Origin of the sequence: Pseudomonas sp. FeS53a (genome assembly GCF_000931385.1) — a bacterium.
Taxonomy (GTDB): domain Bacteria; phylum Pseudomonadota; class Gammaproteobacteria; order Pseudomonadales; family Pseudomonadaceae; genus Metapseudomonas; species Metapseudomonas otitidis.
Map to the genome: position 1 here is coordinate 169,685 of NZ_JYFT01000002.1, position 52,791 is coordinate 222,475.

Consider the following 52,791-nt stretch of genomic DNA (forward strand, 5'->3'; position numbering starts at 1 on the left):
CTCGAACACCGGCTCGGCGGGATAGACGTAGGTGTCCATGAACGCGGTGACGCGCTCACGCAGTTCCTGGACCTTGGGCGAATAGGCGAAATCCATGCGGCGTACCTTCTGAGGAGGGTGAGGAATGACCGGAAGGGTCTGGCAAGAATGCTAGAACAGGGATTAAGATTTACCCAGCCTATTATCGATATGCATGAACATTCATAAGCGATATGGTGCATCCCTCGACAAGAACAATCCAAGGAGCACGTGCGGCATGAACCTCAACAAGGTGGACCTGAATCTGTTCATCGTCTTCGACGCCATCTACACCGAGGCCAACCTGACCCGTGCCGGGCAGATCGTCGGCATCACCCAGCCTGCCGTGTCCAACGCCCTCGCCCGCCTGCGCGAGACCTTCAACGATCCGCTGTTCGTCCGCACCGCCCAGGGCATGGTGCCCACGCCGATGGCGCAGAACATCATCGGCCCGGTGCGCAACGCCCTGCAGCTGCTGCGGGTCTCGGTGCAGGAGAGCCGCACCTTCAACCCGCTGCAGGCCAACAAGACCTACCGCATCAGCATGACCGACCTCAGCGAGGCGGTGATCCTGCCGCTGCTGTTCCAGCGCCTGCGCCGCCTGGCGCCCCAGGTGCAGGTGGAAAGCTTCCTCGCCAAGCGCCGCGAGACCACCAAGGAGCTGGCCGCCGGGCGCCTGGACTTCGCCGTCGACGCGCCGCTGAACACCGACCCGCAGGTGCGCCACGTGAAGCTGATGGACGACCGCTACGTGTGCGCCATGCGCCGTGGCCACCCGCTGGCCAAGGAGCGCATCAGCCTGGACGAGTACCTCTCGCTGTCGCACATCCACATCTCCAGCCGCCGCAACGGCCTGGGCTACGTGGACCTGGCCCTGGGCAAGATGGGCATCCAGCGCAAGGTCGCGCTGCGCTCGCAGCACTACATGATGGCTTCCACCGTGCTGCAGAGCACCGACATGGCGATGACCGTGCCGGAGCGCTTCGCCCGCCGCCACGACCTGCACTTCGTCGACCTGCCGGTGAACGACGTGCCCGCCCTGGAGACCCACCTCTACTGGCACGAAAGCACCGACCAGGACCCGGCCAACCGCTGGATGCGCGAGCAGATCATCGAGATCTGCCAGCAGGTCACCCAGCAGGAGCGCGTGCGGGCCTGATCAGGCCCCCAGCGCCTCCCCCGCCTCCCGCTCCGCCAGCGGCCGGATCGGCCGCCACTGGCGCAGCTTGCGGTACAGCGTGGGCACCACGAACAGCGTGAAGAACGTGCCCACCAGCAGCCCCCCGACGATGACCATGCCGATCTGCCGGCGGCTCTCCGCCCCGGCGCCGGTGGCGATGGCCAGCGGCAGGGAGCCCAGCACCATGGCGCCGGTGGTCATCAGGATCGGCCGCAGCCGCTGCACGGCCGCCTCCATGACCGACTCATCCAAACCGCGACCCTCGCGCAGCTGCTGGTTGGCGAACTCGACGATGAGAATGCCGTGCTTGGTGATCAGCCCGATGAGGGTGACCATCCCCACCTGGGAATAGATGTTCAGGGTGCCGCCGAACAGCTCCAGCGCCAGCAGCGCGCCGGCCATGGAGAGCGGCACGCTGAAGAGGATCACCAGCGGATCGACGAAGCTCTCGAACTGCGCCGCCAGTACCAGGTAGATGAACACCAGCGCCAGCGCGAAGGTCAGCGCCACGCCCGCGCCGGAGGCCTTGAAGTCACGGGAGATGCCGGTGTAGTCGAACTGGGTCTCGGCGGGCATCACCTCGCGGGCCACCGTCTCCAGGTGGTCCAGCGCCTCGCCCAGGGTGTAGCCGGAGCCGACGTTGGCGCTGAGGGTCACCGCGCGCAGCTGGTTGAAGTGGTTCAGCTCCCGGGGGGCGACGGTTTCCTCCACCTCGATCAGGTTGGAGAGCTGCACCATGCTGCCGTCGCGCCCGCGCACGTAGACCCGGTTGAGGTCGTCCGGGTTGCTGCGGTCGACGTCCGCCAGTTGCACCAGCACGTCGTACTGCTCGCCGTTCTGCTTGAAGCGGGTCACCTGGCGGCTGCCGAACAGGCTTTCCAGGCTGCGGCCGATGGTGGCGACGTCGGTGCCCACGGCGGTGGCCTGCTCGCGGTTCACCGTGACCTTGAGCTGCGGGGTGTTGAGCTTGAGGTCGGTGTCGATGCTCTCCAGCCCCGGGTAGTCGCGCACCCGCTGCAGCAACTGGTCCACGTACTGCTGCAGCTCGGCGTACTCCAGGGACGAGCGGATGACGAAGTTCACCGGCTGGTTGCGCGCGCTCTGCCCCAGCGGCGGGCGGTTCACCGGGAAGGCCCGCACACCGGGGATGTCCTGCAGCTTGGGCAACAAGGCATCGCGAATCTCGAACTGGCTGCGGCTGCGCGCGCTCCAGTCCTCCAGCTTGAGGAAGGAAAGCCCCTGGGCCACGGTGGGGAAGCCCACCACCACCATGTAGCGGTTGGCCTCGGGGACGCTGCGGTAGGCCTCCTCCAGTTGCCGGGCATAGCGCGCGGTGTATTGCAGGGTGGCGCCATCCGGGCCGTTGAGGGTGCTGACGATGGTGCCGGTGTCTTCGGTGGGCGCCAGTTCGCTGCGCAGGCCGCTGAACATCCACAGGCACAGCAACAGCACGCCGACGAGAAACAGCGCGATCAGCCCCCAGGCGCGCAGCACCCGCTCCAGCAGGTGCCGGTAGCTGTAGGTCAGGCCGTTGAGGAAGCCTTCGATCAGGTTGTACAGGCGGCCATGACGCGGCTCCGCCCGGTGCGGCCTGAGCAGTTGGGCACACATCATCGGTGACAGCGTGAGGGCCACGAAGCCGGACACCAGCACCGCGCCAGCCAGGGTCCAGGAGAACTCGGTGAAGAGCTTGCCCGAGGTGCCCTGCATGAAGCCGATGGGCGCGTAGACCGCCGCCAGGGTGAGGGTCATGGCGATCACCGCGAAGGCGATCTCGCGGCTGCCCTTGAACGCCGCCTGCACCGGTGACAGGCCCGCCTCGATATGGCGGTGGATGTTCTCCAGCACCACGATGGCGTCGTCCACCACCAGCCCGATGGCCAGCACCATGGCCAACAGGGTCAGGGTGTTGATGGAGAAGCCCATCAGCGCCATCAGGGCGAAGGCGCCGATCAGCGACACCGGGATGGTCACCAGCGGGATCAGCGTCGCCCGCAGGGAGCGCAGGAACAGGAAGATGATCAGCACCACCAGCACCACTGCCTCCCAGATGGTGGTGTAGACGTTGGCGATGGATTCGCGGATGAACAGCGAGTTGTCGTTGGCGATGGCCATCTCCATGCCGTCCGGCAGCAGGCTGCGCACGTCGGGCAAGGCGGCGTTGAGGCCGTCGGAGATGTCCAGCGGATTGGCAGTGGCCTGCTTGACCAGCCCCAGTGAAACCGCCTGGCGCCCGTTGAAGCGCACCAGGGAGCGCTCGTCGGCCGCGCCGATCTCGGCATGGCCGACGTCGGACAGGCGCAGCAGGTAGCCGCGGCGGTCGTCGATGATCAGGTCGTTGAACTGCTCGGGGGTCTTCAGGTCGGTTTCCGCCAGCACGCTGAACTCGCGCTGCACCGACTCGATGCGCCCGGCGGGGATCTCCACGTTCTGCCGGCGCAGGGCGGCCTCCACGTCCTGCACGGTGAGGTCGTGGGCGGCGAGCTTCTCCGGGTCGAGCCAGATGCGCATGGCGTAGGTGCGCGCGCCGCGGATCTGCACCTCGGAGACGCCGGGGATGGTCTGCAGGCGGTCCTGCACCACCCGCTCCAGCACGTCGGTGATCGCCATGGCGCTGTGCTGGTCGCTGTAGAACGCCAGCCAGACCACCGGCTGGGCATCGGCCTCGACCTTCTGCACCACCGGCTCGTCGATCTCGTCCGGCAACAGGCCGCGCACCCGCCCGAGGCGGTCGCGCACGTCGTTGGCCGCCTCGTTGGCGTTGCTGCCGAGGCGGAACTGGGCGGTGATCTGGGTGTTTTCCGAGCGGCTGATGGAGGACACGAAGTCCAGCCCCTGGATGCCCGACAGCACATCCTCGATGGGCTGCGCCACCTGGGACTCCATGATTTCAGGGCTGGCGCCGGGGTAGATGACGTTGACCGTGACCACCGGCACGTCGATGTTCGGGTACTCGCGCACGGTCAGCCGCTGGTAGGCCATCAGCCCCAGCAGGACCACCACCAGGGACAGCACGGTGGCGAACACCGGCCGGCGGATGCACAGGTCGGAGAGGGTCATGACTCGCCCCGCGCGACGGTGCGGACCTCCTGCCCCGGCGCGGCCTTCTGCCAACCGGCGGTGATCACCTGCTCGTCACCGTCGAGGCCTTCCACCACCTCGGCCCGCCCGCGCTGGCGCTGGCCGATGCGCACCGGCAGGCGCGCCACCTTGCCGTCCACCACCACGGCGACATACAGCTGGCGCCCCACCGGGATCACCGCTTCCTCGGGAATCAGCAGCGCATCCGGGCGCTCGGCGAGGATCACCGAGACCTTCACGAACTGGCCCGGCTTGAGGCGCCGGTCGGCATTGGCGATCTCGGCCCGGATCGCCTGGCTGCGCCCCACCTCGTCCAGGCGCGGGTTGAGGGCGGCGATGCGCCCCTGGAAGCGCTCCCCCGGGTAGGCGTCCACGCTGATCTCCACGGTCTGCCCCAGTTGCACCTGGGCCACCGCCTTCTGCGGGATGCGGAAATCCACCTTGAGCGGGTCGAGCACTTCGAGGTTGACGATGTCCTGGCCGGCGCTGAGGTAGTCGCCGGGGCTGACCTGGCGCAGGCCGAGCACGCCATCGTAGGGCGCGCGGAGCTGGGTCTTATCGAGGCGGGCCTGGGCCAGCGCCAGGCTGGCGCGGGCGGCCTGCTGTTGCGACAGCGCCTCGTCCTGGGCCTGGGCGTTGCTGGCGCCGCGCTTGTAGAGCATCTGGGCGCGCTGGTAGCTCTTCTCCGCCAGGTCGAGGTTGGCCCGCGCCTGGTCCAGCTCGGCACGGGCGATGGCATCGTCCAGGCTGACCAGCAGGTCGCCGGCCTTGACCGCCTCCCCCTCGCGGAAATGCAGGCGGGCCAGGCGCCCGTCCACTTCGGGGCGCAGGGTCACCGATTCGTCGGAGCGCAGGGACCCGAAGGTCACCAGCTCGTCCCGGACCAGGGCACGCTGGGGCTCGGCCACTTCGACCAGTGGCGGGTTGGCAGCGAACGCTGGACAGGTGAGCAACCCCAACAGCAGCAGGGGCCAGGTGCGGCGACGAACAATCATCTACAGCCTCTTTTCGAGTCGTTTTTGTCGAAAATGAAAAAGTCTACCGGGAGTATCGGCGGAGTTTTGTCAGAGGCACGTAAAGATGCAGGCAGTCTGTGACGGTTTGTATCGGGAGGGATGCATTTCGGAGGCGGGCCAGACGGCGCGGGAGCGGTTCAACCGCGATACCCCGCAAGGGGCCTTTTTCGCGAATGAATTCGCTCCCACGACACAGGCGTCCAGCACCAGCCACCGTTCGCGAGCAGCGCTCGCGCCTAGGGCTGGAGCGCCCTCGCCTCTATCAGCAATGCCTTACTGGCGCATGCCGCGTCCGCTCACCAGCAGGCGCACGCAGACGATGTAGAGCACCAGGGTGGTCAGCAGCATCAGCGCGATGGCCACGCCGATGTTGATGTCGGAGACGCCGAGGATGCCGTAGCGGAAGGCGTTGACCATGTGCAGGATCGGGTTGATCAGCGAGACCTTCTGCCAGAACGCCGGCAGCAGGCTGATGGAGTAGAACACCCCGCCCAGGTAGGTCAGCGGCGTCAGCACGAAGGTCGGGACGATGGAGATGTCGTCGAAGTTGCGCGCGTACACCGCGTTGATGAAGCCGCCCAGGGAGAAGATGGTGGCCGTCAGCAGCACCACGATGACGGTGACGCCCAGGTGATGCACCTGCAGGTGGGTGAAGAACAGCGACAGCAGGGTGACGATCACCCCTACCGCCAGGCCGCGCAGCACGCCGCCGATGGTGTAGCCGAGGAGGATGGTGTGCGGCGACACCGGCGACACCAGCAACTCCTCGATGGAGCGCTGGAACTTGCTGCCGAAGAAGCTGGACACCACGTTGCTGTAGGAGTTGGTGATCACCGACATCATGATCAGCCCCGGGACGATGTACTCCATGTAGGTGAAGCCGCCCATGTCGCCGATCTGCCGGCCGATCAGGTTGCCGAAGATGATGAAGTACAGCGCCATGGTGATGCCCGGGGGCAGCAGAGTCTGCGGCCAGATACGGGTGAAGCGGCGGACTTCGCGGTAGACGATGGTGTTGAGAGCGACCAGGTTGGCGCGCAGTTCCGAACTCATATGGCCACCTTCGACAGGTTCTTCTCGACCAGGGACACGAACAGCTCCTCCAGGCGGTTGGTCTTGTTGCGCAGGCTCAGCACCTCGATGCCGACGGCGGAGAGCTGGCGGAACAGCTCGGTGATGCCCTGGCTCTTCTCCACCTGCACTTCCAGGGTGTGGTCATCCACCAGGCGCACCGGGTAGCCGACCAGGGCCGGCGCCGTGGCGAGGGTGTCCTTGAGGTCGAGCAGGAAGGTCTCGACGTGCAGCGTCTTCAGCAGCGCCTTCATGCTGGTGTTTTCGACGATGGTGCCGTGGTCGATGATGCCGATGTGGCGGCAGAGCTGCTCCGCCTCCTCCAGGTAGTGGGTGGTGAGGATGATGGTGATGCCCTGGGCGTTGAGGTCGGTGAGGAAGCTCCACATGGACCGGCGCAGCTCGATGTCGACGCCGGCGGTGGGCTCGTCGAGGATCAGCAGGCGCGGCTGGTGCACCAGGGCGCGGGCGATCATCAGCCGGCGCTTCATGCCGCCGGACAGTTCGCGGGAGGCGGCGTTGCGCTTCTCCCACAGGCCCAGCTGGGTCAGGTACTGCTCGGCGCGCTCCTTGGCGATCTTCGCCGGAATGCCGTAGTAGCCGGCCTGGGTCACGACGATGTCGAAGACCTTCTCGAACTGGTTGAAGTTGAACTCCTGGGGCACCACGCCCAGGCAGCGCTTGAGGGCGTAGGGGTTCTTGTCCAGGTCGTTGCCGAACACGCTCACCGTGCCGCTGGTCTTGTTCACCAGGGTGGAGAGGATGCCGATGGTGGTGGATTTGCCGGCCCCGTTGGGGCCCAGCAGGGCGAAGAAATCGCCTTCGGCCACTTCCAGGTCGATGCCCTTGAGGGCCTGGAAGCCGTTGCCATAGGTCTTGGTCAGCTGCCGGATGGACAGTGCGGAAGTCATGGAGGGAACGTGCCTTCAGTCAGGAATGTGCAAAGACGCTGCGCCAAGCGGCAAGGCCCGGCGCAGCGCTCGGTGGGGTGAGCCTAGCATCAGGTCAGTGGGGTCATCACCGCACGGCGGTAGGCCGGACGCGCCTTGAGCCGCTCGTACCAGGCCGCCAGCGCAGGCTGCGGCGGCCGCTCGATGGGCATCTCGAACCAGGCGTAGATGAAGCAGCCCAGGGGGATGTCGCCCATCGCCAGGGTGTCGCCGGAGAGGTAGGGCTGTTTCGCCAGGGCCTGCTCCGGCAGGGCCAGCAGCTCGCTGCAACGCGCCAGGGCGGCTGCGATGCGCACGGGGTCGCGCTCGGCCGGCGGAATACGCAGCGTGCCCCAGAACAGGTCGCGGAATACCGGCGCCAGGGCGGTGCTGGTCCAGTCCATCCACTTGTCCCCCACGGCACGCACGGCCGGGTCTTCGGGGTAGAGGGTGCCGCCTGCGTAGCGCGCGGCCAGGTAGCGGACGACGGCGTTGGACTCCCAGAGCACCAGGTCGCCGTCTTCGATCACCGGGACCAGGCCGTTGGGGTTCATCGCCCGGTAGGCCGGCTCGTTGACCAGGCCGAACGCGCCCCCGGCGTCGATGGACTCGTAGGCCACACCGACCTCTTCGGCGGCCCAGAGGGCTTTTCTCACGTTGGAGGAGTTCTTCCGGCCCCAGATCTTCAACATGTCGCGGCTCCAGCTGTTTGGCAGGCCGACATTCTAGAGGCATTGCCCGGGCAGGTGACCAGGCATTTGCATTGATAACGTTTATCGACCTGAGCGAGGTGGCGTGGCCTTCAGGGCTCGGCATCCAGCACGCCGGGTGTCGCGGCCTCGGCCTGGAGATCGCCGCTCATGAAGGCGGCGCCCGGCTCGAACAGGTGCGGATAGACCTGCTGCAGATGGCCGAAGAACAGCGCCTCCGGCAGGTCGTCGAACTGGCCGTGGTCGGCGAGGTACTCCATGTAGCGCTCGCCCTGGCGGTTGAACGGGTGGAAGACGCTGTCGTGCACCCCATCGAACGCCAGTGGCTCCACGCCGAAGACCCGGCACAGCGCCAGGTTGAACGCCGGCGTCGCCTTCACCCAGCGGCCGTCCAGATGCAGTTCGGTGTAGCCGTGCATGGCGAACACCTCGCTTCGCAGCAGTTGCAGCAGGCGCGGCGTGGCCAGGTGGTTGCGCACGTCCGCCAGGCCGATGCGGGCCGGGATGCCGCAGACCCGCGCACACGCAGCCAGGAGGATGGCCTTGGGCACGCAGTAGGACGCCCCCGCCATCAAGGCATGGCTGGCCTTGAGCGTCTCCGGGTCACGGCTGAAGGTGTAGGGGTTGTAGCGGATGCCGTCGCGCACGGCGCGGTACAGGCTGACCGCCTGGTCACGCGGGTGCGGGCTTTCGCCGCGATTGCGCAAGGCGAACTCAACCACCAGGGGGTGGTCACTATCAACGAAGCGACCGGATCGTAGGCTGGACTGCATGGCGTTGCTCCCGTGGGGACAGGCCCCAGTCTAGAAGCAGGCGACACCCTGCCGGCACGACGATCCGGCCAAGCTGAACGCCCCTGTCGCCGTCCTGGCGACACCCTGACCCGTGACGGCGGCCGCGTCGTCCTCAAGGAGGATCAAGCATGGTGTTTCTCTGGTTGCTCGTTCTGGTACTGGGGGTCGCCTGGCTGGCGCACCGCCGTACTGCTCCCCTGCCCGCCCTTGGAGCGGTCGCCCTGTACCTGCTGGCCATGGGGGTGTTCAGCCACTCGCCCGGCTGGCTGCTGGCGATCCTCTGGATTCTCTGGCTCGCGGTGGCCCTGCCCCTGGCCCTGCCGGACATGCGCCGCAAGCTGATCACCGCCCCGCTGTTCGCGTGGTTCCAGCGCGTGCTGCCGCCCATGTCGGAGACCGAGCGTGACGCCATCGAGGCCGGCACCGTGTGGTGGGACGGCGAGCTGTTCAGCGGTCGCCCGAACTGGAACACGCTGCTCGACTACCCGCGCCCGACGCTCACCGCCGAGGAGCAGGCCTTCATCGACGGCCCCACTGAAGAGCTGTGCGCCATGGTCAGTGACTGGGACATCGGCCAGCGCATGGACCTGCCCCCGGAAGCCTGGGCGCACATCAAGGCCCACGGCTTCTTCGGCCTGATCATTCCCAAGGAATACGGCGGCAAGGGCTTCTCCGCCTATGCCCACTCCCAGGTCGCCATGAAGCTGGCCACCCGCAGCGGCGACCTCGCCTCCACGGTGATGGTGCCCAACTCCCTCGGCCCCGCCGAACTGCTGCTGCACTACGGCACCGACGAACAGCGCCAGCACTATCTGCCGCGCCTGGCCACCGGCGAGGAAATCCCCTGCTTCGCCCTCACCGGCCCGCTGGCCGGCTCCGATGCCGGGGCAATGCCCGACACCGGCATCATCTGCAAGGGCCAGTGGAACGGCGAGGAAGTGATCGGTCTGCGCCTGACCTGGGAGAAGCGCTACATCACCCTCGGCCCGGTAGCCACCCTGCTCGGCCTGGCCTTCAAGGCCTACGACCCGGACCACCTGCTGGGCGACGAGGAAGACCTGGGCATCAGCCTGGCCCTGATCCCCACCGACACCCCCGGGGTGAACATCGGCCGCCGCCACCTGCCCCTGGGCGCTGCCTTCATGAACGGCCCCAACTCCGGCAAGGACGTGTTCGTCCCGCTGGACTACCTGATCGGCGGCCAGGCCATGCTCGGCAAGGGCTGGATGATGCTGATGAACTGCCTCTCCGTCGGCCGCTCCATCTCGCTGCCGGCGGTGGGCACCGGCGCCGCCAAGTACACCAGCCTGGTGACCGGCCAGTACACCCGTGTGCGCGAGCAGTTCAACGTGCCGCTGTCGGCCTTCGAAGGCATCCAGGAAGCCATGGCGCGCATCGGCGGCAATGCCTGGCTGATGGACGCCGCGCGCATGCTCACCGCCAACGCGGTGGACCTGGGCGAGAAGCCCTCGGTGCTCTCGGCCATCCTCAAGTACCACCTGACCGAACGGGGCCGCGAGTGCATCGGCCACGCCATGGACGTGCACGGCGGCAAGGGCATCATCATGGGCCCGAACAACTACCTGGGCCGTTCCTGGCAGGGCGCGCCGATCTTCATCACCGTGGAAGGCGCCAACATCCTCTCGCGCAACCTGATGATCTTTGGCCAGGGCGCCATCCGCTGCCATCCGTTCGTGCTCAAGGAGATGGCCCTGGCCGCCCGCGAGGACCGCGAGCGTGCGCTGGAGGAGTTCGACGATCTGCTGCTGCGCCATGTCGGCTTCGCCGTGAGCAACGCCGCCAGCACCCTGCTGCTGGGCCTGGGCGCAGGGCGTCTCAGCCCCGCACCGGGGGATGCCCTGGCCCAGGGCTATTTCCGCAGCCTCGACCGGCTCGCCGCTGCCTTCGCCGTGCTGGCGGACCTGAGCATGATGCTGCTGGGGGGCGAGCTGAAACGCCGCGAGCGCCTGTCCGCCCGCCTGGGTGATGTGCTCAGCCACCTCTACCTGGCCTCCGCCGCGCTCAAGCGCTACCACGACCTGGACCACCCGGAGCACCTGCGACCGCTGGTGCGCTGGTCCCTGGAGGAATCCCTGGGCAAGGCCGAGGACGCCCTGGCGGGCCTGCTCGCCAACTTCCCCAGCCGCATCCTCGGCTGCCTGTTGCAGGTGCTGGTGTTCCCGCTCGGTCGTCGCCACAAGGGTCCGTCGGATGCGCTGGATGCCGAAGTGGCCGAAATCCTCGGTCGCGACCGGGGCGACCCGGCGCTGGAAAGCGTGCTGGTCGGCTGCTTCCGGCCTTCCGCCGAGGGCGATCCAGTAGCGGCCCTGCAGCGCGCCGTGGACGCGCTCGCCGACGTCCAGCCGCTGCAGCGGGAGCTGCACAAGGCGTTGAAGGATGGACGCGTCAAGCCGACGGCCGGCGAACACCCGGTGGACGCCGCCCTGGCTGCCGGCGTGCTGGACGCCGAGGCGGCCCAGCGCCTGCGCGCCGCCGAGGCCGCGCGGCGTGTGGTGATCGACGTGGATGACTTCGACAAGGAGGAGCTGCTGCCAACGGCAGGCAAGGTGCGCTGAGCCCCGGCGGGACAGCGGGCGCGGAGGGCCTTATACTCCGCGCCCGTTCATTGATTCGTTCCAGGATGTACCGCCATGTCCAACCCCTACCTCGACCATCACCTCGCCCTGCTCCACCACCTGCGCGGCATCCTGGTCGCCCTGGGCGAGGCCGAGCAGGTTCCCGAAGAGAACCATGCCCTGTTCGTCGAGCGCTTCGACGAGCTGATCACCGAACTGCCCCGCGACCCGGAAGGCAGCCAGTACCTGGGTCAGGATCTGATCAGCCAGGTCTTCCACCGCTACCCGCAGATCGCCCACCTGGTGCCGCGCGACCTGCTGTGGTTCTTCGGCGGCGACTGCCTGCATTTCATGCCGGATGAGGAGATCGCCCTGTTCCAGCGCCTCGACGAGCGCCGCTTCGAGGCGGAAGAGAACGACGAACCGTTCGACTGGAACCAGGAAAAACAGCTGCTCGCCCTGGGCGACGATGCCAGCAAGCACTGAGCGATGACCACTGGCCGCTCTTCGGGGCGGTCGGTGGAATCAGCAAGGCAGGTGAAGAGGCAGGCACTTTTCACGGCACGAACAAAAACGCCGCTCGATGAGCGGCGTTCTTGTTTATCTGGAGCGGGAAACGAGACTCGAACTCGCGACCCCGACCTTGGCAAGGTCGTGCTCTACCAACTGAGCTATTCCCGCATGCAACTGTAAAACTGGCGTCCCCTAGGGGACTCGAACCCCTGTTACCGCCGTGAAAGGGCGGTGTCCTAGGCCACTAGACGAAGGGGACAAACAACGCTTTTCAAGCACTGCTTGAACACTGGAGCGGGAAACGAGACTCGAACTCGCGACCCCGACCTTGGCAAGGTCGTGCTCTACCAACTGAGCTATTCCCGCATGCAACCGTAAAACTGGCGTCCCCTAGGGGACTCGAACCCCTGTTACCGCCGTGAAAGGGCGGTGTCCTAGGCCACTAGACGAAGGGGACAAACAACGCTTTATCAAGCACTGCCTGAAAAAACTGGAGCGGGAAACGAGACTCGAACTCGCGACCCCGACCTTGGCAAGGTCGTGCTCTACCAACTGAGCTATTCCCGCAATACAACCGAAAATTGGCGTCCCCTAGGGGACTCGAACCCCTGTTACCGCCGTGAAAGGGCGGTGTCCTAGGCCACTAGACGAAGGGGACGCGGCCCGGAACTTACAACAGCTTTGACGCTTTCTTCCGGCTTCTTTCGCTTTGCCTTTCGGGCATCGCGTCGAAGTGGCGCGCATTCTAGGGAGCCATTCGACAGCCGTCAACCCTCTATCAAAAACTTTTCAAAATCAAAGACTTCAGGCCAAAACATGACGCAGAGCTATGAGGGGACAAGCCAAGCCACTACACTCCGGCGAAACGCTCAATCCACGGGAGCTGTAAGAAGATGTCCCCACTCCTGATCACCCTGGTGGTAATAGCCGGCATCGTTCTGCTGCTGGTCATCGGCTATGCCAACCATGTGGTGGAAAACAGCAAGCTGGAGAAGGCCCGCCAGCGCGCCGACCTCCAGGACCGCTTGCGCCGCTGCGCCGACCTGTCCGAATCCCTGCCCGGCCAGTTCATGACGCCCGAGCTGAAGCTCACCCTCACCCGCCTGCAATTGCTGTTCTGCGAACGCCTCCTGCCCCTGGATAAAGGCAATGCACAACTGAAGGTGCAGATAGAAGAGCTGCGCGGCCTGGTGAACCTGGGCGAAGGCATGCCGATCCGCAATGCGCCGATCAAGGTGCTCAACGAGGCCCAGGCCAAGGAAGTGCGCTTCCAGCTGGAGTCCCTGCACGGCCAGCTCACCCGCTCGGCGAAGGACGGCTACCTGCCGGTGGCCGATGCCAAGCGCTGGGTCAACGACATCCGCGGCATGCTGGTTCAGCTGCACATCGAGTTCTTCACCAATATCGGCGCCCAGGCCCTGCATGACGGCCAGCCGCGCCAGGCCCGCCTGGCCTTCGAGCGCGGCGTGCAGTACCTGCAGAAGCAGCCCGATCCGGCCCGCTACAAGACCCAGCTGCAGGCCCTGCAAGCGCAGCTGGCCCGTGCCGATGCCCTCTCCCTCGACAAGAAGCCTGCCCCCGAAGAGCCGAGCGAACTCACCGCCGGCCTCGATCAGCTGGACGACGAGGACATGTGGAAGAAGAAGAACATCTACGACTGATCCGCACCCCGCCCTGCTCAGACGAGGACAACAACGATGAGCATCACCCTGTACGGCGCGCCCCTGTCCCCTTTCGTGCGCAAGGTTCGCCTGTGCCTGCTGGAAAAGGCGCTGGACTACCAGCTGGAGATCATCACCCCGTTCGGCCAACCGGCCTGGTACCGGGAACTGAACCCGCTGGGCCGCATTCCCGCGCTGCGTGATGGCGACTTCACCCTCGCCGACTCCAGCGTGATCGGCCAGTACCTGGAAGAGAAACATCCGGAGCGGATGCCGCTGTACGGCACCGACGCGCAGCAGAGCGCGCGCATCCGCTGGCTGGAGAAGTACGCCGACTACGAGCTCGCCCCGCTCACCACCTTCACGGTGTTCCGCAACCGGGTGCTCAAGCCCACCATGGGCAAACCGTCGGACGAGGAAGCGATAAAGGCAGCGCTCCTGGACAAGCTGCCGCCGCACTTCGACTACCTGGAAAAGACCCTGGGCAATGCGGACTACTTCGTAGGCGAAGGCCCGACCATGGCCGACCTGGCCCTGTGCTGCCAATTGATCAACATGGAACACGGCGGCGAAACCATCGACGCCAGCCGCTGGCCGGCGCTGGCCGCCCACTACCAGCGCGTCCGTGCCCGGGAGTCGGTCCAGGCCGTGCTGCCGGGAGAGCAACGCATGATCGACAAGCTCTCCGGCAAGGCCTGATCCCAGCCCCACCGATCCCGGCACCGCCATGGTGCCGGGATGTTCCTTCAGCAGTCGGTCAACCGCAGGAAGATCGACGCCAGGTTCTCGATGCCCGCCTGGTCCGCCTCGCTGAAACGCCCGACATTCGGGCTGTCCAGATCCAGCACCCCGATCAGCACGCCGTTCTTCACCAGCGGAACCACCAGCTCGCTGTTGGAGGCGCTGTCGCAGGCGATATGGCCGGGGAAGGCATGTACATCTTCCACACGCTGGGTCGCGCGGGTACGGGCAGCCGCCCCGCAAACGCCCTTGTCGAAGGGAATCCGTACGCAGGCGACCTTGCCCTGGAACGGCCCGAGCACCAGTTGCTCGTTCTTGTTGAGGTAGAAGCCGGCCCAGTTCAGGTCGGGCAGCTCATTGAACAGGAACGCCGCGAACTGCGAGGCGTTGGCGATGAAATCGCGCTCGTCGGCCAGCAGGGATTCCAGTTGCGCCGCCAGCAGCGCGTAGCCGTCGAGGCCGGCACCGGCGGTTTTCAGATCGATCATCAAGCAGTCTCCAGCAGCGCCCGGCCAACCCATTGGCGGGCGAATTGATAGGCACAACGGCCGTTACGGTTGCCGCGCCCGAGGGCCCAGCGGATGGCTTCCTTCTCCAGGTTTTCATCCCAGGTCCACTCCAGCCCGGCGGTCGCGGCCAGGGAGCTGATCCAGTGGCGCACCACCGCCAGGAAGTGTTCCTGGGTGAAGGGATAGAAGGAGAGCCAGAGGCCGAAGCGGTCGGACAGCGCGATCTTGTCCTCCACCGCTTCGTTGGGGTGGAGTTCGCCGTCCACCATCTTCCAGTTCTCGTTGTCGCTCTGCTTCTCCGGCACCAGGTGGCGTCGGTTGGACGTGGCATAGAGCAGCACATTGTCCGGCGCCCGCTCCAGGGAGCCATCGAGCACGCTCTTGAGCACCCGATAGTCGCCCTCGCCCGCCTCGAACGAGAGGTCGTCGCAGAACAGCACGAAGCGTTGCGGCAGCCCGGCAAGCAGCTCCACCACGCGGGGCAGGTCGGCCAGGTGGTCACGTTCGATCTCCACCAGGCGCAGCCCTTCCCCGGCATGAGCGGCGAGCAGCGCCCGGACCAGCGAAGACTTGCCCGTGCCCCGCGCGCCCCACAACAGGGCATGGTTGGCCGGCAGGCCGTCGACGAACTGGCGGGTGTTGCGCGCCAGGGTGTCCCGCTGCGGGTCCACACCGATCAGGTCGTCGAGATCCAGGTCCAGGCTCACCTCCAGCGGCTGCAGGAAGCCGCTGCGCCCGTCGCGGTGCCAGCGCGCAGCCAGGCAGCGTTCCCAGTCGATGACCGGGCGCTCCGCCGGCAGCAGCGGCTCCAGGCGGGCCAGCACCGCGTCGGCGCGTTCGAGGAAGTCGAGCAATCGGGAATCCACGTTCCAACTCCTTGTAATAAGGCACAGCCGGATGGCTGGAAGGTGGGATAGGCTATGCTTGGCAAGCCCACGGAACAAGGCCGAATCACCCCCAATGGATATCCCGCTGACCCAACGCCTGTCGTTCAAGCAGGCCAGCCTCACCGTGCTGGTGGCCTTCATCCTCGGAACACTGCTCAGCATCATCCAGGTCGGCATCGACTACGCCAGCGAGAACGCTTCACTGGACCGGGAAATCCGCGCCCTGCTGGAAATCAGCCACAACCCCGCTGCCCGCATCGCCTACAACATCGACGCCGAACTGGCCCAGGAGCTGGTGGCCGGGCTGCTGCGCTCGCCGGCGGTGATCCGCGCCGAGATCATCGACAACAGCGGCACCGTGCTGGCCAGCGTCGGTCGTCCCGCTGCGCGCAGCGACTACCGGGTGTTCAGCGACTTCCTCTTCGGTGCCCGCCGCGAATTCCAGGACCCGCTGTTCATCACCCACGCCCCCGAGGAAGCCCTGGGCCTGCTGCGCCTGGAGGTGGACACCTTCGCCTTCGGCAACCACTTCCTGCGGCGCTCCATGCTGACCCTGGTGTCCGGCTTCGTGCGCAGCCTGTTGCTATCGCTGATCCTGCTGGTGCTGTTCTACAGCATGCTGACCAAGCCCCTGGTGGGGCTGATCCGTGGGCTCAGCGAGCGGGACACCCGTTCACCCGGCGAGAACCGCCTGCCCTACCCGCCTGGCCACGAGCATGACGAGATCGGTGTGCTGGTGGACGTGATCAACCGCCAGTTGGCCAGCCTGATGGCCGAGATGGGCCAGCGCCGGGACGCGGAGGACCGCCTCACGCAGTACCTGGCCGAACTGGAGAACATCGTCTCGGCCCGCACCGCCGAGCTGAAGGCCACCAACCGCCGCCTCAGCCAGTCCAACGCCGAGCTGGAAATGGCCCGCGCCAGTGCCCTGGAGACCGCCCAGGCCCGCGCCGCCTTCCTGGCCAACATGAGCCACGAGATCCGCACCCCGCTCAACGGCCTGCTGGGCATGCTCTCGCTCACCCTCGACGGCCCCCTGAGCCCCGAGCAACGCCAGCAGCTGACCATCGCCCACGACTCCGGCAGCGTACTGGTGGAGCTGCTCAACGACATCCTCGACCTGTCCAAGTTCGAAGCCGGCCAGCTAGAGCTGGAGGCCATCCCCTTCGACCTCGGCGTGCTGGTGGAGGACACCGCCAGCCTGCTCTCGCAGAACGCAGCGCCCGGCGTGGAACTGAGCTGCCTGGTGGACCCGCGCTTGCCCTCCCTGGTGATGGGCGACCCGACGCGGGTGCGGCAGATCGTCAGCAACCTGCTCTCCAACGCCCTCAAGTTCACCCGTGTCGGCCGGGTGGACCTGCGGGTCACGCCGGCTGGCGACCAGGGTGTGGTGATCAGCGTGCGGGACACCGGCATCGGCATCTCCGCCGAAGCCCTGCCGAAGCTGTTCCAGCCCTTCGCCCAGGGCGGCGCGGGAATCGCCCGGCAATTCGGCGGCACCGGCCTCGGACTGGCGCTCACCCGTCGCCTCTGCGAAGCCATGGAGGGCCGCCTCCAGGTGCACTCCGAAGAAGGCCTCGGCAGCCAGTTCAGCGCAGAACTGCCCCTGTTCACGGACACCCCCGCCATGCTGCCGCCGCCCCTCAAGGGACGGGTCCTGGCCCTGTGCTCTGCCGGCAGCGGCCTGTCGGACCTGCTCAAGGTCTGGCTGCCGATCTGGGGCATCCACTATGAGCGACGCAACACCGACGCTTCCCTGGACGACGGCCCGTGGGACCAGGTGATCACCGACGCCCCCGAGCAGTTGCCCCGCCTGCGCGAGGCCGGTCCGACGCCGATCCTGCTGGTCACCGGCTACGGCAGCTTCCTGCCCGCCGAGCGCGCCGCACCGCTGGCCCCGCTGCAGCAGCTGGCCCGTCCGATCTCGCGCTCCACCCTGTACCAGGCCCTGCATCGCAGCCTGCACCCCCACGAGCACACCGCCCAACCCAGCAGCGAGCAACGGCCGCGCCCGCACCACTCCGCGCGCGTGCTGCTGGTGGAAGACAACGCGGTGAACCAGCTGGTAGCCAAGGGCATGCTCAGCAAGCTCGGCTGCGAGGTACTGGTGGCCAGCCACGGCGGCGAAGCGCTGGAAGTGCTGGCGAGGGAGCCGGTGGAGTTGGTGCTGATGGACTGCAACATGCCGATCATGGACGGCTACGAAGCCACACGGCGCATTCGCCAGAGCGGCCAGTGGCCCGGCCTGCCCATCGTCGCGCTGACGGCCAACGCCCTGCCGGACGAGCGCGAACGTTGCCGCGCCGCCGGCATGGACGACTACCTGGCCAAGCCGTTCCGCCGGGAAGACCTGGTGACCCTGCTGGACAACTGGCTGCCGGCTACCCAGCCAACCCGCTGAAGCGTTCCAGCAGCTCGGAGAGCCGCGCGCGCAGCTCGACCATCTCGTCCAGGTCCAGCCCGCTGTCGCAGATCAGTTGCGCACGCAGCGCCGCCGTCTCGTCACGCAGGGCCAGCCCCGAGGGGGTGAGCGCCAGGTGCACCTCGCGCTCGTCCTGGGCCGCCCGGCGCCGCTGCACATGACCCAGCTGCTCCAGGCGCTTGAGCAACGGCGTCAGGGTGCCGGAATCCAGCATCAGCCGCTCTCCCAGGGCCTTCACCGTGGGCTGCTCGGGCGGCCGTGCCTGCCACTCCCAGAGCACCAGCATCGCCAGGTACTGCGGGTAGGTCAGCCCCAGGCGCTCCAGCAACGGCCGGTAGCCCCGGATCACCAGGCGGGAGGCGGCATAGAGCTTGAAGCAGAGCTGGTTCTCCAGCAGCAGGTCCGCCTCGGGCGGTGACGGCAACGGCTTCATTTCAGCAGCGCTTCGATCTCGGCGGTGAGTTCTTCGGGCTTGGTGGTGGGCGCGAAGCGCTTGACCTCACGACCCTCGCCGTCGATCAGGAACTTGGTGAAGTTCCACTTGATGCCCTGGCTGCCCAGCAGGCCCGGCGCCCGCTTCTTCAGCGCGACGTAGAGCGGGTGGGCCCCCGCGCCGTTGACCTCGATCTTGCGGAACAGCGGGAAGGTCACGCCGAAGTTAAGCTCGCAGAACTCCGAGATCGCCCCTTCGTCACCCGGCTCCTGCTTGCCGAACTGGTTGCAGGGGAAGCCCAGCACCACCAGGCCCTTGTCGCGGTACTGCTGCCAGATCGCCTCCAGCCCCTTGTACTGGGGGGTGAAGCCGCACTTGCTGGCGGTGTTGACCACCAGCAGCGCCTTGCCGCCGAAGTCCGCCAGGGTCTTCTGTTCGCCCTTGATGGTGGTGACGGGAATGTCGAGAAGCCGATCGCTCATGGTGCGTGCCTCAGTTAATGAAGGTCGGGAAGGGAAAGCCGCGACAAAAATAGCGCCCAACTAAATTGCACGCAATTCAATTGAGCAAAAATAAAGCCCGCCGGCGGCGGGCTTTGGCATTCAGCCCCGAGGCACGAGCTTCAGCGCCACGGAATTGATGCAGTAGCGCAGGCCGGTCGGCCTGGGTCCATCGGGGAAGACATGCCCCAGGTGCGCCTCGCAACGGGCACAGCGCACCTCAACGCGGTGCATGCCGTGGCTGAAGTCCTCCAGCTCGGCGATGGCCTGGTCGTCCACCGGCTGGAAGTAGCTGGGCCAGCCGCTGCCGGAGTCGTACTTGGCATCGGAATCGAACAGCGCCGCACCGCAGCAGGCGCAGTGGTAGATGCCGGGTGTCTTGGTGCCGTTGTATTCGCCGGTGAAGGGCCGTTCGGTGCCCCCCAGGCGGCAGACGTGGAACTGCGCGTCGGTCAGCTCTTCGCGCCAGGCTTCAAGGGGTTTGTCCAGCTTTTCCATAGGGTCACCTCGTTGCGGAAAAAAGCCCGACCCGTACCTTTTCCGGCCATCGGGCCGCACGTATCATGCGTGCCTTCGGGCGCCAGTCTGGCAGCGGCGCTGCCGGCTGCCAAGGTATCCGCCCCTTCCACTGCCCCAGCGGCCGCCCCCGGCGCATCAACACATTCGGGACCCTCAGAACCATGCAGTTCAGCAAATCCAACAAGCTCGCCAACGTCTGCTACGACATTCGCGGGCCGGTGCTCAAGCACGCCAAGCGTCTGGAAGAGGAAGGCCACCGCATCCTCAAGCTGAACATCGGCAACCCGGCCCCCTTCGGCTTCGAAGCGCCGGAGGAAATCCTCCAGGACGTCATCCGCAACCTCCCCACCGCCCAGGGCTACAGCGACTCCAAGGGCCTGTTCAGCGCCCGCAAGGCCGTCATGCAGTACTACCAGCAGAAGCAGGTGGAAGGAGTCGGCATCGAGGACATCTACCTGGGCAACGGCGTCTCCGAACTGATCGTAATGGCCCTGCAGGCCCTGCTGAACAACGGCGACGAGGTGCTGATCCCGGCCCCCGACTACCCGCTCTGGACCGCCTCCGTGGCCCTGGGTGGCGGCAAGCCGGTGCACTACCTGTGCGACGAGCAGGCCGGCTGGTTCCCGGACATCGCCGACATGAAGGCGAAGATCACCTCCAACACCAAGGCCCTGGTGCTGATCAACCCCAACAACCCCACCGGCGCCGTGTACTCCCGCGAGCTGCTGCTGGAGATCGTCGAACTGGCCCGCCAGCACAACCTGGTGATCTTCTCCGACGAGATCTACGACAAGATCCTCTACGACGAGGCCCAGCACATCTCCACCGCCTCCCTGGCGCCGGACGTGCTCTGTCTGACCTTCAACGGGCTGTCCAAGTCCTACCGCGTGGCCGGCTTCCGCTCCGGCTGGATCGCCATCTCCGGGCCCAAGCACCGCGCCCAGAGCTACATCGAAGGCCTCGACATCCTGGCCAACATGCGCCTGTGCGCCAACGTGCCGAGCCAACACGCCATCCAGACCGCACTCGGCGGCTACCAGAGCATCAACGACTTGGTCCTGCCCGGCGGCCGCCTGCTGGAGCAGCGCAACCGCGCCTGGGAACTGCTCAACGACATCCCCGGCGTCAGCTGCGTCAAGCCCATGGGCGCGCTCTATGCCTTCCCGCGCATCGACCCGAAGGTCTGCCCGATCCACAACGACGAGAAATTCGTGCTCGACCTGCTGCTCTCCGAGAAGCTGCTGATCGTCCAGGGCACCGCCTTCAACTGGCCGTGGCCGGACCACTTCCGCGTGGTCACCCTGCCCCGCGTCGACGACCTGGAGCAGGCCATCGGCCGCATCGGCAACTTCCTCAAGACCTACCGCCAGTAAAAGGAGCACCGCCATGGGCCAGCCCCGCCGCTACCTGCTCACCGGCGCCAGTTCCGGCATCGGCATGGCCCTGGCCCGCGAGCTGGCTGCACGGGGACATGACCTGGCCCTGGCGGCACGCCGGGAGGAAACCCTCCAGCAACTCGCCGAAGAGCTGCGCGCGCACCACGGTCGGAACATCGCCGTGCTGCCCCTCGACGTCACCGACTACGCCGCCTGCCAGGACGCCGTGGGCCTGGCGAAAAACGCCCTGGGCGGGCTCGACGGGCTCATCGCCAACGCCGGCATCGGCCTGGCGGGCAAGGTCGGCACGGGCCGTTTCGAGCGCTTCCAGCAGACCCTGGAGACCAACCTGATCGGCACCATCGCCTGCCTCGACGCCGCCGCCCAGCTGTTCCGCGAGCAAGGCCATGGCCACCTGGTGGCCGTGGCCTCGGTTGCCGGCARGCSSSGCYTGCCGGCAACCGCCGGCTATTCGGCGAGCAAGGCCGGGCTGATCAGCTATATGGAAGCCCTCGAACTGGAGCTGTACCGCAGCCCCCTGCGCACCACCCTGCTGCTGCCCGGCTACATCGACACCCCCATCAACCAGGGAGCAGGGCCGCGTCCCTTCCTCATCGACGTGGAGCGCGGCGCCCGGCTGATCGCCCAGCACATCGAGCGCCAGACCCGCCGCGCCTACGTGCCCGGCTGGCCCTGGGCGTTGATCGGCCGCCTGCTGCCGCTGCTCCCCAACGCGCTGCTGGCGCGAGCACTCTGACCATGGACCTGCAGATCGACGACTTCTACAAGGATTGCGCAGCCGGCATGCTGACGCTCTACCTCGCCTTCCCCCGCAAATCCGCGCTGTACGTGGAGGATCTGATCGGCCACGAAGAGCCGGACGAATTCGGCCTGCCCAGCAAACGCCACCAGGGCTGCCTGGGCGCCCTGATCTGGCTGGCCGAGGAAGGCTACATCCGCTACGAGAGCACCATCCGCTACGAAGCGCTGGACCAGGCCGTGCTCACGGAGAAGGGCTTCCTGCGCCTGTCCCGCAGCATTCCCCATGCGGTCGGCGACGAAGGCGCCCTGCCGCCGAGCGTGCGCAGGGTGCACGGCACCCTCGCCCACCAGCTGCGCGAAGCACTGGCCAGCCGCAACAGCGAACGCATCGCGCGGCTGTCACGCCTGCTGTTCAGCGGCCCCGACGGCGCGGCAGGCGACACAGTTTGAAATAAGGGTTCGGTTGAATCGCCCTCGCCCGAACCTTATATACCCCCGCATATCAAACCGCTTTCCGCCGTGAGGAGACCGCCCCAATCATGATGCGAATTCTGTTGTTCCTGGCCACCAACCTTGCAGTCCTGGTGATTGCCAGCATCACGCTGAAACTGCTGGGGGTAGATCGCTTCACCGGCCAGAACTACGGCAGCCTGCTGGTGTTCTGTGCCGTGTTCGGCTTCGCCGGCTCCCTGGTCTCGCTGTTCATCTCCAAGTGGATGGCGAAGATGAGCACCGGTACCGAGATCATCACCCAGCCCCGTACCCGTCACGAGCAGTGGCTGCTGCAGACCGTCGAGGAGCTGTCCCGCCAGGCCGGCATCAAGATGCCCGAGGTGGGTATCTTCCCGGCCTACGAGGCCAACGCCTTCGCCACCGGCTGGAACCGCAACGACGCCCTCGTCGCCGTCAGCCAGGGCCTGCTGGAACGCTTCTCGCCCGATGAGGTGAAGGCGGTGCTGGCCCACGAGATCGGCCACGTGGCCAACGGCGACATGGTCACCCTGTCCCTGATCCAGGGCGTGGTGAACACCTTCGTGATGTTCTTCGCGCGCATCTTCGGCAACTTCGTCGACAAGGTGATCCTGAAGAACGAAGAAGGCCCCGGCATTGGCTACTTCATTGCCACCATCTTCGCCGAGCTGGTCCTGGGCATCCTCGCCAGCATCATCGTCATGTGGTTCTCGCGCAAACGTGAGTACCGCGCCGACGAAGCCGGCGCCCAACTGGCCGGCACCAACGCCATGATCGGTGCCCTGCAGCGCCTGCGCGCCGAGCAAGGCGTACCGGTGCAGATGCCCGACAGCCTGACCGCCTTCGGCATCAACGGTGGCCTGAAGAACGGCCTGGCCGGCCTGCTGATGAGCCACCCGCCCCTGGAAGACCGTATCGAGGCCCTGCGCCGCCGCGGTTGATCCAACCGAAGCCAACGAAAAGGGCAGCCACTGGCTGCCCTTTTTCATTCGTCATCGCCGAGCCTCAGCCCTTACGCTGCAAGCGGAACACCGGCTCGTGCAAGGTGTCCAGGCCGCGCGAGGCGAACTTCCAGTTCTTCTCCAGCACGTCTTCCCGCTCCAGCAGCTCCACGCTCCACTCCGACTCCAGGCGCGCGCGCACCTCCTCCTCCGGCACCGCGAACGGCGGGCCGTCGAGCCGCGACTGCTCGTACTCCAGGGTCACCATCAACCCCCGGCAACCCGGCGCCAGCAGGCGAGCGAGGTGCGCGACATAGGCTTCGCGCATGGCCGGCGGCAAGGCGATGATCGCTGCCCGGTCATACAGCGCCACGCAATCCCGGGTGTCCTCGGGCGTCAGGGCGAAGAAGTCCCCCTGGAGGATCTCTACCCGCCCCGAACTGAAGCGGCGCAACGCGCCGACCTCGCTCACCTCCGGCTCCACGCCCCATTCGGCGAAGAAATCCAGCACCGCCTTCTCTGCCAGCTCCACGCCCAGCACCCGATGGCCCTGGTCAGCGAGCCACAGCAGGTCCAGGCTCTTGCCGCAGAGCGGCACCAGCACCTGCGCATCGGCAGGGAGCGCCAGGGCGTGCCAATGCCGCAGCAGCCAGGGGTTGACCTCATCGAGATGGAACCCGATCTGATTGCTGTGCCAACGTGCCTGCCAGAATGACTCTTCCACCTGATCCTCCTGATGATTCGATAGATACGCGCAGAATTTTATGCTGGAAGTCGATACGTCCAGCGCAGAACATGGCGCCCATCCTAACGGAGGACGCCCCGGATGCTACCCACCCTGTTCATCTCCCACGGTTCCCCCATGCTCGCGCTGGAACCCGGCGCCAGCGGCCCCGCCCTCGCCCGCCTGGCGGCCGAGCTGCCGCGCCCGCGCGCCATCCTGGTGGTATCCGCGCACTGGGAGAGCCAGGGCCTGAGCCTGACTGGCGCCACCCACCCCGAGACCTGGCACGACTTCTACGGCTTCCCGCCGGCGCTCTACGCCGTCCAGTACCCCGCCCCCGGCGCACCCGAACTGGCGCGCGAAGTCCAGGGACTGCTGAAGGCCGCCGGCCTGGACGCCGCCATCGATGACCAGCGCCCCCTCGACCATGGCGCCTGGGTGCCGCTGTCGCTGATGTACCCGGAAGCGGAGATCCCGGTGCTGCAACTGTCCCTGCCCAGCCGCCTCGGCCCGGCCTTCCAGACCCGGGTCGGCCGTGCCCTGGCCGCCCTGCGCGACCAAGGCGTGCTGCTCATCGGCTCCGGCAGCATCACCCACAACCTGCGGGAGCTGGACTGGCACGCGCAGGACGACCACGGCTCCGACTGGGCCCAGGTCTTCCGCGACTGGATGGTCGAGCACCTGGCCCGCGATGACGAAGACGCCCTGCATCACTACCGCACCCAGGCGCCCAATGCAGTGCGCAGCCACCCCAGTGACGAGCACCTGCTGCCGCTGTACTTCGCACGCGGAGCCGGCGGCGCATTCAGCCTGGCCCACAGCGGCTTCACCCTCGGTGCACTGGGCATGGACATCTACCGCTTCGGCTGAAGCACACCGCCATGAAAAAACCGCTGCCGGATCGCTCCGGCAGCGGTTTCTTTCATTCAGCCAGCCTCCGGAAAGGAGGCCGGGCACCTCAGTCGTTGCTGGGTTTGCCCACGGCCTGCAGCACGTACTGCGGCAGCGCGAAGGCGCCCAGGTGAACCTCGGGGTTGTAGTAGCGGGTCACGATGCCGCTGCCGGCGAAGCGCTGGCGCAGCACCTCCAGGGAGACCTTGCGGGTATCGCCCTGGGTCGCGCCCCAGGCGAAGGTCATGGCCCCGCCGATGTAGGTGGGCACCGCCGCCTGGTAGAAGTGCCAGTCGGCGAACAGGCCGTTCATGCGCGACGCAGTGGTCTGCACTTCGGCCAGTTGCATGAAGGGCGTGCCGTTCTGGGTCACCAGGATGCCGCCATCGTTCAGGCAGCGACGGCAGGCCTGGTAGAAGTTCTCGGAGAACAGCACCTCGCCCGGCCCGATGGGATCGGTGGAGTCGGAGATGATCACGTCGAACTTCTCCTCCGTGGTCGCCACGAAGCGCATGCCATCGTCGATCACCAGGTTCAGGCGCGGGTCGTCATAGGCGCCCTTGGAGTGGTTCGGCAGGAACTCCTTGCACATGTCCACCACGGTGCCGTCGATCTCCACCATGGTGATGCTCTCGACCGCCTTGTGCTTGCGCACCTCGCGCAGCATGCCGCCGTCGCCACCGCCGATGATCAGCACGCGGCGGGCAGCGCCATGGGCCAGGATCGGCACGTGGGTGAGCATCTCGTGGTAGATGAACTCGTCTGCCTCGGTGGTCTGGATCACACCGTCCAGCGCCATCACGCGGCCCATGCGCGCGTTCTCGAAGATCACCAGGTGCTGGTGCTCGGTGCGGACCTCGTGAAGCAGCTTGTCCATGCGAAAACGCTGGCCGTAGCCGTCATAGAGAGTTTCCTGGTAATCGCTCATGAGCGGTCTCCCGTAGTGGCTGCAGAAGGACGGAACAGCGGCCCGCCCGGAGAAAGGCGCGCATTCTACGACGCTCACCGTGTCAGGTCGAACCGTGGCGACGGCCGATTTTCCCGCGACAGGCCACGCCCTCAGCGGGTATCGTCGCGCCATGCAGACACCCGCCCCTCTCCTGCGCCAGGCACTGCCGTTCCAGCCGCCCTGGCACTGGCACCAGTTCCATGCCCACTTCAGCGTGCGTCGCCTGCCCGGCGTCGAACGGGTGGATGAACACGGCTACACCCGCAGCATCCGCCTGGGTGAGCTGCACAGCTGGGTCCGCGTCACGCCCACGCCCGATGCCCTGTTGCTGGAACTGCCGCACGAGGCCGCAGCGGCCCAGGCGGACATCGCCCTGCGGGTGCGGCGCATGTTCGACCTGGACTGCGACCCGCTCGCCGTTGCCGCCACCCTGGCGCAGGACGAGGTGCTGAAGCCGCTCCTGGAGCGACACACCGGGCTGCGCCTGCCGGTCGCCTTCGACCCGTTCGAACAGGCGGTGCGCACCATCATCGGCCAGCAAGTGACGGTGAAGGCTGCGGTGACCATCGCCGGCCGCCTGGTGGAGCGCCTGGGCACGCCCCTGCCCGAAAGCCCCGACGGCCTGCGCCTGTTCCCCACCCCGGCAGCCATCGCCGAAGACACCCTCCCCGGCATCGGCATGCCCGGCAAGCGGGTCGAGACCCTGCGCCGACTGGCCGCCGCCGTGGCATCGGGCGAGCTGGAACTGAGCCTGGCGGACGGCGTCGAAGCCTTCCAGGCGCGGCTCTGCGCCCTGCCCGGCATCGGCCCCTGGACGGCCCAGTACATTGCCCTGCGGGCCTTCGGCGATGCGGATGCCTTCCCCACGGCCGACCTGGGCCTGCTCAAATCCCCCCTCTGGGGTGCCGGCGGCATCAGCCCACGCCAGCTCGCCGAACGCGCCGAGCGCTGGCGACCGTGGCGCGCCTATGCTGCCGTGTACCTCTGGCACAGCTACGCAACGGAGACCTGACGTGTACTTCCGCCACCACCCCAGCCCCATCGGAACCCTGCTGCTGGCCAGCGACGAGGAAGGGCTGCGCATGCTGCACATGGACAGCGCCACGCCCTGGACACTGGACCCGACCTGGCAGCCCGCGACGCGCGAGCTGGATGACGCCTGCCGGCAGCTGGACGCCTACTTCGCCGGCAAGCGCACACGCTTCGAACTGAAGCTGGCGCCACGCGGCACGCCCTTCCAGCAGGACGTGTGGCGTGCCCTGCAGGCGATTCCCCACGGCCAGACCACCCACTACGCCGCCCTCGCCCAGGAGATCGGCCGCCCCCGGGCCGTGCGCGCCGTCGGCGCCGCCAATGGCGCCAACCCCATCGCCATCATCATTCCGTGCCACCGGGTGATCGGCCGCGACGGCAGCCTCACCGGCTTTGCTGGCGGACTGGAGCGCAAGGCCATCCTGCTGCGTCTCGAAGGCGCCCTGCTGCAGCCGGCCCAGGACCAGCTGCAACTCATCTGACTCAGTGCGGCGCGGGCACCCGTGACAGCACCCGAGGCGGCTCGCCGATCGGCATCGCCACGATCACCGCCTCGCCCGGAACCGGCGTGATGCCGGCCAGCGCGCCGATGTTCACCCCGTGGGTCACCAGCACCAGCGGCAGGCCCCGTGGCAGTTGGCTGACACGCTGGCGCAAGCGCTTCGCAGCGGCCAGGTCACCGTCGAAGTAGTCCAGCGCGTCCAGGGTCTCCACCGCCCCGAGCCCCAGCTCCAGGGCCGTTTCCTGGGTGCGGCACCAGCGCCCGGCATAGATGCGCGGCCCCTCGATCCAGTGGCGGCGCAGCAGCTGGCCCCATTGCTGGGCCTCGCGCCGGCCCTGGGCATCGAGGTTGCGCTGGGTCCGGCAGTCCTGCAGCTGGAAGCCCGCCGGATCGCCCGCGCCCGGCGCATTGGCATTGCGCAGCAGCAGGGCGGCCTGGCCGCTGCGCAGCGCCGCCCAGGCGTCATCCAGGGGTTCGGCCAGGGCCGCCAGGCAGCCCAGGGCCAGCAGGGCGCCCACCCAGGCGCGTAGCCCGCGGCTCACAAGCGCACATCGCCACGAGGGCCGGCGATGGCCCAGATGATCAGGCCGAGCACCGGCAGCAGCACGATCAGCAGGATCCACAGCACCTTCATGCCGATCTCGGCATTGCTCTTGATGACATTGAGGATGGCCCAGATATCCAGGGCCAGGATGACCAGACCGGCCAGGCTGTTGAGCAGCGAACCCATGACAACGCTCCTGTTGGGGAAAGACGGATCAGGCAGCGCCCGGGCGCCGCCTGCGCGGGCCCATCCAGGCCCAGTTGAACAGCCCGAGCACGGGGAACAGCACCAGCAGCGCCACCCACAGCCAGCGCAGCTGGCGCGGTACGTTGCTGGTCACCACGTTGTAGAGCGCCCAGGCCGTCAGCAGCAGGTAAAGTGCGCCCAGCCCGCCGTAGAAAGCAATTGCCGCTCCGCTCATGGCGTCCTCCCATGCACAGGATTGTGACGGGGGCATCGCGCCCCTGCCGCCTCAGGTGAACAGCTGGTTGGGCAGATGGCGGCGGGCAAGGTTCCGTCCATCGGCGGATGCCCTACAATCTCCCACCCGCCGCCATCAGGATGTTTCCGTGCTCAAGGCCCTGCGCTTCCACCTCAACCAGCTTGCCTGGCTTGGCCTGGTCACCCTCGTGCTCGGCCAGTTCGGTCGCTTCCACTGGGTGCTGGAGCTGTTCAGCCATTTCGCCCCGCTGCAGGCCGGCCTGATGCTGGTAGGGGCCTTTGCCAATCCGCGCAATGCCTCGTCGCTGCTGTTCGTCCTCGCAGGCGCCGGGGTGATCGGCTGGGGCCTCACCCCCTGGCCGCACGACGCGCCGGGCAGCACCGGCCAGGAACGCCGGGTGATGGCCTACAACCTGCGCCTGGACAACCCCCGCGCCGACGCCGAGGCCGCCTGGCTCAACGCGCTGCCGGCCGATGCCCTGTTCCTCACCGAAGCCACCCCTGCCTGGGGCGAACGCCTGGCCCCACTGAAAGCCCGAGAAGCCTGTGCCCGCTACCAGGACGGCCCGTTCGGCCTGGCGCTGTTCACCCGCCAACCGGTGCGCCGCTGCCAGGTGCTGGAGCCACGCGGCCTGGCTGCCTACCCCTACATCCGCGCCGAGCTGGATGACGGCACCGTGCTCTACGGCATCCACCCGCCGCCGCCCCTGGGGCCGGAACTGGCGGCAGCCCGGGACGAAAGCCTGCGCCAGCTGGCCGAACAGATCGCCCTGGAAGGTCGTGAAGTGGTGGTGATGGGGGACTTCAACAGCACGGCGTTCTCACCGCGCCTGCAGGACTTCCTGGCCGATGCCGGCCTGCGCCTCACCGCCCAGCGCGTGCGCCCCACCTGGTGGCCGGGGCTGCTGGGCGTGGACCTGATCCTGCTGCGCAGCGACCGCACGGTGAAGGCGGTGGGCGCCCTGCCCTGGCAAGGCTCCGACCACCGCGCGGTGTGGCTGGACTACTGACGAGAGGGTCGACTCAGGTGTGTGCCGGGTCGATCACCGCAAAGCTGGCCACGGTCGGATGCCCGGCCAGCTCGCCACCCTCGCGGGCCAGGCCGATGGTGGGCAGGCCGGCTTCGCGCGCCGCGTCCAGTTCCTGCACCACGTCGGAGAGGAACAGCACCTCCTCCGCCGGCAGCCCGATGGCCTCGACGATACGGCGGTAGGACCCGGCCTCCCGCTTGGGGCCGCTGGTGGTGTCGAAGTAGCCGGAGAACAGCGGGCTCAGGTCACCCGCCTCGGAACAGCCGAAGATCAGCTTCTGCGCCTGGATCGAGCCCGAGGAGTAGACGTACAGCCGATAGCCCTCGGCGTGCCAGCGGCGCAGCGCCTCGACAGCATCCGGGTAGACATGGCCCTTGAGCTGTCCGGCCCGGTAGCCCTGCTCCCAGACCATGCCTTGCAGCGCCTTGAGCGGGGTGGCCTTGCGGTCCTCGGCAATCCATTCCAGCAGGATCGCCACCACACGCTCGATGCTGGCCTCGGGCTCGCCGCTCTCGCGACGTACCGCTTCCACCTGCTCCGCCACGGCAGGCTCGGCGGCGTGCTCGCTGACGAAGCCCGGCAGGTGCCGGGCGGCATAGGGGAACAGCACGTCGAAAACGAAGCTCACGGCACTGGTGGTGCCTTCGATGTCGGTGAGGATGGCCTTGATGGGCATGCGGACTCCGGTATTTCGATATTCACAGGACCCGGCGCAATCGCAGGGCTGGATGGGCGCAGACAGACGTATCAGGCGGGTGTACCAGGTGGGCATAGGGTGGGCTTCAGCCCACCACGCTCCCTGCCCCGCCTACGGCCTCAATCCTCCAACTGCGGAAAGCGCCTGGCGATGTCGTCCCCGGTGAACTGGGCCACCCAGCCCTCGGGGTTGTTGAACAGGCGGATGGCGACGAAGTGCGGCTCCTCGCCCATGTCGAACCAGTGGCGGGTGCCAGCAGGCACCGAGATCAGGTCGTTCTTCTCGCACCGCACGGCGTAGACGTAGTCATCGATGTGCAGGGTGAACAGGCCGCGCCCGGCGACGAAGAAGCGCACCTCGTCCTCGGCGTGGCGGTGCTCGTCAAGGAACTTGGCACGCAGCTCGGCCTTCTGCGGGTGGCTGCGGTCGAGGCTGACCACGTCCACCGTCACGTAGCCGCGCTCCTTCATCAACGCGTCGATCTGCGGGCGGTAGGCGGCGATCACCTCGTCCTGGCTCGCCCCCGGGGTCAGCGGCGCGCTGGCCTGCCAGCGCTCGAAGCGCACGCCCACGGCCGCAAGGGTGGAAGCGATGTCATCGACATGGGTCAGCACCTTGTTCGGCAGGTCGGGGCTGGACTCGTGGTAAACGGAAAGGCTGCTCATCGGTGTACTCCTGGTCGCCGGCTCCGGCTCTGCTGGCCGGTCGCACGGGCGGTCTGGGTCAAGGCTCCCTCGGCGGAGGGTGGCGTCAGCGGGCCTGCAGGGCGCGAACCTTCAGCTCGCACTCGAACAGGAATTCGAAGGCTTCGACCTGGCGCAGGGCGTCGCTCATGCGCGGGCCCCAGGTGTAGAGGCCGTGGCCACGGATCAGGTAGCCGACGCACTCGGGGTGCACGTCCAGCCAGGGCTGGACCTTGGCTGCCAGACGGGCGATGTCCTGGTCGTTGTCGAAGATCGGCACTTCCACCTGGCTTTCATGGGTGGACACGCCGCTGAAGGCCTTCTGCAGTTCGTAGTCGGCGAACACCAGCGAGTCGCTCAGGGTCAGCCGCGAGAGAACGGTGGCGTTCACCGAGTGGGTGTGCAGCACGGCGCCGATCCCGGGCTGCCAGCGGTACAGCTGGGTGTGCAGCAGGGTCTCGGCGGAGGGCTTCTTGCCGGGCTCCAGGCTGATGCCGTCGAGGTCGGTGGCCAGCACATCGTCCTCGCCGAGCTGGCCCTTGTGCTTGCCGGAGACGGTCAGCAGCGCCTGGTCGGCCGACAACCGCGCCGAGTAGTTGCTGCTGGTGGCCGGGGACCAGCCGCGACCATAGAGGAAGCGGCCGGCCTCGATGATTTCACGGGTGAGTGTTTCGCGGTTCATGCCCGCTCCTCTTTCAATTGAGTGGCAATGATAACGGCAGCAGCCATGGCGGCCAGGCTGGCGATGACGAAGGTCCAGGAAGCGCCCAGGCTGTTCCAGCTGTAACCGGAGTACAGGGCCCCGAGCGCGCCGCCGGTGCCGGCGAGTGCTGCGTAGAGCGCCTGGCCCTGGCCTTGCTGCTGCGGGCCGAACTGGCGTTGCACGAAATGGATGGCCGCCGCATGGAAGCTGCCGAAGGTCGCCGCATGGAGCACCTGGGCGAACAGCAGCACCGCGAGGTTGTCGGCGAGATGCCCCAGCAGCAGCCAGCGCAACGCCGCGAGCAGGAAGCTCGCGGCCAGCACCTCGCGAACCGGGAAGCGCGAGAGGATGCGCGCCATCACCAGGAACATCAATACCTCCGCCACCACGCCCAGCGCCCACAGCTGGCCGATGAAGCCGCGCGGGTAGCCGAGGCTTTCCAGGTAGATGGTCTGGAAGGTGTAGTACGGGCCGTGGGACAGCTGCATCAACCCCACGCACAGGTAGAACGCCAGCACGCCGGGTTGCCGCAGCTGGTCGAGGAAGCCACCGCTGGCGCCTCCCTCCCGGGCCACCGGCGTGGCATTGGGCACCCACCAGCTGCTGAGCACGATACCGGCCATGATGACCACCAGCGCCACCGGGTAGACGTCCAGGCTGAACACCTCGAACGCCTTGCCCAGGCCGACCACGGTGAGGATGAAGCCGATGGAGCCCCACAGGCGGATCTGGCTGTAGCGCGCGGCCTGCTCCCTGAGATGGGCCAGGGTGATCACTTCGAACTGCGGCAGCACCGCGTGCCAGAAGAAGGCATGCAGGGCCATGATCATCGCCAGCCAGGCGTAGCTCTTGTCGACGAAGATCAGCGCGAAGGTGCACAGGGTGCAGAGCGCGCCCAGCCGCACGATGGCCAGGCGCTGGCCGCTGCGGTCGCCCAGCCAGCCCCAGAGGTTGGGCGCCACGCAGCGCATCAGCATGGGGATGGCCACCAGCTCGCCGATGCGCGCGGCGGAGAAGCCCAGGTGGGCGAAGTAGAGCCCGAGGAAGGGCGCCGTGGCGCCCAGCAGGGCGAAGTAGAACAGGTAGAAACCGGACAGCCGCCAGTACGGCAGCGCGCCGCCGGTCACAGTTGGCCGAGCACCGGAGTGGTGACACGCACATCGGCGTTCTGCCCGCGGTGGCGCAGCAGGTGGTCCATCAGCACGATGGCCATCATGGCTTCGGCGATGGGCGTGGCGCGGATGCCGACGCAGGGGTCGTGGCGGCCCTTGGTGATCACGTCCACCGGGTTGCCGTCGACGTCGATGGAGCGGCCCGGGGTGGTGATACTGGAGGTGGGCTTGAGCGCCAGGTGGGCGACGATCGGCTGGCCCGAGGAAAGGCCACCGAGGATGCCGCCGGCGTTGTTGCTGAGGAAGCCTTCCGGGGTCAGCTCGTCGCGGTGCTCGGTGCCGCGCTGGGCGACGCACGCGAAGCCGGCGCCGATTTCCACGCCCTTCACCGCGTTGATGCTCATCAGCGCGTGGGCGAGTTCCGCGTCCAGGCGGTCGAAGATCGGCTCGCCCAGGCCCGGCGGCACGCCTTCGGCGACGACGGTGATCTTGGCGCCGACGGAATCCTGGTCACGGCGCAGCTGGTCCATGTAGGCCTCCAGCTCCGCCACCTTGTCCGGGTCGGGGCTGAAGAAGGCGTTCTGCTCCACCGAGTCCCAGGTCTTGAAGGGGATTTCGATCGGGCCGAGCTGGCTCATGTAGCCGCGGATGCGGATGCCCTGCCCGGCCAGCCACTTCTTGGCGATGGCGCCGGCGGCGACGCGCATGGCGGTCTCGCGCGCCGAGGAACGGCCGCCGCCACGGTAGTCGCGGACGCCGTACTTGTGGTGGTAGGTGTAGTCGGCGTGGGCCGGGCGGAACAGGTCCTTGATCGCCGAGTAGTCCTTGGACTTCTGGTCAGTGTTGCGGATCAGCAGGCCGATGGAGCAGCCGGTGGTGCGGCCTTCGAAGACGCCGGAGAGGATCTCCACCTCGTCGGCTTCCTGGCGCTGGGTGGTGTGGCGGCTGGTGCCCGGCTTGCGGCGGTCGAGGTCACGCTGCAGGTCCTCCAGGGAAAGCTCCAGCCCGGGCGGGCAGCCGTCGACGATGGCGACCAGCGCCGGGCCGTGGCTTTCGCCAGCCGTGGTGACGGTGAACAGCTTGCCGTAGGTGTTGCCGGACATGCACAGTGCTCCGCTGAAATGGGCCTCGAAGAAAGGCCGAGGAGTATACCTGCGGCGCCCGACCAGTTCACCCACGAACCTTGCGCCGGTGCCGGCATCCAAGCCTGGCACTCCCACACGGATTCCCCCATGCCCCGACTGCTGTACACCCTGCTCGCCCCGCTGCTCTGCAGCCTGCTCCCACCCGCCACCGGCTTCGCCGCCCAGACCGTGCTGCAGCGCCCCATGGACCTGGACACCGGCACCGGCGTGCTCCACGGCACCCTGCTGCTGCCCGGTGGCGAGGGGCCGGCCCCCGTTGCGTTGCTGGTGGCCGGCTCCGGCCCCACCGACCGCAACGGCAACAACCCCATGGGTGGGCGCAACGACAGCCTGAAGAAGCTCGCCGAGCTGCTGGCCCGCAACGGCATCGCCAGCCTGCGCTTCGACAAGCGCGGCATTGCCGCCAGCCAAGACGCCGGGCCGGACGAACGCCAGCTGAGCCTGGACGGCTACGTGGACGACGCCGTCGCCTGGGCACGCCAGCTCAGGGCCGACCCCCGGTTTTCCAGACTGATCCTGATCGGCCACAGCGAAGGGGCGCTGATCGCCAGCCTGGCCGCGCCACGTACCGAGGCCGCCGCCCTGGTGGTGATCGCCGGCAGCGGCCGGCCCTTCGACCAGTTGCTGGTGGAACAGCTGCGCCAGCGCCTGCCGCCTCCGCTCCTGGCACGGAGCGCCGCGATCCTCGCGGCCCTGCGCAACGGCCAGACCGTGGACGAGGTGCCACCGCCGCTGATGGTGCTGTTCCGACCCAGCGTGCAGCCTTACCTGATCTCGCTGCTGGCCCACGACCCGGTCGAGGCCTTCGCGGCGGTGAAAGTCCCCGCACTGATCCTGCAGGGCAGCCACGACATCCAGGTCGGCGTTGCCGATGCCGAGGCCCTGAAGGCCGCGAAGCCCGATGCCGAGCTGGCAGTCATCGGCGGCATGAACCACATCCTGCGCATCACGCCGGCCGGTATCCAGGAGCAGCTGGGCTCCTATAATGCCGTCGAGCTGCCCCTGGCTCGCGAGCTGGGCCAGCACCTGCTGGCGTTCATCGCCGCCCTGCCCTCCAGCCCGCCGCCTGGCGGCCGATAACCGGATCACACCGCGCCCGTAACAGGAAAGCCCGATGAGCGACACCGACACCCAGCCCCCCGAGGCCCTGGACCCCACGCCCGTGGTGGTGCCACCGCATCCCTGGGCCGACCTGGCGCCGGAGAACCACCTGCTGCTGAGGCTGGCGCCGTTGCCTGCCGACGCCGCCACGGGGCCCCGGCCACTGCGCTTCATCGAGTTGGGCGAGGTGGAACGACACAGCCCCGACCACAGCCTGCTGGTGCTCAGCCTGCACCTGCCGGGACAACTCATGCGCAAGGAACAGAACCGCCTGGAGGTCTGGGCCGACCACCGCAGCAAGGAGGTCCGCTTCGGCCCCGACGACGGCCTGCGGCTGGAGCCCCAGAATCGCGGTCTTGGGCGCTTCCTGCTGGCCCGGGGCATCCACTGGGCGCGACGCCAGTGGGCGCACTACCGGGTCGAAGGCGGCGCGCTACCGAACACGCTGGCCGTCTCGGAAGACATTCGCCAGCGCCGTGACCACGTGCTCAAGGCCCAGGGATTCGAAGTCACCTACCAGGACCCGCTGCAACTGCACGCCCACTACGGCGCCGGTCGCGTCAGCGAGCTGCTGGATGACTGGAACAAGGAGAAGGTGCAGGTCATCGGCCTGCTGGACGCGGCCAACATGCTGCAGCAGGCCGACCACAACCTGCACCAGCAGGAAATCCAGATCCGCAAGCTGGAGGACCGCGTCACCGAGCTCAAGCGCGACGACAGCGGCCTGCGCTTCACCATCACCTGCCTGGTGGTCTTCGCCGTGTTCCAGGCCGGCCTGCTGATCTGGATCGCCACCCACTGACGGGCACGCCCCGACTTTCAGAGGTGCCCTGAGCGGGGAGGCTCTCTTCAGCCCGCCAGGCGGGCGCGGAACAGGTCCTGGTGCTCGCGGCACTGGCGGGCACTGAGCAGGAACACGCCATGCCCGCCCCGGGCGAACTCCAGCCAGGTGAAGTCCACTTCCGGATACAGCGCCTCCACATGCACCTGGCTGTTGCCCACCTCGACGATCAGGGTGCCCTGCTCGGTCAGGTGGTCGGCGGCTTCGGCCAGCATGCGCCGCACCAGGTCCAGCCCATCGTCGCCACAGGCCAGGCCCATGGCCGGCTCGTGGTGGTACTCCTCGGGCATGTCGGCGAAGTCTTCCGCATCGACATAGGGCGGGTTGGACAGGATCAGGTCGAAGCGCTGGCCGGGCAGGCCGTCGAAACCGTCGCCCTGGACGGTGTAGACGCGGTCCTCCAGCTCGTGGCGCTCGATGTTCTGGTTGGCCACTTCCAGCGCGTCGAAGGACAGGTCGGCCAGCACCACCTCTGCCTCGGGGAAGGCGTGGGCGGCGGCAATGCCGATGCAGCCGGAGCCGGTGCAGAGGTCGAGGATGCGCGCCGGCATGTTCGGCAGCCAGGGCTCGAAGCCCTGCTCGATCAGCTCGCCGATGGGCGAACGGGGCACCAGCACGCGCTCGTCGACCACGAACGGCAGGCCGCAGAACCAGGCCTCGCCCAGCAGGTAGGCGGCCGGTACGCGCTCATGAATGCGGCGCTTCAGCAGGGCCTGGACATGCTCGCGCTCGTCGTCCTCCAGGCTGCAGTCCAGGTAGCTGTCGGCGATTTCGTAGGGCAGGTGCAGGGCGCCGAGGACGAGCTGGCGGGCTTCATCCCAGGCGTTGTCGGTGCCATGGCCGAAGAACAGGTTCTCCCCATGGAAACGGCTAACGGCCCAGCGGATGTGGTCGCGCAGGGTGCGCAGGCGGGATTCGGACACGACGCTCTACCTCTTGGAACGGGATGCGGATTCTACACCCGACCGCTTAGGGCTTGCGACGCACCTAGGGGTCTTCCCGGCGCTCACGACGCAATTCGCGCAACACGGCGATGGCCACGGCGCAGGCGAACAGCAACCAGAAAGAAGGGGGAAGATCAGACAGGCCATTCATGCGGCAACTCCTTGCACACGGCGACTTCGACTCCATCCGAAGGGCTTCGATGGTGCGCCGGGCGGGAAGGTTCCCGCAAGAGGATTGCGCGACATGGTTCACTTATCGCGTCACACGGCGGACAATAGCGGCCTACGTCGTACCGGAGATTCGCATGTCTGCTCCCAAATCCATGTTCCAACTCAGCGGCCGGGGCTACCCGCCGACCACCCTGAGCAACGCCACGCTGGTCATCATCGACGTCCAGGAGGAGTACCGCAGCGGCGTCCTGGCCCTGCCCGGCCTCGATGCGGCACTGGAGGAGATCGCGACCCTGCTGGCCGCCGCTCGCGCAGCCGGCACCCCCGTCGTACACGTCAAGCACCTGGGCGTTCCGGGTGGCCTGCTGGACCCCCAGGGCGAACGTGGCCAGCAGATGCCCGAAGCCGCCCCGTTGCCTGGCGAGGTGGTCGTCGAGAAGCGCCTGCCCAACGCCTTCGCTGGCACCGACCTGCACGACCGCCTGCAGGAGATCGGCCACCTGGACCTGATCGTCTGCGGCTTCATGACCCATTCCAGCGTCAGCACCACCGTGCGCGCCGCCAAGGACTACGGCTACCGCTGCACCCTGGTCGCCGCCGCCTGCGCCACCCGTGACCTGCCCACCCCTGACGGCGGCGTGATCAGCGCCGACGAGATGCACCGCGTCGAGGTCATCGCCCTCGCCGACAACTTCGCCAGCGTCGTACCCAACGCACGCGCCCTCGCCTGAGGCAACGCCTCACCGCAAAGCCGGCCCTCTCCTATCGGGCGAATGGCAGGAACCCCACCCGCTGGTTCCGGTCATACGCCCGATCAAGACGAGGAAGACCGGATGAGACAACCCGATGGATTCGACGCCCGCCGCCTTCGCCCCCATGCGCCCCGGCACCTGGGCTGGCGGCTGCTGGCCGGCTGTGCGGCGCTGATCGCCACCCTGGGCATCCTTCTGGCGATGGCCGGCTCGGCCACCCTGCTCGGCCGTCCGCCGGCACTGGGCCCGCTCAACGACAGCACCGGCGCCGCGCTGACCCTGCTGGTCAGCGGCCTGTTGCTGCTGGCCTTCGGCGTTGGGCTCTGGCGCCATGCACGGCGGCGCTTCCGTCGGCGCAGCAACCTGGACCTGTCACCCCGGTTGATGAAGAAACGCCACTGACGTCGCCCCGCCTCGCGGGTAAACTGAGCGGCCGCTGTGGAGGCCCTCATGCAAGACGACGATTTTTCCCTGTTCAGCCAGCAGATGCGTGGCGTCAAACGCATCCAGCACGACCGCGCGGATATCGGCAAGCCGCGCGCCGACCGCCAGCAGGTCGTCAGCCGCCGGCAGAACGCCACCCAGGCGGGCACCAGCACCAAGGTGGACGGCCTTTCCGACCTCTTCGTGATCGATGTGGGTGCCGAGGATGAACTGAACTGGGCCCGCGACGGCGTCCAGGAAGGCCAGATGCGCAAGCTCAAGCAGGGCCAGATCGCCTTCGAGGGCAGCCTCGACCTGCACGGCATGACCGTGGAAAAAGCCCGCGAGACGCTCTGGGACTTCCTCGCCGAGGCTACCAAGCTGGAAATCCGCTGCGTGCGCATCACCCATGGCAAGGCCGCACGCCTGGATGGCAAGCGCCCGCTGATCAAGAGCCACGTCAACACCTGGCTGCGCCAGCATCCCCAGGTGCTCGGCTTCACCTCCTGCCTGCCGCGCCACGGCGGCACCGGCGCCCTCTACGTGATGCTGCGACGCACCATGCTCGAAGGCCGCGACGAGTAACAGTGACCAGGGCCGCCCGGCACCGGGCGGCCCCTTGGTTCAACGTTCCAGCGTGGAACTGAACTGGCGGATGGCTTCCACCACCCGCTGGGCACCTTCCTGGATCTCCAGGATCGCCTGGCCTGCCTGGCTGGCCAGCTGCACCCCCTGCTCCACCTTCTCGCGGCTGCTTTCCATGCTCTGGACCGCCTCCTGGGACAGCTCATGGTTGCGCCGTACCACGTCGACGATCTCCACCGTCGCCTGGGCCGTGCGCGCCGCCAGGTTGCGCACCTCCTCGGCCACCACGGCGAACCCGCGCCCCTGTTCGCCGGCCCGTGCCGCCTCGATGGCGGCGTTCAGCGCCAGCAGGTTGGTCTGGTCGGCGATACCGCGGATGGTCTGGACGATGCTGCTGATCTGGTCGGACTGCTGGCTCACGGCCGAAATGCCGCTGGCCGCCCGGTTCAACTCACCGGCAATGCCCTGCACCACGTCCACCGTGCGCTGGACCACTTCAGCACCCCGCTGCGCACCACCGTCGGTCTGCAGGGATATCTCGTAGGCCAGGTGCGCCGCCTGGGACTCGGCCTGCTGGTGCAGTACCTGCTCGGTCACGTCCGAGGCCAGCTTCACCACCTTGTAGAGGGTGCCATTGGCGTCGAACACCGGGTTGTAGGTGGCGCGCAGCCAGACCACATCCCCGCGCTTGTTGACCCGCTTGAAGCGGCCGGAGAAGAACTCACCGCGGTTCAGCCGTTCCCAGAACTGCGCGTACTCGGGCGAAGCGCCATCCTCGCGGGTACACAGCTGACGGTGATGGCGCCCGCGGATCTCGTCCAGGCGATACCCCATCAGGCTGAGGAAATTCTCGTTGGCGGTGAGCACCTCGCCCTTGAGGTTGAACTCGATCACCGCCATGGAACGGTCGATGGCGCTGATCAGGCTTTCCTGCTGTTGTTCACGCACCACCTGGGCGGTGATGTCGGTGGCCAGCTTGAGCACCCCCACCACCCGCCCAGCCGTGTCACGCACCGGGTTGTAGCTGGCCTCGAGCCACAACTCACGCCCTTGCTTGTCCTGGCGACGGAAGCGGTCGCGGATGAACTCACCCGTCGCCAGGCGCTCCCAGAAGCGGCGGTACTCGGCGCTATTGGCATAGGCCGGATCACAGAACATCCGGTGGTGCCGTCCCTGCACCTCCTCCAGGCGGTAACCGACCGCGGAGAGGAAGTTCTCGTTGGCGGACACGATGGTGCCATCCGGCAGGAATTCGATGACCGCCATGGAGCGATCGACGGCGCTACGACGCGCCAGGGCCTGCGCGAGTTGGGCTTGGCACTCGGCTAGTTCGCGTTTGAGGGATGACTGGAACATCGGGCAGGACCTCGAAGACGGCATGAGGATAAGAAGGACGACACAGGTATCGGCAGCCTAGGGATTGGCTGAAGCGATGGGCAATCGAAGCTTGCTATCGCCACGATAGCCGACTGCCATCAGACGGCGGGGCGGCCAAAGAAGTTCGGCAAGCACGGGCAGGCGCAGTACAATCGCCGCCGAACGAAACGCGACCATGTGCCGGGTGGCCGTGCGGAAGCCGCCATCAGAGCGTCCCGCCCCCACCGCGTGCGATGCAGCCGTAAGGGCTGCCCCGGCCAACGACCGGGCCCTATGGGCATGCCAATGGTCCGCCTACATCCACTCGATTCTGGAAGCACCATGGACTCTAGCCCCGACAAACTGGCAAGCCACTACACCGCAATCCTCGGCCAACTGGGCGAGGACGTGAACCGCGAAGGCCTGCTGGACACCCCCAAGCGCGCTGCCAAGGCCATGCAGTACCTCTGCCGCGGCTACGAGCAGACCCTGGACGAGGTGATCAACGGCGCCCTGTTCACCTCCGACAACAGCGAGATGGTGCTGGTCAAGGACATCGAGCTCTACTCCCTGTGCGAGCACCACCTGCTGCCCTTCATCGGCAAGGCCCACGTGGCCTACCTGCCCAACGGCAAGGTGCTGGGCCTGTCCAAGGTGGCGCGCATCGTCGACATGTTCGCCCGCCGCCTGCAGATCCAGGAGAACCTGAGCCGGCAGATCGCCGAAGCGGTGGAGCAGGTCACCGGCGCCCTGGGCGTGGCCGTGGTGATCGAGGCCCAGCACATGTGCATGATGATGCGCGGCGTGGAGAAGCAGAACTCCTCGATGATCACATCGGTGATGCTCGGCGAATTCCGCAACAACGCCGCGACCCGCAGCGAGTTCCTCAACCTGATCCGCTGAGGGATCGCCCACGAAAAAACCGGCCCAGGGCCGGTTTTTTATTTGGCGCCCCGGAAGACGACCCGCTAGAAGCTGCGCCCATCCACCTTGCGCACCTGCAGCGCATCCGGATCGACGCCCTCCAGGCAGCGCACGTTCACCGCCGCCATGGCGTTGCCCTGGGGATCGGAAGCCTCGCCGAACGGGGCGCAACCGCAGGTGCCGCAGAAGTGATGGGCGATCTGCATGCGATTGAAGCGATAGGTGGACAGGTCGGCCTCGGGCGTCTCCAGCACCAGCTGGGCGCGCGGGACGAACCACAGCAGGTAGCCACGCTTGCTGCACAGCGAGCAGTTGCAGGCCATCACCTCGGTGATGGGGCTGCCCTCGACCTCGAACGCGATACGGCCGCAATGGCAGCCTCCCCGGTATTTCATCTGCACGCCTCCAGGCCCGGAATGGACCCGGAGGACGTTAGACCAGGGCTGCCGTGCGCGCCATGGCGGCGACGTGCCGCCTCAACCGATGCTGACATGACGCGGATGAGCCGCCACCCGTGCCATCCAGGCCTGGATGGCGGGGAAGCCGGAGAGGTCGAAGCCGCCCTCTTCCGCCACGTGGGTGTAGGCGTACAGGGCGATGTCCGCGATGGAATAGGTATCACCCACCAGGTACGGCGTGCGGGAGAGCTGCTGCTCCATCACCCGCAGGGCCTTGTAGCCGCGCACCAGGCACACCTGGTACTCCTCGGCGCGCTCGGCCGGCATGCCCTGGTAACGCTTGATGAAGCGCGCCACCGCCACATAGGGCTCATGGCTGTACTGCTCGAAGAACTGCCACTGCAACACCTGGGTGCGCAGGCGCGGCTCGGTGGGCAGCAGGTCGCTGCCCTCGGCCAGGAAGTTGAGGATGGCGTTGGACTCCCACAGGGTGGTGCCGTCCTCCAGCTCCAGGACCGGGATCTTGCCGTTGGGGTTGAGCGCCAGGAAGGCCTCGCTCTGGGTCTCGCCCTTGAGGATGTCCACCGGCACCCACTGATAGGGCTGCCCAAGCAGCTCGAGGATCAGCTTGACCTTGTAGCAGTTGCCGGAAATCACATCACCGTAAACCTTGTACATCGCCTGCTCCTCGATCAGACGGCCTGGGCGGCCTGGGCTTCCCGAACCACGCTGGCCAGACGGCGCAGCCCCTCGCCCAGGCGCTCCGGCGCCACGTGGCTGAAGTTCAGGCGCAGGTAGCCGGGATGATTGTCCGGATCGATGAAGAACGGCTCGCCCGGCATGAAGGCGACGTTCTGGTCCAGCGCCGGCTTCAGCAGGGTGCGGGTATCCAGCGGCTGCTTGAGGGCCAGCCAGAAGAACAGCCCGCCCTGGGGCACTTCCCAGGTGGCCAGGTCGCCGAAGTGTTCTTCCAGCGCCGCCTGCATGGCATCGCGGCGCACGCGGTAGAAGTCACGCAGCTCGGCCAGGTGGCCCCGGTACTGTTCGCTGCCGAGCCACTGCAGGGCCTGCCACTGGCCGATGCGGTTGGTGTGCAGGTCGGCGGACTGCTTCAGGCGCAGCAGGTAGGGGAACAGGTCCGGACTGGCGATCAGGAAGCCTACGCGCAGGCCCGGCAGCAGGGTCTTGGAGACGGTGCCGGTGTAGATCCAGCTGGCCTTCTTCAGGCGGCTGACGATGGGGGTGGCGCTGCCGCCGTCGAACACCAGTTCGCGGTACGGCTCGTCCTCGATCAGGGTCACGCCGAACTCGTCCAGCAGCGCCGCCACGGCGTCGCGCTTGGCCTCGCTGTAGCGCACCGCCGAGGGGTTCTGGAAGGTCGGGATCAGGTAGGCGAAGGCCGGCTTGTGCTGCTCCAGGCGCTGGCGCAGGGAGGCCAGCTCGGGGCCGTCAGCCTCCTGGGCCACGGCGATGCAGTCGGCACCGAACAGCTGGAACGCCTGCAGCGCGGCCAGGTAGGTCGGCGCCTCCAGCAGCACCTCGGTGCCCGGGTCGATGAACAGCTTGGACGCCAGGTCCAGGGTCTGCTGGGAACCGCTGACGATCAGCACCTGGCTGGCATCGCAGGGGACACCCAGGGCGCGCGCCTCGGCGGCCACCGCTTCACGCAGGGCCGGCTCGCCCTCGCTCATGCCGTACTGGCCCATGCTCGCCGGCATGTCCGCCCACTCCACCTTCGGCAGCATCGGCTCGGCCGGCAGGCCACCGGCGAAGGACATCACCTCCGGGCGCTGCGCCGCAGCAAGGATTTCACGGATCAGGGAGCTTTTCAGGCGGGCGATGCGTTCGGAGAAGGCCATGGATGTCACCGGGTGCGAAGGCGTGAGAATTGAGTCAAACTGCTTGACCGAAACTACGATGCCCGGGATGGATACGTCAATATGCTTGACCTGAAAAACCCCGCCGTCCAGCACGCTGCCATGGAAGCCTTCTTCTTCGGCTACCAGGCCTTCACCAGCAAGCCCGACGAAATGCTCGCCCGTCGCGGGCTGTCGCGGGTGCACCACCGCATCCTGTTCTTCATCGCCAAGTACCCGGGGCTGAGCGTGAAGGAAATGCTCGGCTACCTCGGCGTGAGCAAGCAGGCGCTGAACACGCCGCTGCGCCAGTTGATGGAGATGGACCTGGTGCAGAGCAGCACCGCTGATGACGACAAGCGCAAGCGCCAGCTGGGACTGACGGCAGAAGGCTCGAAGCTGGAGAAGAGCCTGCGTCGGGAGCAGGCCCGCCTGCTGGAGCGGGCCTTCGGCGAGGCCGGGGCCGATGCGGTGGAAGGCTGGCTGAAGGTCAACCAGACCCTGGGCGGCGCCCGCCAGGACGAGCCGGAAGGCACCTGAGGCGCCTCAGCGCCCGCCCTCCAGCTCCCGCGCACCCCGGAAGAACACCAGCGCCGTGGCCACCACCGACACCAGCGCCGGCAGCGAACTGAACGCCGCCAGCAGCAGCGAAACCAGCATCACACCCGTCACCAGGATGGCACCGGCCACGACCCGGAAAGACGAATAGGTGTCCGGCACCTTCACCAGGCGCACGCCGAGCCAGATGCACCCCGCCCCGCACAGCACCAGACCGGAGCCGTACAGGGCCATCTCCCACCCCAGGCTCCCCAGCTGGTCGCCCACCGTCATCAGCATCACCTGCAGCAGCACACTGGTGACCACCACGACCCAGGTGGGCCAGGTCAGGCCGGTGGCAGCAAAACGCGCCTCGGCGAAGACCTTGAAGCGCAGGGAGACATAGCTGCCCAGCAGCACCAGGGAAAGGCCCGACCAGTCGGTGTAGGCCACCGGCAGCTCGATCCCGAACCAGCCGATCGACACCACACCCAGCAACAGCACCAGGTTGCCCAGGAAGCCGACCAGGGACAGCCAGCCCAACAGCCTGAGCTGGCCAGCGCTCCATTCCGGCAACGGGCGCGGCGCCTCCGGCTGGAGCAGTTCGACCTGAGGGGGTGCGCAGGGGTTCTCGTCCATGACGGGGCTCCTGATTCAACTGACCGGCACAGTAACGGTGCACACGGGAGACGTCACGCGACTGTATCGCTTTTTGCGCACATCGCTGTACGGGGCGCGGCGAAGCGCCACGCCGTAGGCTTTCTCCCTCCAAGAAGAGAGACCTGCCATGAGCCTGGAACTGTTGCTCGCCTTTGCGCTGTTTGCCCTCGTCACCTCCATCACCCCCGGCCCCAACAACATGATGCTGCTCGCCTCCGGAGTGAACTTCGGCATCCGCCGCAGCCTGCCGCACATGCTTGGCATCAGCATCGGCTTCATGGTGATGGTCGCTGCGGTGGGCCTGGGACTGCACCAGGTCTTCGAGCAGGTTCCCCTGCTGTACAGCCTGCTGCGCTATGGCGGCGCAGCCTACCTGGTCTACCTGGCCTGGAAGATCGCCGGCTCCGGTGCCCCCGACGACGCCAAGGGCGAGGCGCGCCCCTTCACCTTCCTCCAGGCGGCGGCCTTCCAGTGGGTCAACCCCAAGGCCTGGGTGATGGCGATCGGCGCCATCACCACCTACACCCCGCAGGAGAACTTCGTCACCAACGCCCTGCTGATCGCCGCCCTGTTCGCACTGATCAACTGCCCCAGCGTCGGCCTCTGGACCGTTGCCGGCAGCCTGCTGCGCCACTGGCTGTCCTCGCCACGGGTGCTCCGCGCGTTCAATATCGGCATGGCCATCCTGCTGGTGGCCTCGCTCTACCCCATCCTCGTCGACTTCAAGGGAACGCTCTGATGACCCGTGCCTCCGACACCGGCACCGCCCTGCCCCGCCTGCGCCCGCTGGCCGACTCCTCACCTTCGGCGGTGGTGGCCGGTTTCATCGCCATGCTCACCGGCTACACCAGCTCCCTGGTGCTGATGTTCCAGGCCGGCCAGGCCGCCGGCCTCTCCAGCGGGCAGATCGCCTCGTGGATCTGGGCCCTGTCCATCGGCATGGCCATCTGCAGCATCGGCCTCTCGTTGCGCTACCGCACGCCGATCACCGTGGCCTGGTCCACCCCGGGCGCGGCACTGCTGATCACCAGCCTGCCCGGCGTGCCCTATTCCGACGCCATCGGCGCCTTCGTCGTCTGCGCCATCCTGCTGACCCTGGTGGGGCTCACCGGCGGCTTCGAGCGGCTGATGCGGCGCCTGCCGGGCTCCCTCGCCGCTGCGCTGCTGGCCGGCATCCTGTTCAAGATCGGCAGCGAGATCTTCATCGCCGCCCAGCACCGCACCGCCCTGGTCCTGGCGATGTTCTTCAGCTACCTGCTGTTCAAGCGCCTGCAGCCGCGTTATGCGGTGCTCGCCGCGCTGCTGGTGGGCTGCGTCACCGCCGGTGCCCTGGACCTGCTGGACTTCAGCGGCTTCCACTTCCACCTGGCGCAACCGGTGTGGACCACCCCGACCTTCTCCTTCACCGCCATCATCAGCATCGGCCTGCCGCTGTTCATCGTAGCGATGGCCTCGCAGAACATTCCCGGCATCGCCGTGCTGCGTGCCGACGGCTACCAGGTGCCGGCCTCGCCCCTGGTCTCGGCCACCGGCTTCGCCTCGCTGCTGCTGGCGCCCTTCGGCTCCCACGGCATCAACCTGGCCGCCATCAGCGCCGCCATCTGCACCGGCCCCCATGCCCACGAGGACCGCAGCAAGCGCTACACCGCCGCCATGTGGTGCGGGGTCTTCTACGGCATCGCCGGCACCTTCGCCGCCACCCTGGCCGCCCTGTTCGCCGCCTTCCCCAAGGAACTGGTGCTCTCGGTGGCGGCCCTGGCGCTGTTCGGCTCCATCAGCAACGGCCTCACCGTGGCCATGCAGGAGCCCAAGGAGCGCGAGGCCGCACTGGTGACCTTCATGGTCACGGCCTCCGGCATGACGCTGCTGTCCATCGGCTCGGCCTTCTGGGGCCTGGTGGCCGGCGTCCTGACCCTGCTGATCCTCAACGTCAGGACCGGGCGGGACTGACCTGCCCCGAAATGAAAAAGGCGCCCAAGGGCGCCTTTTCCGTGTGACCGCTCGACGGCTCAGACCACCGTCGCGCCACCGTCCACCACCAGCGAATGCCCGGTGGTGAAGCCCGCCACGTCGCTGCACAGGTAGAGAACCGCACCTGCGATCTCCTCCACCTTGCCGATGCGCCCCACCGGGTGCATGGCGGCGGCGTACTCGCCCTTCTTCGGGTCCGCCTCGTAGGCACGGCGGAACATGTCGGTGTCGATCACCGCCGGGCACACCGCGTTCACCCGCACCTTCTTCTTCGCGTACTCCACGGCGGCCGACTTGGTCAGGCCGATGACCGCGTGCTTGGAGGCGGCGTAGATGCTCATCTTCGGTGCCGCGCCAATGCCCGCCACCGAAGCGGTGTTGACGATGGCGCCGCCACCCTGTGCCAGCATCTGCGGGATCTGGTGCTTCATGCACAGCCACACGCCCTTGACGTTGACGCCCATGATCGCGTCGAACTCGTCCTCGTCGCCGTCGGCCAGCTTGCCCTTCTCGATCTCGATGCCGGCGTTGTTGAACGCGTAGTCGAGGCGACCGTAGGCCGTGACCGTGCCTTCTACCAGCGCCTTCACCTCGGCATCCCGGGTCACGTCGCAACGGATGAAGGTGGCCTCGCCACCCGCCTCGCGGATCAGCTGCACGGTGGTCTCGCCGCCGGCCACGTCCACGTCGGACACCACCACCTTGATGCCTTCAGCGGCGAAGGCCTGTGCAGTAGCGCGGCCGATGCCATTGCCGGCGCCGGTGACCAGGGCGACCTGGCCGGAGAATCTCGTGCTCATCGATGCAACCTCGGATGCTGTGGAAATCGCCCGGAGTCTAGCCAGTCGCACCGGAACGGCGTCAGCATCATCAGGCCGCTGGAGAGGGCAGCATCCAGACGGATGATTAAGGCCACCCCCGTGGATCATCCAGATTCATGCCGTGGCATTCCTCGCGACAACGAACCTTGCCCTGGCCCGCCTGCCCGACTAAACCGGTGGGTCTCACCCATTCGGAGTCCCCTGCCATGTCCCTGATCAACCGCCAGTTCCTGCTCGCCAAGCGCCCCGTGGGGCCCGCCACCCGCGACACGTTCAACTTCGTCGAGACGGCCGTTGGCGAACCCGGACCCGGCCAGGTGCTGGTGGAAAACCTCTTCCTGTCCCTCGACCCGGCCATGCGTGGCTGGATGAACGACGCCAAGTCCTACATCCCCCCGGTGGGCATCGGCGAGGTGATGCGCGCCCTCGGCGTGGGCAAGGTGATCGCCTCCAACCACCCGGACTTCGCCGTGGGCGACCACGTCAACGGCGCCCTGGGTGTGCAGGACTACTTCCTCGGCGAGCCGCGCGGCTTCTACAAGGTCGACCCGAGCAAGGCGCCGCTGCCGCTGTACCTCTCCGCCCTGGGCATGACCGGCATGACCGCCTACTTCGCCCTGCTGGACGTCGGCGCGCCCAAGGCCGGCGAGACCGTGGTGCTCTCCGGGGCCGCCGGTGCGGTGGGCAGCGTTGCCGGGCAGATCGCCCGCATCAAGGGCTGCCGCGTGGTCGGCATTGCCGGTGGCGCCGACAAGTGCCGCTTCCTGGTGGACGAACTGGGCTTCGACGCAGCCATCGACTACAAGGCCGAGAACGTCGCCGAAGCGCTCAAGCGCGAGTGCCCCAAAGGGGTGGACGTGTACTTCGACAACGTCGGCGGCGACATCCTCGACGCCGTGCTGACCCGCCTCGCCCCCAGGGCCCGCATCGTCATCTGTGGCGCCATCAGCCAGTACAACAACAAGGAAGCGGTCAAGGGCCCGGCCAACTACCTGTCGCTGCTGGTCAACCGCGCCCGCATGGAAGGCTTCGTGGTGATGGACCACGCGGCGAAGTTCGCCGATGCCGCCCGCGAAATGGGCGGCTGGATGGCCAGCGGCCAACTGAAGAGCAAGGAAGACGTGGTGGAAGGCCTGGAGACCTTCCCCGAGACCCTGTCCAAGCTGTTCGACGGTGGCAACTTCGGCAAGCTGGTGCTCAAGGTCCGCTGAGACCTTGCGGGGGTCGCTACGCGGCCCCCGCTATGCCTGCAGCCAGCGCTCCAGCCCTTGCGAAACCGGCCTCACGCAGGCCAGGTCCACCCTGTCCAGCCCCAGCCAGCTCGCCATCTCCACCAGGCAGCGCCCCAGCTCGGCCAGGGCCGGGTCCGGCAGGCCGCCGGGCTCTTCGTGCACCGCCAGCACCTTCAGGCTGCCGCCCTGCCGGTCAGCACGCAGGTCGACCCGCGCCACCAGGCGATCCCCCAGCAGGAACGGCAGCACGTAGTAGCCATAGCGCCGGCGATCAGCCGGGGTGTAGAGCTCCAGCCGATAGTGGAAGCCGAACAGCCGCTCGGTGCGGCTGCGTTCCCAGATCAGTGAATCGAAGGGCGACAGCAACGCCGCTGCGCGAACCCGCCGGGGGATGACCGGCTCACCGGCGCAGTACGCCGGCTGGGTCCAGCCGCGTACCTGGGTCGGCAGCAGTTCGCCGGCCTCCACCAGCTCCGCCAGGGCCCGCCGGGCATCGGCCACTTCCAGGCGGAAGTAATCACGCAGGTCCTTCTCCGTCGCCACGCCCAGGGCGCGTGCGGCGTGCAGCAGCAGCGCACGCATCGCCGCATCGGGCGTCGGCTCCGGGGTGTTCAACCATTGCGCGGGAATCACCCGCTCCGGCAGGTCGTACAGGCGCTCGAAGCCGCGCCGGCCGGCCACCGTCACCTCGCCAGCGGCGAACAGCCACTCCAGCGCGTTCTTCTCGTCGCTCCAGTCCCACCAGGGGCCGGCCCGCTCGGTGCGGGTGCTGAGTGCACCGGCTCCGCTTGCGCCGTCCGTGCGGATGGCTTGCAGCACCCGCTGGATCACGTCCTGCCGCTCGCGGCCGAAACGCGCCAGCATGGCGTAGATGCCCTGCCCGGCGGCCGAGCGCGCCATGCGCCAGCGCATCAGCGGGTAGAAGGACAGCGGCAACAGCGACGCCTCGTGCCCCCAGTACTCGAAGAAGCGCCGCTGACGCCCGCCGCTCCAGGCCAGCGCATCCAGCGCCGAGGCGTCGTAGCCGCCCAGGCGGGAAAAGAACGGCAGGTAATGGGAACGCACCAGGGCATTCACCGAGTCGATCTGCACCACGCCCAGCCGCTCGGCCAGCGACGCCAGGTGCGGGGGCCGCACCGCGCCACGGGGCGCCCGGGTGAACCCCTGGGCCGCGAGCACCAGGCGCCGTGCCTCACCCGCGCTCAGCGCCAGCGTCGCTCCACTCATGCCACGGGGCTCGCGGCAGCCGGCGCAGGATGGGCGTGACGGAAGGTGAAGGCCTCCGGCCCTGCGCCTTCCTCCTGCAGCCGGGCCAGGCGCCGGGCGGCCTCGTGCACGTCCGGCAGGTGGCCCGCCGGCACCCACCAGAGCACCTGGTGGGCCTCGCCGAGACGGTCGAACCACTCGCCCCGGCGCTTGAGCATCTCGGTGTGGGCGCCCTGGTAGGTGAAGGTCTTCAGCGAATCCAGGTCCCGCCAGAGCGAGAGGTTCACCACCACGTCATCGCCGAACGGACGCAGCGCGGTGGCATCGCCCGACTCGTCCTGCAGCCGCCAGAGGTAGCCAGGGGAAGCCTCCGCGAGGCCGTTGATGCGGGCCAGGTTGGCGACGAAATCCGCCATCACCGGCGAATCCAGCGGGGCTTTCATGCGGGCGATGTTCAGTTGTGCCAGGTGATGCGTCACGGGCGGGTCCTCACAGGTCCAGGGTCAGGGTCTGCATGACCTGGGCAGCGCCACCGGCCATCAGCCGCAGGATGGCGTCGCGCTCCAGGTCGAATTCAACGGTGATCAGGCTCGGCGACGGCGGCTGCATCAGGTGGCCCTGCTCGATGCGCAGCACCGGCTGCTTCAGCCCGACGCGGTCGTGCAGGTAGCAGGCCAGCGGCCCGGCCGCCATGCCGGTGGCCGACTCCTCGGCAATGCCGTAGCGCGGCGCGAACATCCGCGCCCCGGCGTGCCGGTCCGGCTGGCGGGCCTGCTGCGAGAAGGCGTACACGCCCACCAGGTCCAGCGCTTCGCTGAGCTGCTCCAGGGCAGGCGTATCGATGCGGATGCCGGCCACGTCGGCTTCGCTGCGCAGCGGCACGATCACGAAGCCCAGCCCGGTGCTCACCCGCTCCACAGGGAGGCCATCGGCCAGCTGTGCTGGCACGAGGCCCAGGGCCTGCAGCAGCTGCGCCTGCTGGCCGTCATCCAGCAGTTGGTAACGCGGCGCGGCCTGCTCCATGAAGACCTGCTCGCGTTCCACGAACACCGAGCGCCGGCCGTCGATGGTCTCCTTCGCCGACGCGCCGGGAGCGACCCGTCCCAGCTCCCGCAGCAGCGAGAAGGTGGCCACCGTGGCGTGGCCGCAATGCGCCACCTGGCGGTTGGGGGTGAAGAACTCCAGCTTGAACGGCGCCTCCTCGGAGGCGGAGACGAAGGCCGTCTCGGACAGACCGACACGGGCCGCGATGGCCTGTTTCTGGGCGGTGCTGAGCGCGTCGGCGTCCAGCACCACGCCGGCCGGGTTGCCACCCGCCGCGCCATCGGTGAAGGCGTTGACGATCCTGACTTCTACGAGCATGGGGCTTCCTTGTTCGGTGGTCGTGTGCGTTGGTGGGTTACCTGGCCAGGGGATCATCCCAGAAAGGCCGTTCGGATTCGCGCATGACATCGGCGCGGGACAGCCCCAGGTCCTTGAGCATCGCGTCGCTGGCACGGGCCAGGTCGCGGCGCTGCTGGTACAGCTGGGCCCAGCGCTGGAGGCGAGCCAGCAGCGTGCGCCCCGTCATCGACAGGCGCGGTGAGTGCGGCAGTGGAATGGCGGCATGCAGGGTTGGACTTTTCATCGCGTGGCCCTCCTTGTGGGGTGGCGCCAGTTTCCGGCCGCAGCTAACATCAATCCAACGAATGTTTCTTATGCATCGCATCTTGAGAATTGATGAATGAGCTACCCCGCCATCGACACGGAACTGCTGCGCACCTTCGTCGCCATTGCCGACCACGGCGGCTTCACCCGCGCGGCGGAAGCCGTCAACCGCACCCAGTCAGCGGTGAGCATGCAGATGAAGCGGCTGGAGGAAGACGTGCTGGAGCGCACGGTGTTCGAGCGGGAGGGGCGCAATGTGCGGCTGACGGCCGAGGGGCAGATCCTGCTCAGCTATGCCCGGCGCATCCTCAAGCTGCATGGCGAGGTGATGACCACCCTGCGCGAGCCGCACATGGTCGGTGCCGTGCGCATCGGCACGCCGGATGACTACGTGATGCGCTTCCTGCCCGGCATCCTCTCGCGTTTCGCCCAGGCCTACCCGCTGGTGCAGGTGGAGGTGCATTGCGACTCGTCCTCGCAGCTCATGCAGCGCCAGGACCTGGACCTGACCATCCTCACCCGCGCGCCGGGCACCGAGATCGGCGAGCTGTTGCGCCAGGAGCGCTTCGTCTGGGCCGAGGCCGTCGGCCACAGCCCCCACGAGCAGGCGCAGATGCCGCTGGCGATGTTCAACACCGATTGCTTCTGCCGGGCCTGGGCCTGCAACGCCCTGGACACCCTCGGCCGGGCCTACCGCGTGGCCTACACCAGCCCCAGCCTGTCGGCGATCATGGCCGTGGTCAGCGCCGGCCTGGCGGTCACGGCCCAGCTGCAAAGCCTGATCACCGCCGACATGCGCATCCTCGGCGAGGCGGAAGGCTTGCCCCTGCTGCCCAGCTGCAGCATCGTGCTGATGCGCAATCCACGCAGCACCTCGCCGGTGACCGATACGCTGGCCGAGCACATCATCGAGGGGTTCCGCCTGTAGGCCCGATCACTTGATCGCCAGCAACACGGCACACACCAGCAGGAACACGCAGAACGCCGTGCGCAGCACCCGCTCGGGCAGGGCATGGGCCAGGCGCACGCCCCAGCTGATGCTGAGCAGGCCGCCCAGGGCCAGGGGCACGCCCATGGCCCAGTCGACGTGGTGATTGAGGCCGTAGGTGAGCAGGGTCACAGCGGTACTCGGCGCCGCCAGGGTCAGCGACAGGCCCTGGGCCACCACCTGGGTGGTGCCGAACACGCTGGTGAGCACCGGCGTGGCGATCACCGCGCCGCCCACGCCGAACATCCCGCCCATGGCTCCCGCCACGCCGCCCAGCACGCCGAGCCACGGCCAGGGGTGGCGCAGCTCGGCGCTGGGCGTGGCCTTGGCCATGAACATGCGGGCGAAGTTGTAGGCCGCCAGGGCCAGCAGGAACACCACGAACGCCAGGCGCATGCTCTGGGCGTCCAGCTGCACCGCCACCAGCGAGGCCAGCCAGGCGAAACCGACGCTGGAGGCGGCCAGCAGCAGCGCGTGGCGCGGGCCGATGCGGTTGCGCTGGTGGTAGCGCCACAGCGCCAGCAGCACGTTGGGCACCACCATCACCAGCGCCGTTCCCTGGGCCAGTTGCTGGTCCAGGCCGAACAGCACCCCCAGCGCGGGGATGGCGATCAGCCCACCGCCGATGCCGAACACACCGCCCACCGTGCCCAGGCAGGCTCCCAGCGCCACATACATCGCAATCGACAACAGATCCATGGAACCTCCCATCCGAATTGGCGCGCATGCTACGCAGCCCTGGCTGGTGGGGAAACGCACAGCGGCGCACAATGGCTTTGCGCAATTCGCACAGGCAATCCCATGTACCCCGACG

Annotated in this window: 60 protein-coding genes, 6 tRNA genes and 1 pseudogene (2 of these 67 only partly in view); 26 read left to right on the plus strand and 41 right to left on the minus strand. The window is 67.6% G+C overall.

Annotation, left to right across the window (positions count from 1 at the left end):
- A protein-coding gene (locus SZ55_RS00640) for an acyl-CoA dehydrogenase (RefSeq protein ID WP_044399671.1) crosses the window boundary here: on the minus strand, positions 1-96 show its start. Its footprint begins 1,134 nt before the window's first position; the window shows 96 of its 1,230 coding nt (coding positions 1-96); the start codon lies at positions 94-96; the stop codon falls past the left edge of the window.
- A 160-nt stretch (positions 97-256) separates the two neighbouring features.
- On the opposite strand from SZ55_RS00640, the gene SZ55_RS00645 reads away from it, so the two are divergent.
- Positions 257-1,177 (plus strand): LysR family transcriptional regulator, encoded by a 921-nt coding sequence (locus SZ55_RS00645; protein WP_044399673.1) that lies wholly within the window; start codon positions 257-259, stop codon positions 1,175-1,177.
- On the opposite strand, the gene SZ55_RS00650 is transcribed toward SZ55_RS00645, so the two are convergent.
- The 6 genes from SZ55_RS00650 to SZ55_RS00675 all read right to left on the minus strand — a co-directional run bounded on the left by SZ55_RS00650 (position 1,178) and on the right by SZ55_RS00675 (position 8,778).
- On the minus strand, positions 1,178-4,258 hold the full coding sequence (locus tag SZ55_RS00650; protein ID WP_044399676.1) for an efflux RND transporter permease subunit: 3,081 nt from the start codon (positions 4,256-4,258) through the stop codon (positions 1,178-1,180).
- Positions 4,255-5,274 carry an efflux RND transporter periplasmic adaptor subunit gene (locus SZ55_RS00655; RefSeq protein ID WP_044399679.1) on the minus strand — a complete coding sequence of 340 codons (1,020 nt, stop codon included), beginning with the start codon at positions 5,272-5,274 and terminating at the stop codon, positions 4,255-4,257. Before SZ55_RS00655 ends, SZ55_RS00650 begins: the two co-directional genes overlap by 4 nt.
- A 294-nt stretch (positions 5,275-5,568) precedes the next feature.
- The gene (locus SZ55_RS00660) at positions 5,569-6,348 is read right to left on the minus strand and encodes an ABC transporter permease (RefSeq protein WP_044399681.1); all 780 of its coding nucleotides are present in this window, start codon (positions 6,346-6,348) and stop codon (positions 5,569-5,571) included.
- Positions 6,345-7,277, minus strand: a complete 933-nt coding sequence (locus SZ55_RS00665) for an ABC transporter ATP-binding protein (protein ID WP_044399683.1) — start codon at positions 7,275-7,277, stop codon at positions 6,345-6,347. The genes SZ55_RS00660 and SZ55_RS00665 overlap by 4 nt, the downstream gene beginning before the upstream one ends.
- Positions 7,278-7,366: 89 nt before the next feature.
- Positions 7,367-7,987, minus strand: coding sequence for a glutathione S-transferase family protein (locus SZ55_RS00670; protein WP_044399685.1), 621 nt, complete (start codon positions 7,985-7,987; stop codon positions 7,367-7,369).
- 110 nt (positions 7,988-8,097) lie between these two features.
- Positions 8,098-8,778, minus strand: a complete 681-nt coding sequence (locus SZ55_RS00675) for a transglutaminase-like domain-containing protein (protein ID WP_044399687.1) — start codon at positions 8,776-8,778, stop codon at positions 8,098-8,100.
- Positions 8,779-8,927: 149 nt separating this feature from the next.
- Between SZ55_RS00675 and SZ55_RS00680 the strand changes: the two genes are divergently transcribed.
- Both SZ55_RS00680 and SZ55_RS00685 read left to right on the plus strand, forming a co-directional pair.
- Entirely contained in the window at positions 8,928-11,375 is a 2,448-nt protein-coding gene (locus SZ55_RS00680; RefSeq protein WP_044399690.1) for an acyl-CoA dehydrogenase, read from the plus strand.
- Between the two features lie 75 nt (positions 11,376-11,450).
- Entirely contained in the window at positions 11,451-11,861 is a 411-nt protein-coding gene (locus SZ55_RS00685; RefSeq protein ID WP_044399693.1) for a PA2817 family protein, read from the plus strand.
- A gap of 119 nt (positions 11,862-11,980) precedes the next feature.
- Here SZ55_RS00685 and SZ55_RS00690 read toward each other — a convergent pair.
- The 6 genes from SZ55_RS00690 to SZ55_RS00715 form a co-directional block, all read right to left on the minus strand.
- Positions 11,981-12,056: transfer RNA gene (locus tag SZ55_RS00690), tRNA-Gly, on the minus strand.
- Positions 12,057-12,071: 15 nt separating this feature from the next.
- A tRNA-Glu gene (locus tag SZ55_RS00695) sits at positions 12,072-12,147 on the minus strand.
- A gap of 31 nt (positions 12,148-12,178) precedes the next feature.
- Positions 12,179-12,254, minus strand: a tRNA-Gly gene (locus tag SZ55_RS00700).
- 15 nt (positions 12,255-12,269) lie between these two features.
- A tRNA-Glu gene (locus SZ55_RS00705) sits at positions 12,270-12,345 on the minus strand.
- A 34-nt stretch (positions 12,346-12,379) separates the two neighbouring features.
- A tRNA-Gly gene (locus SZ55_RS00710) sits at positions 12,380-12,455 on the minus strand.
- 15 nt (positions 12,456-12,470) lie between these two features.
- Positions 12,471-12,546 (minus strand) — tRNA-Glu (locus tag SZ55_RS00715).
- A 235-nt stretch (positions 12,547-12,781) separates the two neighbouring features.
- Here SZ55_RS00715 and SZ55_RS00720 point away from each other — a divergent pair.
- Positions 12,782-13,549, plus strand: coding sequence for a hypothetical protein (locus tag SZ55_RS00720; protein WP_044399696.1), 768 nt, complete (start codon positions 12,782-12,784; stop codon positions 13,547-13,549).
- A gap of 36 nt (positions 13,550-13,585) precedes the next feature.
- Positions 13,586-14,248, plus strand: coding sequence for a glutathione S-transferase family protein (locus SZ55_RS00725; protein ID WP_044399699.1), 663 nt, complete (start codon positions 13,586-13,588; stop codon positions 14,246-14,248).
- Positions 14,249-14,295: 47 nt separating this feature from the next.
- Here the strand turns inward: SZ55_RS00725 and SZ55_RS00730 are convergent, their stop codons facing one another.
- Entirely contained in the window at positions 14,296-14,778 is a 483-nt protein-coding gene (locus tag SZ55_RS00730; RefSeq protein WP_044399702.1) for a GAF domain-containing protein, read from the minus strand.
- Positions 14,778-15,665, minus strand: coding sequence for an ATP-binding protein (locus SZ55_RS00735; RefSeq protein WP_044399705.1), 888 nt, complete (start codon positions 15,663-15,665; stop codon positions 14,778-14,780). Before SZ55_RS00735 ends, SZ55_RS00730 begins: the two co-directional genes overlap by 1 nt.
- A gap of 94 nt (positions 15,666-15,759) precedes the next feature.
- On the opposite strand from SZ55_RS00735, the gene SZ55_RS00740 reads away from it, so the two are divergent.
- Positions 15,760-18,087, plus strand: coding sequence for an ATP-binding protein (locus SZ55_RS00740; RefSeq protein WP_044399708.1), 2,328 nt, complete (start codon positions 15,760-15,762; stop codon positions 18,085-18,087).
- Here SZ55_RS00740 and SZ55_RS00745 read toward each other — a convergent pair.
- The 3 genes from SZ55_RS00745 to msrB all read right to left on the minus strand — a co-directional run bounded on the left by SZ55_RS00745 (position 18,068) and on the right by msrB (position 19,539).
- A complete protein-coding gene (locus SZ55_RS00745; RefSeq protein ID WP_044399711.1) occupies positions 18,068-18,541 on the minus strand; it encodes a MarR family winged helix-turn-helix transcriptional regulator in 474 nt (157 codons plus the stop codon). The genes SZ55_RS00740 and SZ55_RS00745 overlap by 20 nt on opposite strands.
- Positions 18,538-19,023, minus strand: a complete 486-nt coding sequence (locus SZ55_RS00750) for a glutathione peroxidase (RefSeq protein WP_044399714.1) — start codon at positions 19,021-19,023, stop codon at positions 18,538-18,540. The genes SZ55_RS00745 and SZ55_RS00750 overlap by 4 nt, the downstream gene beginning before the upstream one ends.
- Positions 19,024-19,143: 120 nt before the next feature.
- A complete protein-coding gene (gene msrB, locus SZ55_RS00755; RefSeq protein ID WP_044399717.1) occupies positions 19,144-19,539 on the minus strand; it encodes a peptide-methionine (R)-S-oxide reductase MsrB in 396 nt (131 codons plus the stop codon).
- 182 nt (positions 19,540-19,721) lie between these two features.
- On the opposite strand from msrB, the gene SZ55_RS00760 reads away from it, so the two are divergent.
- From SZ55_RS00760 to htpX, 4 genes are all read left to right on the plus strand, one after another.
- Positions 19,722-20,933: a pyridoxal phosphate-dependent aminotransferase gene (locus tag SZ55_RS00760; protein WP_044399719.1), complete on the plus strand. Its 1,212-nt coding sequence runs from the start codon at positions 19,722-19,724 to the stop codon at positions 20,931-20,933.
- Between the two features lie 13 nt (positions 20,934-20,946).
- The gene (locus SZ55_RS00765) at positions 20,947-21,693 is read left to right on the plus strand and encodes an SDR family NAD(P)-dependent oxidoreductase (RefSeq protein ID WP_044399722.1); all 747 of its coding nucleotides are present in this window, start codon (positions 20,947-20,949) and stop codon (positions 21,691-21,693) included.
- A gap of 2 nt (positions 21,694-21,695) precedes the next feature.
- Complete coding sequence (locus SZ55_RS00770; RefSeq protein WP_044399724.1) at positions 21,696-22,148, plus strand: hypothetical protein; 453 nt, start codon at positions 21,696-21,698, stop codon at positions 22,146-22,148.
- A gap of 89 nt (positions 22,149-22,237) precedes the next feature.
- Entirely contained in the window at positions 22,238-23,110 is an 873-nt protein-coding gene (gene htpX, locus SZ55_RS00775) for a protease HtpX (RefSeq protein WP_044399725.1), read from the plus strand.
- A gap of 64 nt (positions 23,111-23,174) precedes the next feature.
- Here htpX and SZ55_RS00780 read toward each other — a convergent pair whose 3' ends face one another.
- A complete protein-coding gene (locus tag SZ55_RS00780; RefSeq protein WP_044399727.1) occupies positions 23,175-23,834 on the minus strand; it encodes a thiopurine S-methyltransferase in 660 nt (219 codons plus the stop codon).
- Positions 23,835-23,936: 102 nt separating this feature from the next.
- Here SZ55_RS00780 and SZ55_RS00785 point away from each other — a divergent pair, with 102 nt between their 5' ends.
- Positions 23,937-24,704 (plus strand): DODA-type extradiol aromatic ring-opening family dioxygenase, encoded by a 768-nt coding sequence (locus tag SZ55_RS00785; RefSeq protein WP_044399730.1) that lies wholly within the window; start codon positions 23,937-23,939, stop codon positions 24,702-24,704.
- 88 nt (positions 24,705-24,792) lie between these two features.
- Here SZ55_RS00785 and speE read toward each other — a convergent pair whose 3' ends face one another.
- Positions 24,793-25,653, minus strand: a complete 861-nt coding sequence (gene speE / locus SZ55_RS00790) for a polyamine aminopropyltransferase (RefSeq protein WP_044399733.1) — start codon at positions 25,651-25,653, stop codon at positions 24,793-24,795.
- 151 nt (positions 25,654-25,804) lie between these two features.
- On the opposite strand from speE, the gene SZ55_RS00795 reads away from it, so the two are divergent.
- Entirely contained in the window at positions 25,805-26,686 is an 882-nt protein-coding gene (locus SZ55_RS00795; protein ID WP_044399736.1) for a DNA-3-methyladenine glycosylase family protein, read from the plus strand.
- Complete coding sequence (locus tag SZ55_RS00800; RefSeq protein WP_177329717.1) at positions 26,643-27,188, plus strand: methylated-DNA--[protein]-cysteine S-methyltransferase; 546 nt, start codon at positions 26,643-26,645, stop codon at positions 27,186-27,188. Before SZ55_RS00795 ends, SZ55_RS00800 begins: the two co-directional genes overlap by 44 nt.
- Position 27,189: 1 nt before the next feature.
- On the opposite strand, the gene SZ55_RS00805 is transcribed toward SZ55_RS00800, so the two are convergent.
- The 3 genes from SZ55_RS00805 to SZ55_RS00815 are packed head-to-tail and all read right to left on the minus strand — an operon-like array spanning position 27,190 to position 28,173.
- Entirely contained in the window at positions 27,190-27,750 is a 561-nt protein-coding gene (locus tag SZ55_RS00805; protein ID WP_236692370.1) for a histidine phosphatase family protein, read from the minus strand.
- Entirely contained in the window at positions 27,747-27,938 is a 192-nt protein-coding gene (locus tag SZ55_RS00810; RefSeq protein WP_044399742.1) for a PLDc N-terminal domain-containing protein, read from the minus strand. The genes SZ55_RS00805 and SZ55_RS00810 overlap by 4 nt, the downstream gene beginning before the upstream one ends.
- Positions 27,939-27,966: 28 nt before the next feature.
- Positions 27,967-28,173 (minus strand): PLDc N-terminal domain-containing protein, encoded by a 207-nt coding sequence (locus tag SZ55_RS00815; RefSeq protein WP_044399745.1) that lies wholly within the window; start codon positions 28,171-28,173, stop codon positions 27,967-27,969.
- Between the two features lie 148 nt (positions 28,174-28,321).
- On the opposite strand from SZ55_RS00815, the gene SZ55_RS00820 reads away from it, so the two are divergent.
- Positions 28,322-29,203: an endonuclease/exonuclease/phosphatase family protein gene (locus tag SZ55_RS00820; RefSeq protein ID WP_044399748.1), complete on the plus strand. Its 882-nt coding sequence runs from the start codon at positions 28,322-28,324 to the stop codon at positions 29,201-29,203.
- Between the two features lie 13 nt (positions 29,204-29,216).
- Here SZ55_RS00820 and mtnC read toward each other — a convergent pair whose 3' ends face one another.
- The 5 genes from mtnC to aroC all read right to left on the minus strand — a co-directional run bounded on the left by mtnC (position 29,217) and on the right by aroC (position 33,522).
- A complete protein-coding gene (mtnC, locus tag SZ55_RS00825) occupies positions 29,217-29,900 on the minus strand; it encodes an acireductone synthase (RefSeq protein ID WP_044399751.1) in 684 nt (227 codons plus the stop codon).
- A 140-nt stretch (positions 29,901-30,040) separates the two neighbouring features.
- Positions 30,041-30,586, minus strand: coding sequence for a 1,2-dihydroxy-3-keto-5-methylthiopentene dioxygenase (locus SZ55_RS00830; protein WP_044399754.1), 546 nt, complete (start codon positions 30,584-30,586; stop codon positions 30,041-30,043).
- Positions 30,587-30,671: 85 nt separating this feature from the next.
- Positions 30,672-31,286, minus strand: coding sequence for a methylthioribulose 1-phosphate dehydratase (locus SZ55_RS00835; RefSeq protein ID WP_044399758.1), 615 nt, complete (start codon positions 31,284-31,286; stop codon positions 30,672-30,674).
- Complete coding sequence (locus SZ55_RS00840) at positions 31,283-32,434, minus strand: MFS transporter (RefSeq protein WP_044399761.1); 1,152 nt, start codon at positions 32,432-32,434, stop codon at positions 31,283-31,285. Before SZ55_RS00840 ends, SZ55_RS00835 begins: the two co-directional genes overlap by 4 nt.
- Positions 32,431-33,522 carry a chorismate synthase gene (aroC, locus tag SZ55_RS00845; RefSeq protein ID WP_044399764.1) on the minus strand — a complete coding sequence of 364 codons (1,092 nt, stop codon included), beginning with the start codon at positions 33,520-33,522 and terminating at the stop codon, positions 32,431-32,433. The genes SZ55_RS00840 and aroC overlap by 4 nt, the downstream gene beginning before the upstream one ends.
- A gap of 129 nt (positions 33,523-33,651) precedes the next feature.
- Between aroC and SZ55_RS00850 the strand changes: the two genes are divergently transcribed.
- Positions 33,652-34,644, plus strand: a complete 993-nt coding sequence (locus tag SZ55_RS00850; protein WP_082078093.1) for an alpha/beta hydrolase — start codon at positions 33,652-33,654, stop codon at positions 34,642-34,644.
- Between the two features lie 34 nt (positions 34,645-34,678).
- Positions 34,679-35,467: a hypothetical protein gene (locus SZ55_RS00855; protein WP_044399767.1), complete on the plus strand. Its 789-nt coding sequence runs from the start codon at positions 34,679-34,681 to the stop codon at positions 35,465-35,467.
- Between the two features lie 47 nt (positions 35,468-35,514).
- Here SZ55_RS00855 and prmB read toward each other — a convergent pair whose 3' ends face one another.
- On the minus strand, positions 35,515-36,429 hold the full coding sequence (gene prmB / locus SZ55_RS00860; protein ID WP_044399770.1) for a 50S ribosomal protein L3 N(5)-glutamine methyltransferase: 915 nt from the start codon (positions 36,427-36,429) through the stop codon (positions 35,515-35,517).
- Positions 36,430-36,755: 326 nt separating this feature from the next.
- On the opposite strand from prmB, the gene SZ55_RS00865 reads away from it, so the two are divergent.
- The 3 genes from SZ55_RS00865 (at position 36,756) to SZ55_RS00875 (ending at position 38,381) form a co-directional block, all read left to right on the plus strand.
- The gene (locus SZ55_RS00865) at positions 36,756-37,352 is read left to right on the plus strand and encodes a cysteine hydrolase family protein (protein ID WP_044399773.1); all 597 of its coding nucleotides are present in this window, start codon (positions 36,756-36,758) and stop codon (positions 37,350-37,352) included.
- Between the two features lie 102 nt (positions 37,353-37,454).
- A complete protein-coding gene (locus SZ55_RS00870) occupies positions 37,455-37,775 on the plus strand; it encodes a hypothetical protein (protein WP_044399776.1) in 321 nt (106 codons plus the stop codon).
- Positions 37,776-37,823: 48 nt separating this feature from the next.
- Positions 37,824-38,381, plus strand: coding sequence for a Smr/MutS family protein (locus tag SZ55_RS00875; RefSeq protein ID WP_044399779.1), 558 nt, complete (start codon positions 37,824-37,826; stop codon positions 38,379-38,381).
- A gap of 39 nt (positions 38,382-38,420) precedes the next feature.
- On the opposite strand, the gene SZ55_RS28910 is transcribed toward SZ55_RS00875, so the two are convergent.
- On the minus strand, positions 38,421-38,978 hold the full coding sequence (locus tag SZ55_RS28910) for a methyl-accepting chemotaxis protein (protein ID WP_269082593.1): 558 nt from the start codon (positions 38,976-38,978) through the stop codon (positions 38,421-38,423).
- Positions 38,964-39,761 (minus strand): annotated as a pseudogene (locus tag SZ55_RS28915) (PAS domain-containing protein); the annotation flags it as partial. The pseudogene SZ55_RS28915 and the gene SZ55_RS28910, both read right to left, overlap by 15 nt.
- 318 nt (positions 39,762-40,079) lie before the next feature.
- Between SZ55_RS28915 and folE the strand changes: the two are divergent.
- On the plus strand, positions 40,080-40,640 hold the full coding sequence (gene folE, locus SZ55_RS00885) for a GTP cyclohydrolase I FolE (protein ID WP_044399785.1): 561 nt from the start codon (positions 40,080-40,082) through the stop codon (positions 40,638-40,640).
- Between the two features lie 65 nt (positions 40,641-40,705).
- Here the strand turns inward: folE and SZ55_RS00890 are convergent, their stop codons facing one another.
- The 3 genes from SZ55_RS00890 to SZ55_RS00900 form a co-directional block, all read right to left on the minus strand.
- Entirely contained in the window at positions 40,706-41,056 is a 351-nt protein-coding gene (locus SZ55_RS00890; RefSeq protein WP_044399788.1) for a GFA family protein, read from the minus strand.
- 81 nt (positions 41,057-41,137) lie between these two features.
- The gene (locus SZ55_RS00895; RefSeq protein ID WP_044399791.1) at positions 41,138-41,737 is read right to left on the minus strand and encodes a glutathione S-transferase family protein; all 600 of its coding nucleotides are present in this window, start codon (positions 41,735-41,737) and stop codon (positions 41,138-41,140) included.
- A 14-nt stretch (positions 41,738-41,751) separates the two neighbouring features.
- Positions 41,752-42,918 (minus strand): aminotransferase-like domain-containing protein, encoded by a 1,167-nt coding sequence (locus SZ55_RS00900; protein ID WP_044399794.1) that lies wholly within the window; start codon positions 42,916-42,918, stop codon positions 41,752-41,754.
- Between the two features lie 81 nt (positions 42,919-42,999).
- On the opposite strand from SZ55_RS00900, the gene SZ55_RS00905 reads away from it, so the two are divergent.
- Positions 43,000-43,455, plus strand: coding sequence for a MarR family winged helix-turn-helix transcriptional regulator (locus SZ55_RS00905; protein ID WP_044399797.1), 456 nt, complete (start codon positions 43,000-43,002; stop codon positions 43,453-43,455).
- 6 nt (positions 43,456-43,461) lie between these two features.
- On the opposite strand, the gene SZ55_RS00910 is transcribed toward SZ55_RS00905, so the two are convergent.
- Positions 43,462-44,091, minus strand: coding sequence for a hypothetical protein (locus tag SZ55_RS00910; protein WP_052807498.1), 630 nt, complete (start codon positions 44,089-44,091; stop codon positions 43,462-43,464).
- 148 nt (positions 44,092-44,239) lie between these two features.
- Between SZ55_RS00910 and SZ55_RS00915 the strand changes: the two genes are divergently transcribed.
- Positions 44,240-44,851, plus strand: a complete 612-nt coding sequence (locus tag SZ55_RS00915) for a LysE family translocator (protein ID WP_044399800.1) — start codon at positions 44,240-44,242, stop codon at positions 44,849-44,851.
- Positions 44,851-46,062 carry a benzoate/H(+) symporter BenE family transporter gene (locus SZ55_RS00920; protein WP_044399803.1) on the plus strand — a complete coding sequence of 404 codons (1,212 nt, stop codon included), beginning with the start codon at positions 44,851-44,853 and terminating at the stop codon, positions 46,060-46,062. The genes SZ55_RS00915 and SZ55_RS00920 overlap by 1 nt, the downstream gene beginning before the upstream one ends.
- Before the next feature lie 59 nt (positions 46,063-46,121).
- Here the strand turns inward: SZ55_RS00920 and SZ55_RS00925 are convergent, their stop codons facing one another.
- Positions 46,122-46,883: an SDR family oxidoreductase gene (locus tag SZ55_RS00925; protein ID WP_044399806.1), complete on the minus strand. Its 762-nt coding sequence runs from the start codon at positions 46,881-46,883 to the stop codon at positions 46,122-46,124.
- Positions 46,884-47,110: 227 nt separating this feature from the next.
- On the opposite strand from SZ55_RS00925, the gene SZ55_RS00930 reads away from it, so the two are divergent.
- Complete coding sequence (locus SZ55_RS00930; protein ID WP_044399809.1) at positions 47,111-48,115, plus strand: NADP-dependent oxidoreductase; 1,005 nt, start codon at positions 47,111-47,113, stop codon at positions 48,113-48,115.
- A gap of 30 nt (positions 48,116-48,145) precedes the next feature.
- Here SZ55_RS00930 and SZ55_RS00935 read toward each other — a convergent pair whose 3' ends face one another.
- Genes SZ55_RS00935 through SZ55_RS28560 form a run of 4 tightly spaced genes read right to left on the minus strand, consistent with a single transcriptional unit; the run spans position 48,146 to position 50,912 of the window.
- Positions 48,146-49,363, minus strand: a complete 1,218-nt coding sequence (locus tag SZ55_RS00935; RefSeq protein WP_044399812.1) for a winged helix-turn-helix domain-containing protein — start codon at positions 49,361-49,363, stop codon at positions 48,146-48,148.
- Entirely contained in the window at positions 49,360-49,821 is a 462-nt protein-coding gene (locus SZ55_RS00940) for a DUF3291 domain-containing protein (protein WP_152644409.1), read from the minus strand. Before SZ55_RS00940 ends, SZ55_RS00935 begins: the two co-directional genes overlap by 4 nt.
- Before the next feature lie 10 nt (positions 49,822-49,831).
- Complete coding sequence (locus SZ55_RS00945) at positions 49,832-50,704, minus strand: PhzF family phenazine biosynthesis protein (RefSeq protein WP_044399815.1); 873 nt, start codon at positions 50,702-50,704, stop codon at positions 49,832-49,834.
- 37 nt (positions 50,705-50,741) lie between these two features.
- Positions 50,742-50,912 carry a DUF1127 domain-containing protein gene (locus SZ55_RS28560; protein WP_232060859.1) on the minus strand — a complete coding sequence of 57 codons (171 nt, stop codon included), beginning with the start codon at positions 50,910-50,912 and terminating at the stop codon, positions 50,742-50,744.
- Positions 50,913-51,065: 153 nt separating this feature from the next.
- Here SZ55_RS28560 and SZ55_RS00955 point away from each other — a divergent pair, with 153 nt between their 5' ends.
- Positions 51,066-51,917, plus strand: coding sequence for a LysR substrate-binding domain-containing protein (locus tag SZ55_RS00955; protein WP_044399821.1), 852 nt, complete (start codon positions 51,066-51,068; stop codon positions 51,915-51,917).
- Between the two features lie 6 nt (positions 51,918-51,923).
- Here SZ55_RS00955 and SZ55_RS00960 read toward each other — a convergent pair whose 3' ends face one another.
- Positions 51,924-52,676, minus strand: a complete 753-nt coding sequence (locus tag SZ55_RS00960; protein WP_177329718.1) for a sulfite exporter TauE/SafE family protein — start codon at positions 52,674-52,676, stop codon at positions 51,924-51,926.
- Positions 52,677-52,778: 102 nt separating this feature from the next.
- Between SZ55_RS00960 and SZ55_RS00965 the strand changes: the two genes are divergently transcribed.
- Positions 52,779-52,791 carry the start of a LysR family transcriptional regulator gene (locus SZ55_RS00965; protein ID WP_044399824.1) on the plus strand. It continues 944 nt past the right edge of the window, so only the first 13 of its 957 coding nucleotides appear in the window; it begins with the start codon at positions 52,779-52,781; its stop codon lies off the right edge, out of view.

Coding starts and splice junctions, on each gene's coding strand:
- SZ55_RS00645 (WP_044399673.1), top strand. CDS start 257: ATGAACCTCAACAAGGTGGACCTGAATCTGTTCATCGTCTTCGACGCC.
- SZ55_RS00650 (WP_044399676.1), bottom strand. CDS start 4,258: ATGACCCTCTCCGACCTGTGCATCCGCCGGCCGGTGTTCGCCACCGTG.
- SZ55_RS00655 (WP_044399679.1), bottom strand. CDS start 5,274: ATGATTGTTCGTCGCCGCACCTGGCCCCTGCTGCTGTTGGGGTTGCTC.
- SZ55_RS00660 (WP_044399681.1), bottom strand. CDS start 6,348: ATGAGTTCGGAACTGCGCGCCAACCTGGTCGCTCTCAACACCATCGTC.
- SZ55_RS00665 (WP_044399683.1), bottom strand. CDS start 7,277: ATGACTTCCGCACTGTCCATCCGGCAGCTGACCAAGACCTATGGCAAC.
- SZ55_RS00670 (WP_044399685.1), bottom strand. CDS start 7,987: ATGTTGAAGATCTGGGGCCGGAAGAACTCCTCCAACGTGAGAAAAGCC.
- SZ55_RS00675 (WP_044399687.1), bottom strand. CDS start 8,778: ATGCAGTCCAGCCTACGATCCGGTCGCTTCGTTGATAGTGACCACCCC.
- SZ55_RS00680 (WP_044399690.1), top strand. CDS start 8,928: ATGGTGTTTCTCTGGTTGCTCGTTCTGGTACTGGGGGTCGCCTGGCTG.
- SZ55_RS00685 (WP_044399693.1), top strand. CDS start 11,451: ATGTCCAACCCCTACCTCGACCATCACCTCGCCCTGCTCCACCACCTG.
- SZ55_RS00720 (WP_044399696.1), top strand. CDS start 12,782: ATGTCCCCACTCCTGATCACCCTGGTGGTAATAGCCGGCATCGTTCTG.
- SZ55_RS00725 (WP_044399699.1), top strand. CDS start 13,586: ATGAGCATCACCCTGTACGGCGCGCCCCTGTCCCCTTTCGTGCGCAAG.
- SZ55_RS00730 (WP_044399702.1), bottom strand. CDS start 14,778: ATGATCGATCTGAAAACCGCCGGTGCCGGCCTCGACGGCTACGCGCTG.
- SZ55_RS00740 (WP_044399708.1), top strand. CDS start 15,760: ATGGATATCCCGCTGACCCAACGCCTGTCGTTCAAGCAGGCCAGCCTC.
- SZ55_RS00745 (WP_044399711.1), bottom strand. CDS start 18,541: ATGAAGCCGTTGCCGTCACCGCCCGAGGCGGACCTGCTGCTGGAGAAC.
- SZ55_RS00750 (WP_044399714.1), bottom strand. CDS start 19,023: ATGAGCGATCGGCTTCTCGACATTCCCGTCACCACCATCAAGGGCGAA.
- msrB (WP_044399717.1), bottom strand. CDS start 19,539: ATGGAAAAGCTGGACAAACCCCTTGAAGCCTGGCGCGAAGAGCTGACC.
- SZ55_RS00760 (WP_044399719.1), top strand. CDS start 19,722: ATGCAGTTCAGCAAATCCAACAAGCTCGCCAACGTCTGCTACGACATT.
- SZ55_RS00770 (WP_044399724.1), top strand. CDS start 21,696: ATGGACCTGCAGATCGACGACTTCTACAAGGATTGCGCAGCCGGCATG.
- htpX (WP_044399725.1), top strand. CDS start 22,238: ATGATGCGAATTCTGTTGTTCCTGGCCACCAACCTTGCAGTCCTGGTG.
- SZ55_RS00785 (WP_044399730.1), top strand. CDS start 23,937: ATGCTACCCACCCTGTTCATCTCCCACGGTTCCCCCATGCTCGCGCTG.
- speE (WP_044399733.1), bottom strand. CDS start 25,653: ATGAGCGATTACCAGGAAACTCTCTATGACGGCTACGGCCAGCGTTTT.
- SZ55_RS00795 (WP_044399736.1), top strand. CDS start 25,805: ATGCAGACACCCGCCCCTCTCCTGCGCCAGGCACTGCCGTTCCAGCCG.
- SZ55_RS00800 (WP_177329717.1), top strand. CDS start 26,643: ATGCTGCCGTGTACCTCTGGCACAGCTACGCAACGGAGACCTGACGTG.
- SZ55_RS00810 (WP_044399742.1), bottom strand. CDS start 27,938: ATGGGTTCGCTGCTCAACAGCCTGGCCGGTCTGGTCATCCTGGCCCTG.
- SZ55_RS00815 (WP_044399745.1), bottom strand. CDS start 28,173: ATGAGCGGAGCGGCAATTGCTTTCTACGGCGGGCTGGGCGCACTTTAC.
- mtnC (WP_044399751.1), bottom strand. CDS start 29,900: ATGCCCATCAAGGCCATCCTCACCGACATCGAAGGCACCACCAGTGCC.
- SZ55_RS00830 (WP_044399754.1), bottom strand. CDS start 30,586: ATGAGCAGCCTTTCCGTTTACCACGAGTCCAGCCCCGACCTGCCGAAC.
- SZ55_RS00835 (WP_044399758.1), bottom strand. CDS start 31,286: ATGAACCGCGAAACACTCACCCGTGAAATCATCGAGGCCGGCCGCTTC.
- aroC (WP_044399764.1), bottom strand. CDS start 33,522: ATGTCCGGCAACACCTACGGCAAGCTGTTCACCGTCACCACGGCTGGC.
- SZ55_RS00850 (WP_082078093.1), top strand. CDS start 33,652: ATGCCCCGACTGCTGTACACCCTGCTCGCCCCGCTGCTCTGCAGCCTG.
- SZ55_RS00855 (WP_044399767.1), top strand. CDS start 34,679: ATGAGCGACACCGACACCCAGCCCCCCGAGGCCCTGGACCCCACGCCC.
- SZ55_RS00865 (WP_044399773.1), top strand. CDS start 36,756: ATGTCTGCTCCCAAATCCATGTTCCAACTCAGCGGCCGGGGCTACCCG.
- SZ55_RS00870 (WP_044399776.1), top strand. CDS start 37,455: ATGAGACAACCCGATGGATTCGACGCCCGCCGCCTTCGCCCCCATGCG.
- SZ55_RS00875 (WP_044399779.1), top strand. CDS start 37,824: ATGCAAGACGACGATTTTTCCCTGTTCAGCCAGCAGATGCGTGGCGTC.
- folE (WP_044399785.1), top strand. CDS start 40,080: ATGGACTCTAGCCCCGACAAACTGGCAAGCCACTACACCGCAATCCTC.
- SZ55_RS00890 (WP_044399788.1), bottom strand. CDS start 41,056: ATGAAATACCGGGGAGGCTGCCATTGCGGCCGTATCGCGTTCGAGGTC.
- SZ55_RS00895 (WP_044399791.1), bottom strand. CDS start 41,737: ATGTACAAGGTTTACGGTGATGTGATTTCCGGCAACTGCTACAAGGTC.
- SZ55_RS00900 (WP_044399794.1), bottom strand. CDS start 42,918: ATGGCCTTCTCCGAACGCATCGCCCGCCTGAAAAGCTCCCTGATCCGT.
- SZ55_RS00905 (WP_044399797.1), top strand. CDS start 43,000: ATGCTTGACCTGAAAAACCCCGCCGTCCAGCACGCTGCCATGGAAGCC.
- SZ55_RS00910 (WP_052807498.1), bottom strand. CDS start 44,091: ATGGACGAGAACCCCTGCGCACCCCCTCAGGTCGAACTGCTCCAGCCG.
- SZ55_RS00915 (WP_044399800.1), top strand. CDS start 44,240: ATGAGCCTGGAACTGTTGCTCGCCTTTGCGCTGTTTGCCCTCGTCACC.
- SZ55_RS00920 (WP_044399803.1), top strand. CDS start 44,851: ATGACCCGTGCCTCCGACACCGGCACCGCCCTGCCCCGCCTGCGCCCG.
- SZ55_RS00925 (WP_044399806.1), bottom strand. CDS start 46,883: ATGAGCACGAGATTCTCCGGCCAGGTCGCCCTGGTCACCGGCGCCGGC.
- SZ55_RS00930 (WP_044399809.1), top strand. CDS start 47,111: ATGTCCCTGATCAACCGCCAGTTCCTGCTCGCCAAGCGCCCCGTGGGG.
- SZ55_RS00935 (WP_044399812.1), bottom strand. CDS start 49,363: ATGAGTGGAGCGACGCTGGCGCTGAGCGCGGGTGAGGCACGGCGCCTG.
- SZ55_RS00945 (WP_044399815.1), bottom strand. CDS start 50,704: ATGCTCGTAGAAGTCAGGATCGTCAACGCCTTCACCGATGGCGCGGCG.
- SZ55_RS28560 (WP_232060859.1), bottom strand. CDS start 50,912: ATGACGGGGCGCACGCTGCTGGCTCGCCTCCAGCGCTGGGCCCAGCTG.
- SZ55_RS00955 (WP_044399821.1), top strand. CDS start 51,066: ATGAGCTACCCCGCCATCGACACGGAACTGCTGCGCACCTTCGTCGCC.
- SZ55_RS00960 (WP_177329718.1), bottom strand. CDS start 52,676: ATGGATCTGTTGTCGATTGCGATGTATGTGGCGCTGGGAGCCTGCCTG.